This window comes from Psychroserpens luteus (genome assembly GCF_015319355.1).
GTDB classification, from domain to species: Bacteria; Bacteroidota; Bacteroidia; order Flavobacteriales; family Flavobacteriaceae; genus Psychroserpens; species Psychroserpens luteus.
Map to the genome: position 1 here is coordinate 173,014 of NZ_JADILU010000003.1, position 57,671 is coordinate 230,684.

The following is a 57,671-nucleotide window of genomic DNA, read 5'->3' on the forward strand; positions in this document are numbered from 1 at the left end:
ATTCCAAATGCGTACGAAATAGCTGTAAAAGTTCGTATGAATGATACTGAATTTTTAAAACAGTATTTAAATCCAAAATCTTCATTGAGTATTGAGGATTTGGTAGAAACGGAACAAAACCAATTAAATGGGCTTTTAGTACAAAAACTGCTCAGTCTTGGCATAAACCCAAATGGCGTAGGGTATGATAAAGAAAGTGAAAGCGGATATCATTGGAGCAATTTTTATAATTTTAATAGCGGCTCAATTGCCGATAGAAATACAATAAGGAATAGAATTCATGATAATAATTTTGAAATAAGGCCTGATTTCGTAACTAACGTCAGAGATAACCTATTTGCCACTATTTTTCAGAATAGTTTTGGTATATATACAGATGTCAATTCAGAAAGTGCTGGTATTGGATACCTGTCATTAAAACAAGATAAAACAAATGAATATTATATTGCGTTACTAAATCTTCTACCAAATGCTATTTCATTTTTAGATAATCTTATCGATGCATTTGTTCGCATTATGGGAGATAATTATCGCTATAGCAATACAGACTTTTTTACATCAAGAGCATATGATAATTATATAGGTTTACCTGCAAAATTTAGAGCTCCTATCGAAGCTTTGGCTGATAAATATAATATTGAGGTTACATTATTAGGTAATAATATTATAAATTATTTAAATGAAGTATTTGGTAATCAAAGATTTGAAATAGCACCTAATGCGCTAAATTTTAAAGTAATAAAAAATGACGCTTATTATTACAAGTGTTATAATTGCCATAAGATTCATCTTCACAGAGGTTTTGGGCTTTGTACCAATGTGCAATGCTTAAGTGTATTACCATCTAACGCATCAGGGAGAGTTAAAGAACTAAGAGAACAAAATTTTATTAGTTTTGATTTATTACAAGAACCAAGAGAACCTATTCGTTTAAGAACGGCAGAACTAACAGGTCAAACAGATAATCAAGCAGAAAGGCAACTTCAATTTAAAGGAGTTATTGTTCAAAATAATGAGACTGAATATAAAAAGGATAAGCTCTCTAACGAAATAGATATGATTAATGTGACTACAACTATGGAAGTTGGAGTTGATATTGGAAGTTTACAGGCTATTTTTCAGGGTAATATGCCACCAACACGATACAACTATCAACAACGTGTTGGTAGAGGAGGAAGACGTGGTCAAGCATATTCTGCTGCAATGACTTTTTGTAGAGGAAAGAGTCATGATAGTTATTACTATTACGACGGAATTGAAGAGATTACAGGAGGTGATGCTCCTCCACCTATGCTTTCTTTAAAGCCGAATGAGTCTGATGGTGAATTTCAACTTAAAATTCCGATTCTTAGAAGGATGCTTGTTAAAAATATATTGAAAGAAGCTTTTCTTTCTATAGAAACACAAGATATAAACGAAGATACACATGGACAATTTGGTGTTGCTTCAGAATGGGAATCTTATAGACCTAATTTAGATAATTGGATAAAAGAGAATTTAATATTTATAGAGGATTACTTATCCTATTATACTTCTCAATATAATAATGATAATAAGCTTGAAAAAGACATCTATACGATAAGACAATGGATCATTGAAGATTTACTTAATGAGATTGATAGGGCTGTAGCTAATAGTACCTATACTACAGGGTTGGCACAAAGTATGGCAGAAGCTGGTTTGTTACCTATGTATGGTATGCCAAGTGGCACAAGAAACTTTTATCATGGGAGTAATCGAAATGATATACGATCTATAGATAGAAGTTTAGAACAGTCCATAACAGAATTTGCACCTGGATCCATAAAAACTAAAGATAAAGGTGAGTACGAATCTGTAGGTTTAACCATACCATTAAAAATAAACCCAAGGAGAAACAATGAAGTTAATTCTTTTGCTAGGTTCAATGGTGAAAATCAAAATCAATTTGATGCCTTAGAATATAGTTATGATTTAGAAATTGAAACAGAAGAAAGCAATAATATAGTTAGAATAACAAATTATGACATAAATCAAATTCAACAAGAAAATCATATCAGACTTGTAGTACCTAAAGCATTTAGAACAAGTAGAATTATAAATAACACTGGAAATGCAGCGGATAATACGGATGTATTGTCAAGTTTTTCAACCTCTAGAATCTTTGCAATTGAAAATGATGATGCTACTCAAAGAAAGAACATCTATAATAGCACAATATCTTATTATGATTTTAACGCTGAAGTTTGGCACATAAATAATAATAATGGAGAGTATTTTGAAGGTGTTAGTACTGAGGATTTTAGAACAAGTGGAACAAGTAGTCATTGGGAAAATATTAGGATAACAGGTAGCTCAGAGGGAGATTTATTTACTCCTAATTTTATACTTAATAGATATATTCGGAGAAATGAAAATGATCAAACTGAACGGATTGCTTTAGGAGCAAAAAAGACTACAGAAATGTTGAAAATTGAGATTCTCAATTATTCTAATAATATTGATCTAGATGTAAGATCAGGAAATAGTTCAGCTATTAGAGCTGCTTTTTATTCTGCTGCATTTATACTACAGAGAGTAACAACCGATATACTAGATGTGGATCCGCAAGAGATTGAAATAAGTGAGTTGAAGTATGATGACCAAATGATACCTTTCCTTTTTTTGAGCGATGCAGCCCCAAATGGATCTGGTTTCGTGAATTACTTGTATGAAAATTTTGAATCTATAATTGATAAAATATTAAATGGAGATCAACAATTTATTCAATCAATAATTGAGCACAAAAATGAGTGTAATAGTTCTTGTCAAAAATGTTTAAATACTTATGGTAATTCAGGATATCACCATATTCTCGATTGGAGGGTAGGAATAGGATTATTGAGATTAATGAAGAACGCATCATACTCTTTTGGTTTTAATGAAAGCGATGAAAATTATTTTGAACTTGAAGATCTAAGAGAAATAATAAATAATGCATCCAATACATATTCGAAAATTGATGAAAAGACAAGTTTAGTAGAAGGTAATCGCTTCAATTATTTAAGATTTGAGGGTGACCAATTATTAGGTACAAATGATTATTTTAAAGCAATACTTCACCCATTGTGGAAAAAGGACTTAGTAATTCGAAATTTTGATTCCTTTTTCGGAGACGAGTTGCATATAAACACTAATGATTTTCTGGATATATTTACTACCCTGAGAACTTTGAAAACTGAGTAATTTTTAGTTTTTCTTAAAGCAATTGATGTTTAAAATAAATAAGTTCAAAAGCACAAAACTATTGATTAATCTAATCATTTAAATGATGAACTATTTAAAATAGACCATCAATGTAAAATGGAATTTAAGTCTGTTTTAGATTATAAAAATTACCTACGCAATGATATAGGGTCAGTAATCTTAGATCTTATAAAAAAGTAATACCAATTCAAAAGAATACAATTTAAATGCACATATTAAAAATAATCCATGGCTATCCGCCCCATTATAACGCAGGTTCTGAAGTCTACAGTCAATCCATATGTAACGAGTTGTCGAGAGACCATAAAGTATCCGTTTTTACAAGAGAGGAAAACCCATACGCTAAAGATTTTGAAATCCGTCATAAAAAAGCAAATGACAATTTAAATTTATACTTTGTTAATAATCCCAATGGGAAAGATGGTTATAAACATAAAACTATCGATGAGAATTTTAAAAAACTAGTTCAAAGTTTAAAACCAGATGTTGCACATATTGGTCATTTAAACCATTTGTCAACGGGAATAATCGATGTTTTAAACACCTTAGAGATCCCTATCGTTTTTACATTACACGATTTTTGGTTAATGTGTCCAAGAGGACAATTTTTAACACGCAGTATAGGTAAAGCGGATAACAACCAGTTGTGTTCTGGTCAAGAAGATAAAAAGTGTGCTACTAGTTGTTATCAAGTTTATTTTAGTGGAAAAGAAGATGAACAGCAACAGGATATTAATAGTTGGAGCAATTGGGTAAACCGAAGAATGCAAGAAACCAAAGCGATAATTGATAAAGTCAATTTGTTTATTGCGCCTTCAAAGTATCTTCAAGAACGTTTTGTGAATGAGTTTGATATCCCTGAATCTAAAATTACTTATTTAGATTATGGTTTTCCAACACATTATTTAACCCAAACAGAAAAGGCAGCAACTAAATCTGTTTTTACATTTGGATACATTGGCACGCATATTCCAGCTAAAGGAATCAATCAATTAATAGAGGCATTTCAGCAAGTTGAAACACCAGCTGTTTTAAAGATTTTTGGTAGAAAAAGTGGTCAAAGTACAGCAGCATTAAAAGCATTAGCAGCAACGTGTAGTAATAGAGTAGAATTTATGGGAGAATACATCAACCATAATTTAGCAGATGTTGTTTTTGCACATGTGGATAGTATTGTGGTGCCATCTATTTGGGGAGAAAATTCACCATTAGTTATCCATGAAGCACAAGCGTGTAAAATCCCCGTAATTACTGCTGACTTTGGTGGTATGAAAGAGTATGTGCAACATCAAAAAAATGGTCTGTTATTTAAGCATAGAGATGTAGATGCTTTGGCTGAACAATTAAATTATGCAGTGTCTAATCCTGATAAAATGAAAACTTATGGTGAAAAAGGGTATTTGTATTCAGAGAATGGAGATGTACCTGACATAAAAGTGCATTGTAATGAATTACTAAGTATATATCAGAATCATACAGTTCCAGATAATTTTTGGAGGGTTACCATAGATACTAATCCTGAAGATTGTAACCTAAAGTGCATAATGTGTGAAGAACACAGTCCATATAGTAACTTTATAGATACACTGTACAAGGAAACAGGAGTAAAGCGAAGACGTATGGATTTTGCAATAGTAACACAGATTTTTGAACAAGCATCTGCATTGGGAGTTAAGGAAATTATACCGTCTACAATGGGAGAACCGTTGTTATATAAGCAGTTCGATGAGATTTTTGATTTAGCAAAACAATATGATATTAAAATTAATTTAACAACAAACGGAACATTCCCTAAAAAGAGCGTTTTAGATTGGGCTAAATTAATTGTTCCGAATACTTCTGATGTTAAAATAAGTTGGAATGGTGCCACAGCAGAAACTTCTAAAGAAGTGATGCATGGCTTAGATTTCGAAAAGGCAATGGCTAATGTAAAAGAGTTCATAGCTTATAGGGATGAATACTTATTAACGAATGGCTATTTCTGTCGTGTCACATTACAATTAACATTCATGCAGAATAACATGCATGAGTTGGTTGACATTATAAAATTAGCAGCTTCTTTGGGTGTGGATCGCGTAAAAGGGCATCAGTTATGGGATCACTTCGATGAAATTAGGGAGTTGTCCATGAAAGCAACACCAGAAAGTGTATCGCAATGGAATACTTATGTTTTAGAGGCCCATAAAGCAGCCGAAGAATTTAGAAAACCAAACGGAGAAAAAGTATTGTTGGAAAATATTATCTCTATTGAAGATAATGAAATTTCAGAAGTACCTAGGGATTATGAATGTCCTTTTTTAGAACAAGAATTATGGATATCTGCAACAGGTCAAATATCACCTTGCTGTGCTCCAGATAATTTAAGGCAGTCTTTAGGGGATTTTGGAAATATAAAAACATCAACTATTCAGGAGGTCTTGAAAAGTGAGCATTATTTAGATTTAGTAAGTAATTATAAAACCAAAGACGTTTGTAAAACTTGTGTAATGCGTAAACCTTTATGAGGGATTTTTCGAACCTAATAATTAGGTGGACTTTTGGAGAAACAGAAGAAAGGTCTACTTCATTACAATCTTTTGACATGTTGGATTGTAGTCTGAGTTTTGCTTCCCTTATTTTTCCTAATGCAAAAATGTACATTGTTTATAATTCTTTAAAAAGCGATCTAACTTTGAATAAATTAAGGAAAATTGCTTTAGGTAAAGCAGATTTAATAGAATCGAATAATAAATGGGAGAATAAACAGAAAAATTCATTTTGGAAATACGTTCCTAATCGTATAGATTCGTCCAAATATGAGCTTATTTTAGATTCGGATGTTGTTTTATGGGAAGTTCCTGCTATTATTAATAAGTGGTTAAATTCTGATGGGGTATTAATAAATACAGATTGGAATGGAAGGAATTATGGTTCTTTTGAGAAAGATATTCCTGAAAAATTCACTTTCAATGCAGGGATTTTAGGTTTTCCTCCTCAATATAGTTTTGCTTTACCTGATTTAAGTTTGCTAGAAGAAGTTTTTCTATCGGAACAAGGGTTTGTTTCAAAGGAGTTTATTACTTCTAATAGAGAAATGTTTGTTATTCAAAAGCTAGATGTTTTTCAATCTAATTCAGAAGAATTTATTGATAATAAGGTAAATGATATTTTAAAGAAGCATAAAGGAGCTCATTTTTGTGGGTGTAATTATTGTCATTTTTCACATTGGGACAAGTATTATAAAGATGATGTTTGGAAGTACTATTACAGTTTAATTAAATAGAGAGCGTATGAGAAATTTTAGAGACGCTTCCAAGTTTAACTTTAATTTTAAGAAAGGTTTAGTTTACAGAGGGTCTATATTTGATTTTCTTAGAGAAGACTATAAACTATTGAAAGAGTTTAATGTAAAAACAATTATTGATTTAAGAGCAGATAGGGAGGTAGAAGCGATTTTTTACTCGGAAAAAGTGTTAAGTCGGATAAATTATATAAAAGCACATTTTGATCCGTGGAACCAGCCAGAATGGTTTCAGGAAAAACATAGTAAAGGATCTAACCATGAGATTGCATATCGTTTTTTTGCTATGGGATGTAAAAATGCTCTTAAGAAAGTATTTGAAACTATTTTAGAACATGAATCAGGAACTATAGCTATTCATTGTCATGCCGGAAAAGACAGGACTGGAATTATATTTTCAATGCTGCATCTATTGTTGGAATCGCCTATAGAAAACTTATATACAGACTATTTAGCTAGTGAGATGGACGTTTCTAAAGAAAAACTAAATATTGCACTAGATATTATTGAAAAAGAAGGAGGTATTCAATCTTATTTGTTGTCTTGTGGATTAAGAGAAGACCAAATAATAAAATTAAAACACAAGTTACTAAATGAATAATAGAAATTTTTTGAAATCTTTTTTTACCGAATACTGGAAGTACATTACTGTTAGTGCAGCTTGTAAGCTAAATGTATTTGATATTTTGGTTTCTGGAGAAAAAACATCTTTAGAAATATCAGAGGATTTATCTATTAAATTAGAAAATATAGAGCTGTTGTTAAACGGGTTGCTGGCTATTGATTTTTTAGATAGGATAGAGGGTAGGTATTTGTTGAACAATCTATCTGAGCTGTTAACTGATAGTCACTCTGAAACATTAAAGTATGCCTGTCTTAATTGGTCTGGTGAGCATTTGGAGGCTTGGAGTAAATTGGATGAATCAATCAAAACTGGAAATAGTTTTTTTGAAAATAAATATAAAAATAACTACTTCGATTTTTTAGATAGAAATGAAGAAAAGTTAGACCATTATCATAAGGCTATGAATGCTTATGCAATGGATGATTATAAAGATATTACAGATGTAATTGATTTTAATATTCATAAAAGCGTAATGGATGTAGGAGGTGGGTATGGAGCAGCAATTTCTAATATTAAAGAAAGGTGTTCTGAATTAGATTGTTATCTATTTGATTTAGATTTAGTTATCGGTAAATCTAATTCGGGAAATAGTGTTAAACTTCTTAAAGGTGATTTTTTTGTCGAAATTCCAAAATTATCAGAAGCTATAATATTATCTAGAGTTCTACATGATTGGAATGAAGAAAAAGCAATTCAAATTTTAAACAATACATATCAAGCATTACCAGAAAATGGAACATTATATATAATTGAAAATTGCTCAGACAAAATAGATGTAGACCTTTCATTGTTATCTTTAAACATGTTAGTCATGTGTGAAAGTTTGGAGCGTTCATCTTATGAATATATAGCATTAGCGAATCAGGTAAAATTTAAGTTTATGGAAGCTAAACAACTAAATGAATTACAAACAATATTAATATTTAAGAAGTAATGAATTGGAGAGATATTATTGTTTCAAAAGAGAGTAATTCCTTTAAATATAAAGATGAGCAACTTTTTGATAAAGTGTTTGATGAGGTATTAAAATACCATAGTCCTGGAATAGCTCCTGTTAGAGATAAATCAGGTTGGTATCATATTGATGTAAAAGGAAATGAAGTGTATAAAGAGCGTTATAATAGAGCGTTTGGTTATTATTTTAATAGAGCAAGTGTCATTCATGAAAATAATTGGTTTCATGTAAACGAGTTAGGAAAACGTTTATATGATGCGAATTATGCTTGGACAGGAAATTACCAAGAAAAAGTATGCTCGGTTAGAGATTTTAATAATCAGTATTTCCATATTGATTTAGAAGGTAAATCTATTTATGAATCTAAATATCGATTTGTGGGTGATTTTAAAGATGGTTTTGCATGTGTTCGTTTATTTTCGGGAGAGTATAAACACATTAATTTAAAGGGGGGATTTTTAAACGATAAAGCATTTTTGGACCTAGGGGTTTTTCATAAAAATTATGCAATTGCGAAAGATAGAAGAGGTTGGCATCATATCGATAAACATGGAAATGAATTATATGAAGAAAGATATGTTATGGTTGAGCCTTTTTATAATGGCTTTGCTGTTGTGGATACTTTATTAGGCGAAAAACAAATTATTGATGAACAAGGTAAATTATCATTAGAAATATAACCCAATGGCCATCCAACAACTCCTAGGAACCTACAACATAACAGGAACCAACCAAAACGAAGAATCTTCAGCCTACAAAGGAATACTAACCTTAAGCCTAGACGAAAACCATCGAATCCAAGCAGAATGGCTCATCAACAACAATCAAAAACAATCTGGAAACGGATTTTTTAAAGACAACATTTTAGTAATTAATTTCAATTACAAAGGAGAGAACGAAACTGTTTTCAAAGGTGTTGTAGTCTATAAATGTTTGACCAAAGATATTTTAGAAGGCTTTTGGTCAGAGAAACATGGTAATCCACTGTATCTCGGAGAAGAGACATGTTTTAGAATAGGCACACATAAAGAGGTCGTTAATTAAAAATTAACTATTATAAAATCTTACATATTATTTATAGGTAAATAAACGATAGCACTATCAACCAAATCAAAATAAGGATATTCACCTCGAAAATTTGGATTCATATTTTTGATTAAATGATACCTATTATTCAATTTCTCTAATAGTTGAGATAAATCACCCTTTGTTGCTGGTTTATTAGAGTCTTTGGTTAATGCACTTTTAAGAGTATTTGCTAATAGTGTTCCAGCAGCAGCATTTCCAACACCAGTCATGCTCATGCTTTCTTTTTTAGGAGTAGGGATATTATTTGGAACAGACAGTTCTGCCAATTTTGATTTTGGAGATTGAACCTTTGTTTTCCGAGCATGATACGCTTTAGAACGACAAGTATCACTACAATACTTCTGTACGCGACGTCTTTTTGGCTCAAATTCTTTAAAACAATAAGTACAATTATAAAATTCTTTATCTGTCATTTAGCGTGAAATAAACGTTTGTTTTACGCTAAATTAGTTGTTTACCCATGAAATTGCTAATATTTGATGAAGTTATAATGATTAATACCTATAATTCAACACCAAAAACAGATTGCATCAAGAACTCATCAATTTCCTCATCAGTAACAATTATTTTTTTCTTTGGAGGAGGAGTTGAGGTCTTAGTTTTTCCAAACTGCTCGCTATTCAGTTTAAATGATATGCTCTCTGGACTATTTTTAGATAATGTAGATTCTAGATTTTTTAAAACCTGATTGCTATCTAACTTAACTTCTTCTTTCTTAAATTGAAAATGTTCCTCTAATTGAGAATAATGTACATCAAAATAATTTGCTTGAATTTTAAACGCGCTAATGAAAACATCATCAATATTTGGAAAAACATCCTTGATATTTTTATACATCCAAGAAGTAGCATAGTTATGAAATTCTATTTGCTTTTTATAGTCTTCTAAAATTATATGAAATGAAGCATTACTAAACGATGATTTTGCATCTAATAAAAGCACTAAATTATTCTTCAAAATCCTTTGCTTACCTAAAATATCAATTAAGATGATATCTTCAAGACCAGATGTCATTGATTTTCCTAAATTATTATAATACACAATAGTATTATAACCGTTTTCAGGTACAATACTTCTAAAATCTGAGTCCTCAACCATTGGTTGTATTGTTTGAGGTAAATAAAATATATAGCTCTTAGTGATGCTCCTAACTATGATTTGAGAGATGTCAGTCATTATCAAAGTGATTAGAGTAATCGTTAGGTAAAACAGCATCAATATTTCTTAAATACTTTTCAAGCGCAGTCATTGTATTGTGTCCTGTAATTCCCATCAATTCACTTTTAGCAGCATGAGGTGTTGATCCTTTTACTAGCGACTGATATAAAATCGTTATGAAAGTATGTCTAAAACTGTAGAGTGTTTGATTTATATCTAAATTAAAATGTTCTTTTACAACCGTTTTAAAGCGTTTAGAAAAATAATTACTTTTATTAACGTCGTCAGTATCCCAATTTCCTCCAATTTTAATAGGAGTAAATAAGTGATAATCTGGATCTAATTTTGATAAATCTGGCAGTTCATCAAGTATTTTCTTCGGAATGAGCTTTATTTTCAACGGACTATTCTTAGCCTTAAATTGAAGCGTTCTGTCAGCTACATTAATATCTCTAATTTTAAGTCTACAAACTTCTATTGGTCGTAATAAATTATAACTAATAAATTTTATATAAAGTAGGAGTAGAGGATCTTCCTTTTCTAAATACCCAAAGATTTTTTCGTGCTCTTCAGTTGTGTAAGATTTATTCCGCTTCGGAATACTTCGTAACACAGGTATATTCCTAATAGGGTTTGATTCAATAATTTCATTGTCTTCTAACGTTTGTAAAAGACTACTCAAATTTAATCTATAATTATTTCTATTTCGAGAGCTTGTTCTTAACAATAGCGCATTTAAAAACTTCAAAGCTGCTTTCTTGTCAAATTGGTCGATCGTTTTTAATTTAGGATAATTTTCTTTAGCCCACTTCACAACAGCATTAGTTGTATACATATAATCCTTATGAGAATTAGAGCTAATTTGTTTCTCTTTAATTCTCAAACTAAAATCAAATGCCTCACGTAAAGTCATTTTTGGTTCCTCAATTTCTATTTTTTCTGGAATATCTTTTTTCACAACGACTTCTTCTCGCTGATTAATCGATTTAGAATATTGTATTTGAGGAGAAAATGCTTTAGTTATTTTTTCTTCGGAAGTATTAATAGCATCCTTAACGATAAATTGAGACTTATAAAGTTCTGTATTATCTATAAACGGATTGTAACCTTGCTGAAGAAGTTTCAAAAGTCTCCTACGATAGCGAGATAAAAGTGCCATTCGGTCTTCTTTTGTACTAAAAGTATTTACACTTCCATAGATGTTCTTTTGTCGCTTGAGCTTGCCAGTACTGGGATCTCTATAGGAGAAGTACACATACCAACGCTTAGATAAATCGTTCTTAGCGATATAGATTTTTGGAGGTGAAAATTCTTTTTTGTGTGCCAAATTGTGTTCGAAATCGTGTTCTAAATCGTGTTCATAGGTAATAAAGTCATTAAATGTTGTCATAAAAAAACGGTTTAGAGTGAACTAAACCGTTTATTTGCAACTAATTAAGATTGTAGCGAGAACGAGATTTGAACTCGTGACCTCTGGGTTATGAATCCAACGCTCTAACCAACTGAGCTACCTCGCCATAATGAGGGTGCAAATATAAAAACATTATTATTGTGTACAAGCATAAAATGCGCAAATTATTTTTTTTCGTATTTTGTTTTAAACTCAACAATTATTGTATATATTGACAACATAATAATATACCTATGGAAGACCAAGTTAAAATTGAGATGGAGTTCGTAATACATGCTTCACCACAACTTTTATATCAATATATATCAACACCTTCAGGATTGTCTGAATGGTTCTCAGATAATGTAAATTCACGAGGTGAATTTTTCACATTTATTTGGGATGGCAGTGAAGAAACAGCAAAATTGCTAAGTAAAAAAAGTGGAGAACGTATTAAATTTAGATGGTTAACAGATGATGAAGAAGGTTCTTCTAACTACTTTGAAATTAGAATTCAAGTTGATGAAATAACAAAAGATGTTTCTATTATAGTTACTGATTTTGCAGATGAGGATGAAGTGGAAGAATCAAAGATGCTTTGGGCTAATCAAATTTCAAGTTTGAAACAAGTTTTAGGTTCTGCTTAGAAAGAGTATCTCATATTAGTTTTATATTTGTCTCGACCCTTTAATTAAAAGGATAATCGAGACTTTTTTTTTATGATAAATTTTAACGGTACCCTAATTGAAAATACAACTTTTATATCTTCGGAAAATAGAGGTTATAAATATGGTGATGCACTTTTTGAAACATTAAAAGTAGTTCATGGTAAAATTTTATTTTGGGAAGATCATTACTTTAGATTAATGTCATCTATGCGAATCATGCGTATGGAAATCCCTATGAACTTCACCATGGAATTTCTTGAACAAGAAATCATAAAAACGATTAACGTTAATGGTTTAGCAAAATCATCGGTTAGAGTAAGACTCAATGTAGATCGAGGAGAAGGAGGTAAGTATCTTCCGAAGGAAAAAATAATAAACTACTTTATAGTTGTAGAAAAAGCAGATAACGATTTCTATACCATCCCAAAAAATGAGGAATATACAGTAGATCTATACAAGGATTACTTCGTGGCTCCTGGACTACTATCTACATTAAAAACCAATAATAAGGCAATCAATGTTCTAGGTAGTATTTATGCCGAAGAAAATCAATTTGCCAATTGTCTCTTATTAAACACAAATAAAAGCGTAGTAGAAGCTTTAAACGGAAATGTCTTTCTCATCTCTGGTGAACACATAAAAACGCCTCCTATTGATGATGGTTGTTTAAAAGGCATCATGAGAAAACAAATTATTGAAGTGATTGTAAATTCTGGTGATTATACTATAGAAGAGACCTCTATATCACCTTTTGAACTACAAAAAGCAGATGAATTATTTATAACCAATGTGATTGTTGGGATTCAGCCTGTCTTAAAATATCGCAAAAAGGCATTTAATACTAAAATTACCGAAGATATATTGAAACGTTTAAATACGAAGTTAAGATTGTCTTAAACCAATTTAAAAGTAGAAATAGTATTAGTTGTAGCTAGGATTTTCTGGAGCATTAGACCAAAGAGAGTAATCACCACCAAGTTCTAGCATTTTTTCTCTCCAAAACGTACCACAGCATTTCTCAATAAGTTCATTTTTGTAAATATTCTCAGAAACTATCCAAGCGTTAGACTCTAACTCGTTGTCTAATTGTTTTGGTTCCCAACCAGAATATCCAAGAAAAAATCGAATATCTGAGTCTTTTAGTTTTTTCTCTTTAAGAAGTTGTAAAACGATTTCAAAATCTCCTCCCCAAAATACACCATGAGAAATTTCTATACTATCTGGTATAAGGTGAGGTACTTTATGAATAAAGTATAAGTTGTCTTGCTCTACTGGACCACCATTATGAACTTTAAAATTAGCTTCGGTTTCTGGGATGAGATCGTTAAGAGTGTACTCTAACGGTTTATTTAAAATAAAACCAATAGAACCTTCCTCATTATAGTCGGCTAATAAAATTACAGACCGATTAAACGATAAGTCACCAATAATAGATGGTTCGGCAATTAAAAGATGTCCTTTTTTGGGCTTTGTTGTAGTCATCATGTGTGATATCTATACTAAAACTAAAACATATTTTGTTAATAACCAACAAAAAGTGCTAATTAGTAATGTTATGAAACAAAAAAAGCTCACTTTACAGTGAGCTCTTTATAATCTATTTTAAAGAATACTAGTTTACAGCACCACTTAAATCAGAACCAGCTTTAAACTTTACTACGTTTTTAGCTTTGATTTGAATTGTTTTTCCTGTTTGAGGATTTCTTCCTTCTCTTGCAGATCTTTTAGAAACTGACCAAGAACCAAATCCAACTAAAGATACTCTGTTACCTTTTTGTAAAGATCCTTCGATATCTACTAATAAAGAATCTAATGCTTTCTTAGCTGCTGCTTTAGTAATTCCTGCATTTTCAGCCATTCCATTGATTAAATCTGTTTTGTTCATAAAATTATATTTTAAATTGTTAAAAAATAGTTGGGTTAAACTTTATTGTTAAATCCGTACACAAAATTATACGTAAAATCCAGCTACGCAAGTAATAGCAAGGGAAATGCGGATATTTGTTGATAACTTTGGATATTTGTTAATAAAGGAATGTATTTCATCGGGTTTTTTGATAATATCAATGAATATAAGGGGTTTAGAGCATTTTAGCATTTTTGCTAAATTCATAACCATTAAGTAATGACTTCACATCCATTTTTCGTTTTCCAGGAAGTTGGATTTCTTTAATATGGATGTAACCGCCTTTAACAGCAACTTTTAACTCATGTTTTGAGGTTTCTAAGGTTCCAAAATCTAAATCATGTTTTAAAATCTCTTTTTCAATTGCAAATATTTTAATGCTGAGTTGCTCATCATCGTTATTTAAGTAACACCAAGCAGCAGGAAATGGATTTAAACCTCTTATCTTATTGTATATGGTATCTATTTCTAAACTCCAATCAATTTTACAATTGTCTTTATTAAGTTTATATGCAGTCTTTAAATCTTCTGTTTTTGGTTGTATGATTGTTGCAACATCGCCTTCTTGAATTAAATCTACAGTTGTAATAACAAGTTCACTTCCAAGATCCATTAATTTATCATGTAACGTGCCAACAGTTTCATCATCGTTAATTGCAATAGCCTCTTGTAAAATGATGGCTCCAGTATCAATTTTCTCGTCAATAAAAAATGTAGTTACTCCAGATACCTTTTCACCATTTACAACAGCCCAATGTATTGGTGCAGCTCCTCTGTAATTAGGAAGGAGTGAAGCGTGTAAATTAAAAGTACCATACTTTGGCATTTTCCAAACGACTTCTGGTAACATTCTAAAAGCCACAACAATTTGAAGATTTGCTTCTAATGCTTCTAACTCTTTTATGAAATCTGGATTTTTAAGATTTGTAGGTTGTAAAACGGTCAAGCCTTCTGCAACAGCATATTTTTTAACTGCAGATTCGTTTAATTTTCGTCCGCGACCTGCTGGTTTATCTGGCGCAGTAATCACACCAACGACTTCATAATCGCTCTCTACTAATGTTTTTAAAGTGGCAACTGCAAAATCTGGCGTGCCCATAAATATAATTTTTAAAGGATCTCTCATGTCGTTTTTATTTTATAGCTGTTAGCAGCATTCAACTCAATAACATTGTGCTCAAGTAACGACTGTAAAGTTGTAAAAACCTCAGTTTTTTCAAAGGGTAAGTTTTCTACCAATTGTCTGGAACTCATCGGGTTTTTTTCTAAAGCTAAAATGACTTGTGTTGTTATTGTTTTTATATCTTTTTTTTCTTCGGAAATTTTCCCGCTCACACAAACCGAGCAAATACCGCAGTTTTTGTCTGTTACTTCTCCAAAGTATTTTAGTAATTGTCTGTTTTTACAAATATCATCAGTATCTATATAATGCAATACAGCATCAATTTGCTGATTTTTTAGCTTTTGTTGGCGTTCTACAACATTTGCAATTCTATTAACTGTTTTATCATCTTCTCTTGGTTGAAGAAATAAAACTTCAGAATCTGTATTAGAATACAAGAAATCTACAATACCATCTTTATGAAGTTGATGTAGTATCGCAATGATTTGTTTTTCGGGTGCTGAGGATTTATCAGAAACCAAAGTTAAGTTAATTGCTAGTTGATGTTCAAAAATGCCACCATAAGTTCTTAAAATCGTTTTAACGACTATATTATATTGTGAATGCGTTTTCAAATAAGAAAACATACTTGCATTGCTTACAATAAACTGAAGTTTGGTTTTGTAATTAAACTGTTGTGATAATTTAATGACACTATTTCTATCTAATAATTGAAGTGCATTAAATGTCTTTGAACTTTTAAAATGATAAGCCTTACAAAAATCACTAAAGCTAAATTGATGTGTTGTCTGTTCACCTTCTCCATAAGAAATCTGAAAATAGTTACACAGCTTTCGATACACCAGTTTTATCTCTTCTATTGATGGAAGACTTTTAATAAACTGGTTTTTTAAAACTTGCTCGTCAGATTTGTTAGTCAATAAAATAGCATAAGCCTTTTCATTATTTCGTCCTGCGCGACCAGCTTCTTGGTAGTAGCTTTCCAGACTTTCGGGTAAATTAACATGTATAACCGTTTTTACATCTGGTTTATCAATTCCCATTCCAAAGGCTGTGGTTGCTACCATAATTTCCTTTTGGTTATTCATCCATTGGTAGAGACGATCATGTTTGTCTTTTGTAGGAATCCCTCCATGAAAAAAAGTAGAGCTAAAGCCTTTTTTTTGCAATATATTATGAATCTCGACGCTCATTTTTCGGCTTCGTACATAAATGATTGATGATCCTCTGTGACGTATGAGTTGTTGCTCTAAGTCATAGATTTTATCTTCACTATGTAATACTTGGTAAGAAATATTTGGTCTGGTGAAGGATGCTTTAAATATTTTAGGAGCAATGAAATCTAGCTCTTTTATGGTTTCTTCAATAACCTCTGGTTTTGCTGTTGCAGTAAGTGCAATTACATTAACATGGGGTTGTAACTGTCTTAAAATGGTAATGTTTTTGTAAGCTGGTCTAAAATCATTTCCCCATTGACTAATGCAGTGTGCTTCATCAACAGCAATGAGATTGACGTTCATTTGCTCAATACGTTGCTTCACGATATCTTGTTGTAATCGTTCTGGCGAGAGGTATAAAAACTTATAATTTCCGTAGATACAATTATCAAGAAGTGTATCCAGCTCACTATACCTTATTCCACTAGTAATTGCCATGGCTTTAATCCCTTTTTCTTTGAGACTATTAACCTGATCTTTCATCAAAGCAACTAAAGGCGAAACGACAATACAAATCCCCTCTTTTACAAGCGCAGGAATTTGAAAACAAATAGATTTCCCTCCACCTGTAGGCAATAACGCAAAGGTATCATTATTCTCTAAAACCGAATTGATGATCTCTTCTTGATACGGTCTAAAAGAGGTATGATGCCAGTACTGCTCTAATATGTTTATGGGATGAGCCATCTAAAGTTTTAATTGTTCTAAAATAAAATCTGCTCTTTTAATTATACTTTCAAAAGGGACGTCAATCAACTCATAGCCAAAACGTTGGTAAGTGTCTAGTAATGCATGATGAATCTCAACCGCTTGATCAAAATTTTCATAACGCTCACTGTCACTCACAAAAATCTCTTGCCAAGGTGCTAAAACAAAAACTTTATCATAAACATGAGTTTCACAGGTCTCTGTGAAATGTTTAGGGTAATCGCTATTAAAGAAATCCATATAGGCTAAAACATCTGGTAAGCCTCTGTCTAAAAAAACGATAGGTTCATCAATAGTTTTAGTATCTGCAAATTGTTTTGTTCTTGCTGTTAAGAGTAACTCGCTAAAGAGTAATGGCTTTGTTAAAAACAGTTGTTCTACACCATTTTTTCTAGCTTCAAGAGTGACTTGTCTAGAAACTTCTTCAAAGCACATGAAGTTTCTAGAAATTAATTCGGTTATAATGGATGACTTTCCTGTTCCAGGTCCACCAGTAATAACAATTTTTTGTGTGTTCAATTTGGCAAGGTTTAGGTTGTAAAATTAACGATTACCATTGTAAGTGGGAAATAATAGTATTTAAGTTTGGAATTATGTAGTGTTTATTGAGGACGGGTCAAGATTGTTACCAACGGTTTTGTGTATGGTTAGTTAAGCAATTAATTTTATACGGTATTACCCAACGTTTTTATTCTGTTCAAATTCAGTATGTATTAATTGCTCAAGCTTTCCAAAATCATATTTTAGAGTGTTAGATGTAATCGAAAGTGGTGTTCCGTATATTTTCATATTCGAACGCATAAGTTTAGCTTTCATTCCGCTTTTAGCTTTTCCGATATATTTTTCGGGATTGCTTACGTTAATCAATAGAAATTTTGTTGACATAAATTGCTTTGTTTCGATATCAGTTATATCCTTCCATTCAATTAATCCTACACTCGAAGCATTTGAGTTGTCCGTTATTCCGCTTGAGTCAATTATAAGTCCGACTTTTTTGTCAAACAGTTTTTTAAATCCGAAAATTCCTGTCGCACCAAAAAATAAAATTCCTAAAACTCCAATTCCTTTTATGACCATTGGATTCCTCAATAACCTAAATGAATGTTGTTGAAAACTGTCCGCACTTAAAAACAGCCAAATTCCTAATATCACAAATAATATTGAGCCTCCAATTCCTAAAAATAATTTGTTTTTGCTTAATAGTATTTCAATTTTTTCTTTCATTTGATTCAGTTTGTTGGTTTTGGTAAAATGTTGGTTAACAGTTTTGTGTATGATTAGTTACATGTTTGAACATCTAATTTAGTAAATAAAAACTGAATAGAAAATCCATAAAGATTTTTGTAAGCAGTCTAGAAACAAGCAATTAGTTATACGGTTTGTTGGCAATAGTTATTTTTCAAGTTCTATCGCTAATTCAATTGCTCTGTCTTTTTTATTTTTTAAACCGTCAGACAATTGGTCTAAAAAAGCGTCTTTGTTTTTTGAATATTCGATTTGATAATTTGACGAAATTCCAACATTTTCATAATTTTTGCCCTTTAAATCTTGATAAACTTCGTTAGATAATTCATATTCCCAACCATTTGGAAGTTCTTTGTCTAAAGTTGAAGAAAAAATTCCTTCTGTTGTCGAGCCAATTCTTTTAAAATTGGTGTTTGCCAAAGATGCCAAAACAAGAATTTCGGACGCACTTGCTGTTAAATGGCTTGTGAGTAAATATACGTTTCCGTTGAAATGATTTTTTGATGGAATAATTTTAAACTTTTGGGGATTTGCAAAACCCTTCTCTATTCGTGCTTTTTTTGTGTAGGCCATTTTTTCTTTATCTGAAAAGTGATTTAAAATAGCCATTGCAACTGCATCTTTTCCTCCACCATTAAATCGTATATCGAGAATATAACTTTTTGCACCATTTAGTTCATTAAGTATTGAGTTTAAAATTCCATTTATTCCGTCAACTTCATCTTGTCTTTGTAACTCGTCTTTTCTGTTTTCTGCTTTTTCCCAATATTGTCCAAAGAAATTTCTCAAATCTAAATCTTTCTGTAATTCGTAATCGGCTAACATTAGCATAGAGTTGATTTGTATATAACCTATGTTTTTATTTATAAGTCCGTAACGAACCATTCCTGCATTATAATTGCGTAAACTGTCAACATAAAATTCTGCAATTTCTTTATTGAGTTTAAATTCGTCCAATTTTGAATATTTCTCTTCCTGTTCTTCTACTTGATTTTTATACTCGTTTTTAATTTTTTCGGGAACTTCCATTTTTACGTGTCCATCATTTAGAAGTGCTATCATTTCTCTAAAAATGGTGTAAAGTTCTAAATCTGTTGTGTTCTCATTTATTTTGGGTTCGTATTGTTTATAAACTTCGTTCCAATTAATGTTTTTAATGTCAAAAGAGGCGTGATGTTCATTGAAGGTGTCCCAAAATACTTGGAAATTGTGTTTTGGGTCGTTGTTTAATTCTTTTGAAGTTTTACAGAGATTGGGTAATTTCTCTAATCTTGTAAACAGCCAGTCATCGTTTCCGTGCCGAATGGTTAATGTGTCTTTTGAATGTTTTTTGACTTTTCCAAAATCTAAAATGTGTTCTTCAAATGATAAATGGCAATCTTGCTTTGAAATATTATAGACGCTTATAATTGTATCGTTTAGTTCGATAATATTTCCATACCCAATTTGTTTCCAAAATCCGTCGGGTTTTGGTTTTTCGTTCGTTACTTTTTCATTGCATGAACAGAAAACAGAAAATAGTGTTAGGATTGATAAAATTTTAATGTTTTTCACTATGTTTCTTGGTTTGGTTATAATGTCTTGTCCTGAAATATGGCTACAGGTTAAAATTGATTTTTACACTGTTAATTTATATACCATATTTGGTGTTTTATAGTCTAAAGATAAATGTAATCTTATTTCGTTGTATAAATTAATTGCATTTTTTGCAGCTCTTTTGGCGTGTGTCATATCTGTAAAGGTTTGGTCGAGATAAAATTCATCTTTTAAAATGCCATTCACACGTTCAGCCATTGCGTTTTCGTAACAATGATTTTCTTCAGTCATACTAATATCTATCTTTTTTCTTTTTAGTATTTGAGTGTATACATTACTGCAATATTGAATGCCTCTATCTGAATGATGTATGAGTCCTTCAATACTTTTAGCTTGGTAAATAGCCTTATTAAGCGCTCTGACGCATCCTTTAAGTTCCAAGCTATCACTAATATCATATCCTACAATTTTACGAGAATACATATCTGTTATTAAAGCCAAGTAACAAAAGCCTTTTACGGTTCTAATATAAGTTATATCACTAACCCAAACTTGGTTAGGCCTTGTAACTTCTACGTCTTTTATAATGTTATTATACTTATAAAAACGATGATACGAGTTAGTCGTTCTAGCACTGGTTTTCTTTCTAAGTGTTAGCATTTGGTGTTTTCTAAGAACACTAAATAAAGTATCTCTACCAACCTTAATATTGGCTTTATTAAAATCTATATCTAATGATTTTATAAGTTTTCTTACACCTTCTCTAGGAAGGGATTTGCGTCTTTTTCTGACTATGTTTATCATGAGTTGTTCTAGTTTTAAACGCTTATCAACTCTAGATTTGTATTTATAATACGCATCACGTTTAAGTCCGAAACAATTAGTTATAGTCGTTAAAGAAGCAAATCCCTTAGATTTCTCAATGGCTTTAATTAAGGCTTTATACTTAACTTTTTTTTTAGTTCAGCAATAGATTTGTAACCGAGATCTTCCGCAGCTACTTCTAGATAAGATTCTTCTACCATAGCATCGAGATCCTTTTTAAGCAGTAGTTTTTTAAGCTGTTCAATTTCTTTTTGAAGTGCTTTAATTCTAGATATTTCGTCTTTAGTTTCCACTTTTACTCTGGTGTTCATTAAGTCTTTGCGATTGTACTTTTTAATCCACACATTTACTGTTGTAGGTGCAATAGAGTAGAGTTTGCAAAGTTCACTCTTTGTGTGTTTGCCTGTCGTAAGTTCGGCTAAAATTTTTAATTTAAAAGGTTCACTGTAACGTCTAATTACTTTGTCATTTCTATACATAATGTTTAAAATTATGTAGCCTTTATTCAGGACGGGTCATAATTATTACTAACGGTTTTATGTATGGAAAGTTGCAAGTTTACGTTCGAGTATTTTACAATGGAAAAAAATCAAACGTAACAAAATTGCATTAACTCTTGATTAAGCACTGAGCTAAACATTATTTTTATAGGTTTTAGCAACGGGCTTTTTCCGTTTCTACTTTATGTCCAATATCGATTAAAAACTTGCGCATTAATTCGTAAGTTTTAAAATCAGCGTTTATGTGATCAAATAATTCAGTTTCCATGTATTCACAACTTAAACATATATTCAAAGGTTTAATTAGATTATCGTTTTTGTCATAAAATAGTATTGCATCTCGATAAATTGGCGCACACATCCAATTCGGAATATCATTTATTTCTGTTTTCAGAATTTCAATTAAACGTTCTGATTTAGAATCCGTTTTTTCAATTCGGTTAATCTTTTCTGCTGAAAAATGTAATTGTCCTTTCTTGTTGATAATTACTTGAGTAAAATTCAATAATTCATCTAATTCAGACAATCGTCTTTTTTGCGCTTCATTTCGGTCAGTTTTGGACTTAATATTAGTGAATTCAGATTCTAAAGATTCGATTTCTTCCTCAAATTTTTGCCCTCGCAGAAGAGAATAAGTTTCAAAGTATTCAAAATCTATATTATCAATAAATTCCGATGATTTTTTATATGTGTACTTCGGTTTCATTCGCTTGTGGCCAACAGTTTTGTATATAATTAGTTGCATGTTTAAGCACCTAATTTAGCAAATAAAAACCGAATAGAAAATCCGCGACGATTTTCTTAAGTAGACTAAAACCAGCTATTAATTTCATACGATGTTAACTTTTAGTACTTTTTCGTTAACTATACAATTTAGTATGAATTCGAATAATTGTCAGCTAACTTTCTCATTTCAAAATCAGATTTTTGATTTTATCCTACTCAAAGTTTCTTGTGATATATTAATATAAGAAGCAACTATTTTGTTAGGTAGACGTTTGACAATATTTGGATTTATTTTAAATAATTGTTTATATCTTTCTGATGCATCTAGAGTTGTAAATGATATTAATCTTTTTGAACTATTCACGTACGCCTTTTCTAGATAGATACTATAAAAATCTTTCCATTTGGGGATAATTGTCATAAGATGTCTAAAGTCATCGTGAGTGATGTATAGAAGTTCACTATTTTCAATGACCTGAATGGTTTCTTGTGCTGGTTCATTCGTTATAAAACTAACAAGTTCAGTAGCAAATTGATTCTCAAATGCAATATAACGCGTAATGTCTTTTCCTTCCTCATCTACGTAAAATAGTCTTAAACAACCTTTTTTCACGAAATAACTAACCTGACTGTTTTTTCCATTTGAAAGTAAAATTTCATTTTTACTTTTTTTTATTGGTTTAAAATAAGATAACACGATCTTTAAATCATCATCCTCAATATTAATATTCTTTTTTATGAAATTAGTGAGTTCAATATAATTTACCATTTATTTATAGTCTCTTACAAATTTACGATAATGAATAATATCCTGTATTGATAGGACGATCAAATTGTGCTCATTTGCAAATTTTGTAATAGTGTCAATTTTTGCCATTGTCCCATCATCGTTCATTAATTCGCAAAGTACTGCCTCTGGTTTTAAGTCTGCTAATTTCATTAAATCTACACTTCCTTCCGTATGACCTTTTCTTTCAAGAACACCATTGTTTTTAGCTCTTAAAGGAAAGATATGACCAGGTCTTGCTAAATCGTAGCTTGTTGCAGTATCACTACAAGCAACTTGAATAGTTTTCAATCTGTCTTTAGCCGAAACTCCTGTAGTTACACCTTCTTTTGCTTCTATAGAAATCGTAAAAGGTGTTTGGAAACTACTTGTGTTTTCCTTTACCATATAAGGCAATTCAAGTAAGTCTGCTTTTTCATTAGTCAAACAAAGACAAACAATACCACTACATTTTCTAATCATAAGTGCCATATTAGTATTGGTCATATTTTGAGCAGAGAATATTAAATCACCTTCATTTTCTCTGTCTTCATCATCCATTAAAATAATTCCATTTCCATTTTGAAGGTGTTTCAATGCTTTTTTTACCCGTTCTTGACTGTCGTTGCCAAATATTTTTAATGTATCTAATTCTGTAAGTACCATTTTAAATTATTATTAATATTTCTAGTGCAAAACTAATGTTGTCTCAAGTCAAATCATTTGATGTAAGTCAATAAATTTATTTAAAAAAAAACAATCAGCTTTACTTCAATAGAAACTTTCAATCACTAACAAACTAGCTTTCAAAACTTTCAATCAAGCAGTAAAATAATCTAGTTTTAACATTTCCGAAGTCATAAAAAGAATATAAAAAGCCTTATTTTTATGGCTCTAAAAAAACAAAATAATATGAAGAAAATAGTTCTTACAATTTTTGCCTTTCTTTTTGCAATGTCGTCAGCAATGGCAAATGAAGGTATGTGGTTTTTGATGCACATTGAACGCTTGAATCATCGCGATATGCAAGCCATGGGTTTACAATTAACCTCCGAAGAAATTTACAGCATAAACAATCAAAGTTTAAAAGATGCTATTGTGCAATTTAATGGTGGTTGTACTGCTAGTATTGTTTCAGATAGCGGATTGGTATTAACAAACCATCACTGTGGTTACAGTGCGATTGCAGAGTTATCTACAGCAGAACAAAATCACTTAAAAAACGGATATTGGGCTGGTTCTATGGCAGAAGAATTGAAGCCAGAAAGCTTATACGTTCGCTTTTTTGTGAGAATGGATGACGTGTCTAAGCGTATTTTATCTCTCGTAAATGATAACATGAACGAGAAAGAACGTGAAGCAATTATCAATAAAGAAATTGCTAAAATTGAGCAAGAAAATAATGAAGGTGGAAAATACACCGTTTCTGTACGTCCGTTTTATCAAGGTAATGAGTATTACTACTTTGTTTATGAAGATTATACCGATGTTCGTTTGGTAGGAACACCTCCAGAGAATGTTGGTAAATATGGTGGAGACACAGATAACTGGGAATGGCCTAGACATACAGGTGATTTTTCATTGTTTAGAGTCTATGCAAATGAGAATGGTCAACCAGCAGAATACTCAACTAACAACGTGCCTTTAAAAGCAAAATATCATTTACCTGTTAATATTGATGGTGTAAAAGAAAATGACTTTGCTATGATTTTAGGTTATCCAGGTCGTACAAACCGTTGGATGCCAGCTCAAGGTGTTGAGCAAAATGTAAAATATGCATATCCTGCTTGGGTTGAAGGCTCAAAATTAAGTATGGATGTCATGAAAAAGTACATGGATGAAAGTGATGAAGTACGTTTAATGTACGCATCTGCTTATGCAGGTATTGCAAACTACTGGAAAAACAGAGCAGGAATGATTACTGCATTAACTGAGCATAAAACAGTAGCGAAGAAGACCAAAACTGAAGATAAATTTCAAAAATGGGCTAAGAAAAAAGCGAATAAAGATGCCTACGGAAATGTGATTGAAAACATCAATAGCTATTATGCTTTAACTAATGAAAAAGTTAAACAAAGTAACTATTTATTAGGGATGTTACGTTCTAGTAAATTTTCTATTTTACCTTATAGATTAGGATCTGCTTTAAAACAATATACAGGAGCTAATGAGGCAGAGCGTAAAAATATGTTACCAAGATTACAAGCAGCAATTGCAGATTCTTATAAAGATTTTTACTTACCATTAGAAGAAGAAGTTTTTGCAAAGCAATTGGGTTTATTAGCATCAAAATCTAATTATCCATTGCCAGAGTTGGTAGCAGAAGTTGGTCAGGCTAACAACAACGATTTTACAGCATATGTTAAAGCTATTTTTGAGTTGAGTATGTTCACATCTCAAGAAGGTGTAGAAGCATATTTACAATATCCTGATGAAGCTATTTTAAACAGTGATCCTTTATTAAAATTATCTACACAGTTATTAGATAAGTATAGAGAAAGTCCTGAGAGTTTAGTACAACCAGAAAATGATTTTCAAGCATCATTTAGATTATTAGTTAAAGGATTACGTGAGTCAGGATTGAGTAAAATTAAATATCCAGATGCGAATTCTACATTACGTTTATCTTACGGGAAAGTGAGAGCTTTACCAGCAGATAAAAGAAACGACGCTAATGAGAATAATTACACGACCTTTCAAGGAATGATCAAAAAGTACAAGCCAAATGATCCTGAGTTTGATTTAGATCAAAGCATGTTAGATATCTACGAGAAGAAAGATTATGGTCGTTACGCAAATGAGCGCGGACAATTGCCTGTAAATTTCTTGACAGATAATGATATTACTGGAGGGAATTCTGGATCTCCTGTAATTAACGGAAAAGGAGAATTAATTGGTTTAGCTTTTGATGGAAATATTGAAGCTATGGCAGGAGATGTTATCTTTGATGCAGATTTACAACGTACCATTAACGTTGATATTAGATATGTACTTTGGTTAATTGATAAATACTCTAACGCAAAACATATTGTAGACGAGTTGACTATTATTGATAACTAAATTTCCAACTATAATTTCTTCGGAAATATTAAAAATCACAAAAAGCGATCTGAATTTCAGGTCGCTTTTTTATGCTTTAGTTTTAGTTTGAAATTTTGTTTCTGATGTTTTAGAATTATTGCTATTCTAATCTTTATGCATGACATATCTATTAAATGGTCTAATTTTTGGTACTCATTTTATATGAAATGGATCAGGTGAATTGTATCACATTTCCGTAGTAAAAAGCTACAAAAAGTAGAATGTAAAATAAAAAGTAAAATGTATCTTTACTTCCGAAGAAAAAAAAGCTATGAGTACACCAAAAAAAACAGAAGAATTTTACAATAAATTAAGAGTGCAATTGCAAGAAACTGCAACTTGGCCATCAGAATATCTATATAAGTTTATAGTGCCATCTGAAGCAACTAAAATCAAGAAAATAGAAGATTTGTTTGATAATTTAGGAGCAGTCATAAGTACTAAAGAATCTGGAAAAGGTAAATACACCAGTATCTCTATTAATTTACAAATGAAAGATCCAGATGCAGTTATTACTAAGTATAAAGAAGTTGCAGATCAAGTAGAAGGTGTTATTTCTTTGTAAAAAAGAACCTGAGATAAGTATTTTTTTGTATTTTGCACACATGCAGAAGTACTTCATGCATGACACACAAATACTACACAAACTTATATTTTGATAGACGATATAGAATACAACACAGAGCGTGAACATTTGATTATTCCTGAGTATGGAAGACATCTTCAAAAAATGGTTAATTACGCTAAAGCATTGCCAACAAAAGAAGAACGTAATAAAGTAGCAAAATCCATCATAAATGTGATGGGAAATATGCAACCACACTTACGTGATGTGCCAGATTTTCAGCATAAACTTTGGGATCAACTGTTTATAATTGCAGATTTTGAATTAGATGTAGATTCTCCATATCCAACAACTACAAAAGAAGAATTAAACGAAAGACCAGAACCATTAAAATATCCTCAAAATTTTCCTAAATATCGTTTCTACGGAAACAATATCAAGACGATGATTGATGTGGCTAATACATGGGAAGAAGGAGATCTTAAAGAGGCTTTGAAGTATACGATTGCTAATCACATGAAAAAGTGTTTCCTTAATTGGAATAAAGACACTGTAGAAGATTACGTGATTTACAATCATTTATTTGAATTATCTGATGGTAAGATTGATTTAAAAGAAAGTGAAGAGGATCTTACAGATTCTACAACGTTGATGCGTAATAAAAAGAAATACTCTAATACCAATACTAATACGAGTAGTAAGAAAGCGCATCACAAGAAAAACACTAATTCCAACCGAAACAGAAAACGCTATTAATCACATTTCATGTCAACATTTATAATTGAAGGAGGTCACCAATTAAAAGGGAAAATTCAACCTCAAGGCGCTAAAAACGAAGCTTTACAAATATTATGTGCAGTTCTATTGACTGCCGAAGAAATTAGAATAGATAATATACCTGATATTATTGACGTCAATAAATTAATCGCTCTACTCAAAAAGTTAGGCGTTAAAATTGAAAACGTTGGTAAAGGATCTTATACATTCAAAGCAGATGATGTTAATTTAAAATATCTAGAGTCTGCAGAGTTCAAAGAAGACGGAAAAGGATTAAGAGGATCTATCATGATTGTTGGTCCTTTGTTAGCTCGCTTTGGTAAAGGATACATCCCTAAACCAGGAGGAGACAAGATAGGTCGTCGTCGTTTAGATACACACTTTGAAGGATTCATCAATTTAGGCGCTAAGTTTAGATATAATAAAGAAGATTTATTTTACGGTGTAGAAGCAGATAAACTCAAAGGAACATACATGCTTCTTGATGAGGCTTCTGTAACAGGTACTGCAAACATTGTTATGGCTGCAGTTTTAGCAGAAGGTACAACCACAATTTACAACGCAGCTTGCGAACCTTATTTACAACAACTTTGCAAAATGCTTAATCGCATGGGGGCAAAGATAAGTGGAGTAGGTTCTAACATGTTAATCATAGAAGGTGTTGATACATTAGGTGGTACAGATCATAGAATGCTTCCAGATATGATTGAAATTGGAAGTTGGATTGGTCTTGCTGCAATGACAAAAAGTGAATTGACGATTACTAATGTGAGTTGGGATGATTTAGGTCAAATACCAAACGTATTTAGAAAAATAGGAATTACGGTAGAACGTCGAGGTGATGATATTCATATTCCAGCACATACAGATGGCTATGAAGTATCAAATTATATTGACGGTTCTATTTTAACAGTGTCTGATGCGCCATGGCCTGGATTTACACCAGATTTGATAAGTATCATTCTTACTGTTTTAACTCAAGCAAGAGGAAGTGCAGTTGTACACCAAAAAATGTTTGAAAGTCGTTTATTCTTCGTAGATAAATTGATTGATATGGGAGCAAAGATTATTCTTTGTGATCCACACAGAGCAACCGTTATTGGTCATGATTTTAAATCTACTTTAAAAGGAACGACAATGACCTCTCCAGATATTAGAGCAGGTGTTTCATTATTGATTGCAGCGTTATCTGCTAAAGGAACATCAACCATTCATAATATCGAACAAATAGATAGAGGTTACGAAAATATAGACGAGCGTTTACGTGCTATTGGTGCGAAAATCACTCGTGTAGAAGGGAATTAATTTTCTTCGGAAATTTGAAATTATAAGAAAAACCTCGATAAATCGAGGTTTTTTTATGCTATGAAATGCCTTTTCCTTCAGAATTTAAAATGTATCTATTTCACTGATAAATAATTAATTCGATTTGATTATTATTGATTTTGAAGTCTTGTTTATCATCATGTTTTAAGACCTATTTTTTATTAAAAGTTCGATAAATCTGTTTTCATTTTTTCAATTCTACTTACATAATCTTTAGAGTCTTCGTCTCCTTTGTTAATTAATAGTTGTCTATCCAATGCTTTTAAAGTCACTGCCTTTAATTTAGGATCAATTTTTCCAGTAATTTTAATTTGTCCAAAACCAGTTGCTATTATTGAATTGTCCATTGATAATATCAAGTATTCATCTTTTTCTTGAATTTCATTAATAACTTTTAAATCCAGTAGTTGTGCACAACTTTTACTTTTAAATTCAAATCCCATCTCGTCAATTTGGTTGAACATCCATTTAAGAATATTTCTGATGAGTTTATTTTCTCTATACCAGTCTTCAAGGTTATATAATAAATCTGCGCCATCATCATTTCCAAAAGGTGAAAATTCATCCATACAATCATAATAAAAATCAGAATTCATAGATTTAATAAAATTAAGATGTGATGTTTCTCTTGATAGACCATCAACTTCTGAGTCAAAAAAGTATTTCATTAGTTTCTTTGTTAGATAGCTTTATTCCTTTTTTTTAGAAATAATTGTAAAACTTATAGGAAGGAATAAAATTAGAAATTTCATAAAACGTAATTATCCCATATTGTAAAAAAACTGCTCACTCGAAATTTTACCATCTTTTACTCCAAATACTGCTAGTTCTTCCATTTGTTGTCTGCCACGATCTTTAAAAGTAACATCAAAGGTCATTTTGCTTGTAAAGTGATTGTCTGCTATTGTAGGTTCTCCTATATCTCCTCCATGAAATTCTACAACATTATCTAACCATTCTTTATTTTTATTCCAAACGTTTTGTTTTCCAGAAACTATTTCTCCGGGCATTCCAGGCATTTCTTTACTCACTACGTTTTCGGCATATAATTCGTTGATACAGTCTAAGTTTTTACCTTCTCTGCATAATTGAGCCCATTTTTGAGCAACTTCTTTAGTATTCATTCTATTTGATTTTTAGGATTATCCTTTAAAATTAACTAAAATGAAAGACAAAAGTTTAAAAAGCACAATAATCTTAACTAACTGCCTCTTTGTAAATCTTTAAGCAACGTTCTCGAGCTTCTTTATGATCAACCATGGGTTGTGCGTAAGTGAGTTCTTGAAATTCTGGAACCCATTTTTGGATATATTTCAAATCTTTGTCAAATTTCTGAATTTGAGTTGTTGGGTTAAAAATCCTAAAATAAGGTGATGCATCAACACCAGAACCTGCAACCCATTGCCAGTTACCAACATTACTTGACATGTCGTAATCATGAAGTTTTTCTGCAAAGTATGCTTCTCCCCAACGCCAATCTATTAATAAGTGCTTGCATAAAAAACTACCAACAAGCATGCGTACACGATTGTGCATAAAACCTGTTTCGTTTAATTGTCGCATTCCAGCATCAACTAGTGGATATCCTGTTTGACCTTCACACCATAATTTGAATTCGTCTTCATTATTACGCCATTCTATTCTGTCGTATTTTGATTTGAATGAATCTTTAGCAGTATGTGGAAAATGCCACAAAATCTGCATAAAAAACTCTCTCCAAATAAGTTCTTGCCAAAAGATTTCATTTTTCTCTGCAATGGCTTTTTTGACCATTTTACGAACACTTACAGTTCCAAAACGTAAATGAGGACCTAATCTTGATGTAGAGTCCTTAGCAGGGAAATTTCTCGTTTTTTCGTAATCTTGAATTAGAGTAGGAGTAACCGTATAGTCTACAATGTCTTGATTTGATCTCTTGAAGCCAATATCTGAGAGACTTAAATTTGGTAAGCGTGAGTGCTTTACTAAATTATCCAGATAGTCGTTGGTGTAATAGATTTTAAAGTCCTGATTTTTAAACTGTGATTTCCAAACCTTCATATAAGGTGTGTAAACTCTGTATGGTGTTCCATCACTTTTTACCACTTCATCCTTTTCAAAAATAACTTGATCTTTAAAGGTTTTGAATTCAATATCATGATCTGCTAAAAAGGTTTTGATTTCGTCATCACGCTCTTTTGCATAAGGTTCATAATCGTGATTGGTATAGACTTCCTTAATATCATATTCTTTAATCAATTGCTTATAGATCTCAATTGGTTTTTCATGATACATTGCGATACTGCTATCTTGTTCATCTTGAAGCGTTGAACGCATTTTTTGAAGTGTATCGTAGATAAAAGTAACTCTTGAATCACTTTCTGGTAATTTTTCTAATATTTCAGAATCAAAAATAAAAATAGGCAACACAGTTCGATCGCTTTTTAGAGCTTCGTAAAATCCAACATTATCATCTAAACGTAAATCACGTCTAAACCAGAAAATATTTAGTGATTGCTTCATAATTATGAGTTAGTATTTACCGAATAATTCTTCCAGTTTTGTTGTACGATAATTAAAAATTTCTTCCAATTTTGGTTTCACTATAATTGGGTGAACGAGTTGTCCTAATATTCCGAAGGGAACTTTATAATCGATGATGTCTTCCATTTCTACACCTCCATCAATTTTTTTGATAAAATGTTTATGATGCCAGAGTGCATAAGGTCCAAAACGTTGTTCATCTACAAAATAATGTTTGTTGTCAACATGAGTAATCTCTGTGACCCATTTGGTTTTTATACCCAAAACAGGAGTTACAATGTATTGTATGATTTGTCCAGCAAACATAGGTCGATCTGCTCCAGATAGAATATTGAAACCCATATAATCTGGTGTGATGATTTTTAAGTTTGTAGGATCTGATAAAAAGTTCCAAGCTGTATCTATTGAAATTGGCAGATTTTGTTTTTTATGAAGTCTGTAAATTTTCATGTACTGATATTAATTATATAATGAAATGTAGAGATTTAGAGATGTAGCGATGCATAACCAAATAAAATAGGGAAGAATTAGTAGTGATTTCCATTTTAAGTCTTTAAGATAGGTCATGAGAAATGCACAAATAATCATGGTCAATAGTATGATGTTTACTAATGCAATATCTATTAGTTTATTATTAAAAAACAAAAAATTCCAACTTACATTTAATATAAATTGGGCAACAAATAATATTGCCACTTTATTAGTCATTCTTTTAGTATATAAGAAAACCATATACGCAGAAAAGCAAACCATTATAGTTATCCAAGCAGCTCCAAAAACCCAACCATCTGGTGTCCAAGGTGCTTTATTAAGTTGTAAATACCACTCGCTTTTTGGACCAGCAGCCATGAATAAGCTTCCAATGCCTAATGCACCAAAGTTGATGATTAAGAAAATTATGAATGGTTTTAACAACTTCATGATGACTTACTTTGAAGTTTTTCAATTTCATCTTGAATCTTCTGAGCTTCGGCATATTTTTTATCGCTTTCTCCTCTGTTAGTCGCAGATAAAGAATGCCACTCTTTCATGAGTTTCTCATATTTTTTCTGAAGCTTATCTACCTCACTTGTCTTTTTGAATAAACCGAACATAGTTTTTATTTTAAATGTTTAGTGATTTTTGAACTCGTTGGAGATGTTATGGAATAGTAATAATCAACAAGTTCTCCTTTTGGTCCAACTAGATATTTTTGGAAATTCCATTTTACTTTAGAATTTTTAATACCATTCTTGTTTTTTTGAGTAAGCCATTGGTATAATTTATGTTGTTTAGAACCTTTGACATCTATTTTTTCTGTAATAGGAAATGTAACACCATAATTAATTTCACAAAACGATTCAATATCCTTAGAAGTTCCTGGTTCTTGATTTCCAAATTGATTACAAGGCACACCAATTACAGCAAGGGTATCTTTATAGGCATCATTAAGCTTTTGTAATTCTTTATATTGAGGTGTAAATCCGCATTTTGAAGCGACATTCACAAATAAGATATGTTTTCCTTTTAATTCTGAAAGCGATAACGGTTTACCATTGAGACCATTGATTTCTATATCGTAAATAGACGAATAGTCAGATGTTTCCGAAGAACTTGATTTTGAGAATAGTGTTGCCATAAAAATCTTAATAGGGTTCATGTTATATCTTAAAACTTACAATTCCGCAGTCCATTTCAAATACTTGTCCAGAAATTGAACCTGCTTTTTCAGATAATAAAAACTCAGCCATACCAGCTACATCTTTAGGTTCTAAGAACTTTTTCATGGGATGACGCTCTGTAATGTTTTCAATCATTTTGTCATTCCGAAGTAATTTAGAAGCTAATTCTGTATTTGTGACTGTTGGTGCAATTGCATTTATTCTTAGCGTAGTTGCTAATTCTGCGCCTAAAGATTTTACTAAACCTTCAACTCCAGATTTTGCAGCTGCGATGCTTGCGTGAAAAGGCATTCCTAATTTTGCAGCTACTGTACTAAATAATAAAATTGATGGGTCTTTACCGTTTTTTAAAATGTTAAGATATTTTTGAATCGATTTGACTGCGCCAATAACATTGATTTCATAATCTTCTCTAAAATCTTCTAAGCTTAATCGCTTAATAGGTTTTAAATTGATGCTTCCTGGGCAATAGACTAAACCGTCTGCATTTTCAATATCTGGCAGATCATCAGTTAAAATATCACAATCGTAGTGCGTCAGATTAGCGTGAACGTGTTCTGGTTTTGTTCTACTTAAATTGATAACCTTATTACTTTCTAGTAAGGTTTTTACAATAGCATTTCCAATACCTTTACTGCCACCTATGACGATATACGTTTTCATTTCTGATTGATTTAGTTACAAATAGAGCGTAATAGTATAGCTATATTAGCTTGCTATTACGCTCTAATCTTAAAAATTATTTTATTGTTATGCAGTTAAAGGCGCACCTTTTAGGCGTTTTTCAACTTTGCGCTTTATTGCAGTGATACGTTTCATCGTATCCATGATTTTTTCATCTTTCTTTTCCTTATATACTTTATTTAATTCTAGTATTAAGGATTTAGCTTCGCGAGAAATTTTTACGCGATCGCTAGTTGATAGCGATTTCATTTTTCGCTTCTCAAATTCTGAGGCTTTTTTTATTAAGTCCATATCTTCGTTATTAATATAGTTGTGTAATTTCTAAAATTCAATTTGTTGACTATCAAAAAATCATCGTTTAGAAATTGAGTTATGTGTAATTTGTTTTTGTCTAGAACATTTAAAACGTCCTTCTTGAAATACCCTTAGTTTTTCGTGTTTTGTCTTTCTACCTTGTACACGTTTGCGCCACATTTTAAAACTTTTAAGTTTCATTTCTCTACGCATTAATTCAATGACATCTTGTTCTTTTAAACCAAACTGAAATTTTATAGCTTCAAATGTGGTTCTATCTTCCCATGCCATTTCTATAATTCTATTAGTCGTAAATATATCTAATTCCATACAGATTAAAATTGAAAACTATAACGTTCATCAAATTTCACCTTTGCATCCATTAAACGAGACATAAATGTCTTATTTTTTTTAAACATTTTACAATTTTTAAAATTAACAAATTTTCCTTGAGCATGAATACTAATTCCATTGGTTTTATAAATGACTAGATGGTAAAAAGGTATTATCCAAGTATAGTTTTTTAGACCTTTATTGATATAAATTAAAATTCCACTAGGTCTCATTTCTATATTAGCGTAATTAATATCTGAAATTTTGTTTAAATGTTGCTGTAAATTCGGACTCAAATTCTCTATAATCATGCGTTTAGACCCAACACCACCCATTCTTAATGATTCCATAAATGAGTATGGTTTACCTATCAAATCTGATATGATAATTTTGTGTTCTTTATTTTTATATGTTGTATCTAGTATCAATATTAGTATTCTTAGTCAATCAAAGTTACAAAATGTTTAACATTAAAAGTATATGTTTAAACAAAATATTAACATAGTTACAGTAGTTTATCGTAAATAATCAACTAATTAGGCTGAAAATTAATTTTTATCTGTAGAAATTTTAATTTTTGTACGTATGCTTGTTCAGGATTCTTTTGCTTTCTTCTCGTACTTTTTTGTTTTTTCGAAGATTCCAAAGCGTGTTGCTGGCTTTCTTTCGTGTAGCATCCATATCTACTATGGGATAAGGATAATCCTTACCTAAATGAAAATTATTAAACTGCTGTTCCATTTCAGTCATTAAATAGGGTTCATGGGCAAATCTAATATCTAAATCCTTCAACTCAGGAACCCATTTTTTTATAAAAACAACATCAGGATCATGTTCTAAACTGTTTTTAATGGGATTATAAATTCTAAGCAAATTAGTTCCTGTTTCTCCAGCTTGCATTTGCAATTGCGGAAAATGAATACCAGGTTCAAAATCCAAAAACATTTTTGATAAATGCTGTGAAGCTGACTGCCAAGGTTGCCAAAGATTGTGTGTTAGAAAAGATACTATTAAAGCACGCATTCTAAAATTCAAATAACCAGTTTCATGTAAACAACGCATGCAGGCATCAACCAGTGGGTAACCTGTTTGTCCAGTTTCCCATGCAATTTGATATTGCTTAGAGATGTCTTTTTTTAAATTTAAAAAACCTTTATTCACACTTTCATTTTCCATGGTGTGTTCCATTTCAAATTTTTGAATAAAATGTGCCTGCCATCTTAGTCGAGACATAAAAGCATCTAGAGGTTTTTTATTTGTGGCTGTTTTTTTTAATAAATATGTTCTACGATACACTTCTCTTATTGATAAATTTCCCCAAGCGATGTAAGGAGAAATTCTACTACACCCTTTTCTTGCTAATTCAGGTTTAGAAATATGAAACATATAATTCACATGTCTTTTTGTTAGAAAGGATTCTAAATATTTTAAACCTATCGTTCGTCCGCCTTTTTGAAAAATAGCATCTTCAGGCGTTTTTAGTGAAGTTTTTGGAAGTAAGCGCTCTAATTCTTTAATTTCTTTGATGTTGAGTAATTGGTTTTCCGAAGGAGAAAATATCAAAGGTTCGATTTCAAAGTATGCATTGCATTTTTCTGTCCACTGCGCTCTATCTTTTAATCCACGTTGTACACCATTGTGAATATTCTCATGCCAAGTAATTAAATTGTTTTTACAAAAACGTTTGAAAGATTTATCTCTGTTATATGTGACGAGAATCCCAGTTTCTTGATGTGAATATATATCGCGAATAGTATACTGTGACATCAATTGATTAATGATTGAAATCATGTCTGCTTTAACAGCTAAAATTTTAGAATTCAAAGGTTTTAAGTACTCGTTTAAGTCTCTAATAGATTCTCTAATGAAATTCCAATGACGCTCGCTGTAATGATTGTCTTCTATTAACATCGTCTCAAATGCATAAAGTAAAAGCGTACGCTCACCTGTTGCTAATGCATTAAAAATTGCTTCATTATCCTCTAAACGAAGATCGCGTTTTAACCAAACAATATGCAGTAAAGGTTTATTAGTATTCATCTTGATGCTCTATAATATATTGTGCTTTCTTTTTAATATTTTGAAGATCTTGTCTATCCATTTTATCTAGTAAACTATACATCATTCCCATTCTGAAATTCTTACCAAGTTGCTCGCGTTTATCATCTAAAAAGTTCCAATACAAACTATTAAACGGACAAGCATCATCTTCAACTTTTTTGGATTTATTGTAATGACAATCACCACAATAATTACTCATTTTATTTATATATGACCCTGAGGATACGTAAGGTTTTGTAGCAATTTTTCCACTATCTGCAAATTGACTCATTCCTCTCGTATTTGTGATTTGAACCCACTCTATGGCATCTACATAAATGCCCAAATACCAATCATCCACTTCATCAGGGTGAGTTTGAGTTAATAAGGCATAATTACCAGTAATCATAAGACGTTGTATGTGATGCGCATAACCGTTATCTAGAGAATTGTTTATGGCATGTCTTAGACAATTCATTTTTGTGTCACCAGTCCAGAAAAAATCTGGGAGTTTATTATGATTGTCCAACTCGTTTTTAGATTTATATTCTGGCATTAAAGCCCAATACATGCCTCTCATGTATTCTCGCCAGCCAATGACTTGTCTTACAAAACCTTCAACTTGTGAGATATTGATGTCCTCACCATGTTTTCTATAATAATTCATTACTGAGGTAACAATATCTTTTGGGGAAATAAGTTTTAAATTCATGGCAAAAGACAATCTCGAATGAAACAAATACGCTTCATCTGTATGCATCGCATCTTGATAATCTCCAAAATGAATAAGAAGTTCTTCACAAAAATATTTTAGCTGTTCAATTGCTTGAATACGAGAAATAGGGTAGGAGAATGTTTTAGTTTCAAATCTTCCAATGGTTTTAATGCCTGCAGTATCAATGTCTTTTTTTACTTCGGAAATATCATTTTTAAACCATTTATATGTCGGAATAGGAATATCACCTTTCCATTTATTTCTATTGCTTTTATCATAGTTCCATTTGCCACCTTCAGGTTGGCCAGCAACCATTAAGATATCATGTTTTTTTCGCATATCTCTGTAGAAGTTTTCCATGAGATATTGTTTTTTGCCTTTAAAGAAGGTTGCTAAGTCCTCTCGCTTTGTGTAAAAATGTTCTGCGGAAATAGTCTCACATGCTATTTCAATCTGCTCACAGAAATCTCTTAGTTGTTGATCTAATCTGTATTCATCTGGAAAAATATATTCAAAACGTTTTATTTTATAGTCTTTGATTAGAAGTTGGAGATTATCTGTTAAGATTTGTGTATTATTTTTGTCATTTAATTTATAGTAAACGACGTCATGACCTTTAGATTTTAAGTCTTCAGCAAATTGTCGCATAGCAGCAAAAAAACCTATCACTTTTTGAATATGGTGTTTCACATAATCTGTTTCTTGTCGCATTTCAAAAAGACAATACACAACATCATCATTAGTTTCTTTAAACCATGAATGTTTTATGTTGAGTTGATCTCCTAAAATAAGTCTGAGTGTTTTCATTTAAAAAAGTGTTTCTTGTAACCACATTTGTTGAAATTTCCCCTTACTATCATAACGCTCTGCCTGCAAGTCTACGTTAAACTTCCTGTTTCTTGGGTCGTTTCCAACACCTGCAACGTACATCCAATTTCCGTAGTTAGAATGCACATCATAATCAATTAGCATAGATTCAAAATAAGCAGCTCCAATGCGCCAATCTAGAAATAATTCTTTGGCAAAAAATGATGCGACATTCTGTCGACCACGATTGCTCATCCATCCTGTTTTTTTGAGTTCAATCATGTTAGCATTTACAAAATTTGATCTCGTTTCTCCATTAATCCATTTTTGAACTTCGCGTTGGTTAGATTTCCAATCATAATCTTTATGTTGAATACCTTCAATTTTAAAAATGTCGTTTTGGTGTTTAAGCGATATGTATTTGAAATAATCTCTCCAAATCAATTCAAAAATGAGCCAATAAGTAGATTCGTTTTTTAAATGATTTTCCTCAAATTTTATAACATTCCAATAGATAGTTCTTGCTGAAATACTTCCATTTGCTAACCAAGCCGAAAACTTTGAACTAAAATCTGTTCCAATCAATCCATTTCTAGTTTTCTTATAAACGCCTATTTTTTTGGTTTCAAAAAAGTAATCGTTTAGTCGTGCTAATGCAGAATCCTCTCCGCCTTTAAAGGAAAATGCAGATTTTGGGTGGACTTCAAATAAAGCAAAACCTAAATCTTCAAGATTCGGTATTTGAGTGTCATTCTTTAAACTTTCAATTTTTTCTACGGAATGAATATCCTCGGAAATTCTAACACTTACATGTTTTTCAACTTTTTTTCTAAAGACAGTAAATACATTCGGAATCTCATCAAATCTCATTTTAATGTCCTCTGGATGAAATAAAAATTGATCGTAATACTCTTTAAATTTTATACCGTTGTGAAGAGAAGATTTGAGATGTTCTAAAACTTGAGTTTCTTCACTTGTCCATTCTTTCTGCAGATAGATGGATTTGAAATCATAGTTTTCTACTAATAACGGAATTATGATTTCGGGAGCTTTATTAAAAACAAATAGCTCAATATTTATTTTTTTGAGATTTACTTTTAAATTTTCAATGGTTTCAATTAAAAATTGAGCTCTGTATTTTTCTGTTTTTTTAAATCCGAAGTTGGATACATCATAATGTCTTGGATCAAAGCAATAGCATGCAATAATAGATTTATGATTTTTAATAGCTGTTGCTAAAACAGAATTATCTTGAACTCTTAAATCATTTCTAAACCATACTAATCCTATGTCGTTTTGTGTCTCCTGCATCTTTCACTACAATATTTTACGTTCTCCCAATTCTTCTCCCATTTTTTTCTCCAGCTAAATGGTAATTTACATACTAGACAAGTTTTGGTTGGAAGTTGTTGTTTTTTGTGTTTAGACATCAACAAGCTTGTTTATCATGCCTCTAAAGATAAACTCATGAAATGGTAAAACACTGTACCAATAGAGTCGTCCCCAAAGTCCGCGAGGTCTAAACGTAGCTGTTTGTTTAAGTAAACCGTCTTCTATTTTAAATTCTAGCCAAGCCTCACCAGGAAGGCGCATTTCAGCATAAAGTAATAGTTTTTGTTGCTCTTTATCAGCAAATATGACTCGCCAAAAATCTAGAGCATCTCCAACGTCTAAATCGGTTGGACTTGTTCTACCACGACGTAGTCCAATACCACCAAAAAGTTTATCGATGTAACCTCTAATTCTCCATAGGAATGTTCCATAATACCAACCCGTTTTTCCTCCTATACTCCAAATTTTATCAATGGTCTTCTTTGCGTTTTCAACTGGTCGTTCTTTATAATCTTTGAAGCAACCATACTTCGGGACGTTAATATATTTATGAAGTTGATTTTTTAATCGTCCGCTACTAACCATAGAGTCTTTCCAGCTCGAAACAATACTATTTTGCTCAATTTTCTCAAACGCCAGAGAGACTGCTTCTTTGTAAGACAAAGGTTCAACATTAAGCAGTTCGTTAATAGGACTAGGTTTTCCAATAATTTGAATTCCCATACTATCAACTAACGATGATGCCAATTTATAAGACGTTGATGTCACAAAATATAACCAATATGATGATAGCTTTGGTGTCATTACAGGAACTGTAAGTATGTATCGTTTTAGTTCTCTTACTTCTGCAAACTGTAAAAGCATTTGTTTGTAGGTTAGAATTTCTGGACCAAAAACATCAAAAGATTTATTGTATAAATCTTCACGACCGACACTACGATGTAAAAATGCGAGAACATCCCTAACAGCTAGAGGTTGCGTTTTTGTATTTAACCATTTTGGAGCAATCATAAATGGTAATTTCTCCACTAGATCTCTTATGATTTCAAAAGAGGAGCTCCCAGAACCTACAATTATTCCTGCTTTGAAAATTGTTGTAGCATATTTATCAGATTTTAATCTGTCTTCTACATTTTTTCGTGACTGTAAATGTTTGGAAAGGTTCTCTTCATTTGTAATTCCGCTGAGATAGATGACTTGTTTGACATTGGTTTTTTCAAGTTGATTTTTGAAATTAACAGCACAGCGTTCTTCAAGTGACTCAAAATCTTTTGAAGAATTAGACATGGAGTGAATTAAATAAAACGCAACATCAATATCATTTGGAATGTTATGAAGTGTTTCTGGTTTTAAAAAGTCTGCTTCAACCACATCAATAGTATCATCTTCTGCATAACTTTTATCAGCTCGTAATTTATCTCGTACAGCACAAACAACATGGTGGTCACTGTTTGCTAATAACGGAATTAACCGTTTACCAATATATCCTGTTGCACCTGTTACGAGAATCTTCATGTGTGATATTATTTAGGTCGTTGATATTCTAATCTAGTGTTTGTTTTTGGGACAGCATAACCATCTAAACCATTAATTGCTGCGACATTAGCTTTTGATAGATTTATAAACCCATCGTTTTCAAGTAGCTCATTATCTACATATAAACCTACGATTTTTCCAATGACTAATATCGTATCGTTTGCTTTAATGTGATATTCTTCTACAAATTCCATTGCTAATTGGAGTGGTGCATCTTTTACAAAAGGCGCATGAAATTCTTTTTTATATTCTGAAATGAGCTGTGTTTTATCAAATTCTGAAATGTGAGAATCATATTTGGCAGATGTGTGATGTGCATCTTCTAAAATGGATTTATGTATGTGATTAATGGTATAAAATCCAGTACTTTTTATATTATCATAAGTGTTTCGAGTAACCGTAGTTGGCCTGCAGAAAAAACCTAGCATTGCAGGATTTGATCCTATATGAGTTACAGAACTGAATACTGCAACATTTTCAATGCCATTTGCAGATTTGGTGCCTAATAAATTAGCAGACTTATATCCAGAACAACTGTTTATCAGATTAATTCTGTATAAATGGTCAAATGTATCAAACTCTTCATTATCAATGTAAGTCATTATAATGTTTTGAAATTATTGATTTTGATACCCTTAGCTTTCAAATCAAACATTAAATTATACAGTCCGAAAAATGTACGGTTGATGTAAATAAAGTGCTTTGATCCTCGATTTGCATTCATTTTACGCAATTCTGTGTTTTTTGAATAACGTTCTCCGAGTTCTGCTATTTTTCCGAAGAAATCTCCATTAGAAAAATCAAAGATTTCTGCATGTAAAGGTTGCGTGAATAGACTTAGCATTTCATGAAACATCTCTGTAAAGAATGCAACTTCCTTGGCATTGTCATCTTCTCTTAATATTTCGAGTTGGTACAATTTCTCTACAAATTTTTCACGGTTATTGATGTTTTCTTTTTCAGCTAATTCAAAATATGGTACATAAAATTCATTAGGTATAGTTTTCATACAACCAAAATCTAAAGCAATCAATTTGGCTTCGTCAGATACTAAAAAGTTTCCAGGATGCGGATCTGCATGCACTTTTCTCAAGTTGTGAATCTGGAACATATAGAAATCCCAAAGCGCTTGTCCCAGTTGATTTGAAAATTCTTGGCTTGTATTATAAGATGTGAATTCAGAAAGATGTTCACCTTCCATATAATCCATGGTAATGATGCGTTCTGAGGATAATTCTTCGTAATACTGAGGAATTAATAAATTAGGAATATGAGCACATTTACGTGCAATTTCTTTGCTTTGTTCAACTTCTAAAATGTAATTTGTTTCTTCAATGAGTTTGCCTTCAACTTCTTTGAAATATTTATCAGAATCTTTTCCTTTAATATTAAACATACTCATTGCAATAGGTTTAACCATAGCTAAGTCTGATGAGATACTCTCTGCAACTCCTGGATATTGGATTTTCACAGCAAGCTTCTTCCCGTTTTTTTCTGCAATATGGACTTGTCCAATACTTGCAGCATTTACAGAAGTTGCATTGAAAGTATCAAAAATTTCGTTTGGCGATTTTCCGAAGTATTTTTTAAATGTTTTTAAAACCAAAGGAGGAGATAGAGGAGGAACAGAGAATTGTGCCAGTGAGAATTTCTCTACATAAGCTTGTGGCATTATGCTCTTCTCCATACTCAACATCTGTGCAACTTTAAGTGCACTTCCTTTGAGTTGCTTTAGTCCGTCGTAAATATCTTCTGCATTATTTTGGTTTAAACGTTCTTTGGCTTCAATTTCAGTTTTAGTTAATTTGTCTCCATAATATTTGAGATAATTAACGCCAACTTTGGCACCTGTAGATACCAATTTGGTTGCGCGTTGAATTTTGGAAGTAGGTATTTTATCTATAGTTTTCATTATGAAGCGTTTAATTCATTTGTATTTTTTCTTTGAAAATAAATTTCCCAAAGTCTATTAGTCGTCTAAGTGGAGCAACATCTAAAACGTCAAAGCTTGTATTCACAGATTTCTCAATAAAAATATCTGTTTTTTCAAATCTTGGAGATGTATCATCCATCCAGAACTTCATGGTTAATAATAGTTGTAGCCAAGCAGTTTCTTTAAGTCCTCTTTGTTGAATTCTATCAATTTGCTCTTGTTTGATATGAATAAGATCAATCTCTAAATATTCTATATAACTTGTAAAAACATGTTTTAAATCTTTAAGTTGACTCAAAGTTTTAAGATTGTTTTTGTTGTGCTCTAAGGCATATTTCACATAACTACGATTTGCAGTTAAATTTTCGAAAAAAGTAAAATAAAAACTTAGTAATTTATTACGAGGATCAAAGGATTGGTAATCTCCACTTTTATTAAGTACCGTAATTGTATTATTAAAAAACTCAGTAAACACATGTTTTTCAACAGATTCTAGTGATCCAAAATGCTCATAAAATTTTTGCTCTTCAAAATTATTTGCTTTAGCAAGATCATAAACTGTTTTTGGTTGCTCGTTATGCTCTAAGACATAATCCATGTAAAATGAAATTATATTGCTATTTGTAATGTTTTTCTTTTTTGCCATGACTTGTAAATTGTATAACAAAAATACAAAATGTTTAGCCTTTTTTATTAATAGTTAAACAAAATTAACAAGACATTATATATTCAGATAAATTTATAATAGTATTAATGAATTAGTGAACAACCTATATGTAATAAGTTTATGAATGCTTCTAAGTTGTATTGATAGAAAATTCTATAAATAGATTTATTTTTCTTTTGGGCAATGTGATTAGGTGAAGTTCTTTATTTTAAGTTTTCCTTAACAAACATAGCACGTGCTAGTTTGTAAATTTACATGAATTAAAAACTAATCATTTAAAAAAACAACTATGAAAAAATTATTACTAGTATTTGCAGTGTTTGCTATGTCTTTCGCAGCTTACGCGCAAATTGAAACACCTGCACCAAGTCCGTTTTCTAAATTAGAACAGAAAGTTGGATTGACAGATATTACTATTGAGTACTCAAGACCAAGTGTAAAAGGAAGAGCAATTTTTGGAGATTTAGAGCCTTATGGTGGGATGTGGAGAACAGGAGCAAACAAAAACTCAATCATTACTTTTAGTGACGATGTAACTATTGCAGGTCAAGATCTAAAAGCTGGATCTTACGCAATCTTTACAAAATTAAACTCTGCTACACAGTGGGATGTTATGTTTTACACAGATACAGAAAATTGGGGAGTTCCCGCTGAATGGGATGACAGTAAAGTTGCTGCAACTGCTAAAGTAGATGTCATGCAGATTCCTATGAGTATTGAAACAATGACTATGGATATTAATAATATCACTTCTTCAGGAGGAACTATTGATATCATCTGGGAAAAGTCTTATGTAGGGATTCCTTTTACTGTACCAACAGATAAGACAGTTACAACTGCAATTGATAAAATAATGGCTGGACCAAGTGCAAATGATTATTATGCTGCTGCAGAATATTACTTAACGTCTGGTAAAGATATTAAGAAAGCTAAAGAATGGATTGACAAAGCAATGTCAATGATTGAAAAGCCAGGTTTTTGGCAAGTTAGAAAGCAATCATTAATCTATGCTGCTGCTGGAGATAAAAAAGGAGCAATTGAATTAGCAAAAAAGTCTATGGCTGCAGCTAAAGAAGCTGGAAACCAAAATTATGTGAAGCAAAACATGGATTCTCTTAAAGAATGGGGAGCACTATAATTTTCTTCGGAAATATTAAAACTTAATAATTAGACCTTTTGATTTCTCAAAAGGTCTTTTTTTATTCGTATTTGAGACCTATTTGTGATCTAACAGTATCAAGTAACTTTATAAGTTTTTTACTGAAATCAAACGTCATCACATCACTTTCTTTTTTACCATCTCTTAAGAGTTGATTAAAATGAAGAGCCTCGTAATAATATCCATTTGTCGTGACATCAAAATCTATGGTTTCTTCTTTTCCTTCAGAAATTAGTGTCACATTAGAAGGTCCATGAAATCTAGAATTTATTTTAATGGTACCACGTTCACAATAGAAAATCGCTTCAGTAGGTGTTTTTTCTAGAAGCGTACTTTTTAAATGAGCTTCAACACCATTGTCATAACTAAATAACATCAAGCATGACGAATCAACATCGTTGTCAAAAAATGTCGCTTTAGATTCAATATGGATAGGTTCTCCTAAAGTAGACAATGCAGCAAAAATAGGGTAGATGCCAATATCGAGCAAACTCCCACCTCCTAAAGATTTATCAAATACACGTGACGTCATATCTATTTCTGGTTTAAAACCAAAATCTGCCTCAATCTTCACAATCTTCCCGAAGGTTTCATCCTTAATATGTTGTAAAACAAATTGATAATGCGGAAGAAAATACGTCCACATCGCTTCCATCAACAAGGTATTGTTTGCTTTTGCTGTGGCAATCATTTCTTCAACTTCACCCAAATTCATGGCGAAAGGTTTCTCACACAACACTGCTTTTTTGTGATTTAAACATAAAATAGTGTGTTCATTATGAAATGCGTGAGGTGTTGCGATATAGACTGCGTCAATATTTGGATCTTCAACTAAAGCTTGGTAATTACCATAAGCGTGAGCTATATTATAATTTTTAGCAAACTCACTAGCTTTGTTTAGATTTCGAGACGCTACAGCATAGAGTTTTGCGTTTTCAACTTTAAGTAAATCGTGAGCAAACTTATTGGCAATGTTGCCAAGACCTATAATTCCCCAATTTATTGTTTTAGGTTGCTGCATAGTCATTTTTTGATGTTAATGATTGTATGATACAAGCGATGAAAATAACGATAGCACATCCAACAAAATTCAACCATAAAAATGGTAAGTTGATGTAATCATATTCATTGAGTAGAAATAACCCAATAACCAATACCTGAGTAATTAGACCAGCTACAAATACAGCATTTCCTTTAACGAATTTGAAAAAGAAGCCTAAAAGGAAAATACCGAGCACATTTCCGTAGAAAATAGAACCAATGATATTGACAAGTTGGATTAAATTCTCTGCAAGATTGGCAACACAGGCGACACCAATGGCTATAATTCCCCAAGCTAAAGTAAAATATCTAGAGGCTTTTACCATTTCAGAATCTGATTTTTCCGAAGTATTTCTTTTGTACAAATCCATAGCAGTTGTACTTGCTAAAGCATTTAATTCACTGGCAGTGCTTGACATAGCTGCACTTAAAATAACAGCGAGTAATAAGCCTATTAATCCTCGAGGTAAGTTGTGTAAAATGAAATTTAAAAAGACATAATCTTTATCATTACTTTCTACTTTTATGTTTCGAGAATCGCCAGCTTTATCTATTAATTCTCTTGCCTGAGTTCTTAGTTGATCACTGTTATCATTTAGTACAGCAATCATTTTTGCAGCATTAGGATTATTGCTTTCCACATAATCATTTATGATGCTTTGCTTTTCATTGAAATTGATACTTTGTTTTTCTTGAATAGTCTTGTATTCGTCTGCATATTCCGAATTTAAAACGATTTCAGTTGCATTAGGATTAAAATTGATAGGTGCTTCATTAAATTGATAAAACACAAATACCATAACACCAACAAGTAAAATAAAGAATTGCATTGGCACTTTTAAAAGTCCATTAAACATCATCCCAATCTGCATTTCTTTCAAAGATTTTCCAGATAAATAACGTTGCACTTGACTTTGATCTGTTCCAAAATAAGAAAGCATTAAAAATGTACCACCAATAAGTCCACTCCAAACCGTATAACGATTATCCAAACTAAAAGAGAAATCTAAAACTTCCATTTTTCCACTAGCTCCTGCAATATCAAGCGCTTTTGAGAATGTAATGCCTTCTGGTAGCTTATCTATGATTAAACAGAATGCGATAATCATTCCTGTGAAAATCACAATCATTTGATGCTTTTGAGTGACGTTTACAGCTTTTGTTCCACCAGAAACGGTGTAAATAATAACGAGCACTCCAATGATGACGTTAAGTAGTAATAGGTTCCAACCTAACACAGCAGACAAAATAATTGCAGGAGCAAAAATGGTAATTCCTGCAGCTAAACCTCTTTGAATAAGAAATAAAATAGCTGTTAATGTTCTGGTTTTTAAATCAAATCTATTTTCTAGAAACTCATAAGCTGTATAAACTTTTAAACGATGATACAAAGGAATAAATACCATGCAAATCACAACCATGGCTATTGGTAGCCCAAAGTAAAATTGCACAAATCCCATCCCATCGTTAAACGCTTGTCCAGGCGTTGATAAAAACGTAATTGCACTGGCTTGTGTTGCCATGACAGATAATCCAATCGTATACCATTTTGAGGTGTTTCCACCTTTTAAAAAATCTTGTACATTTTTACTACCTCGCGATTGATACGTTCCGTAGATAACAATAAGCAATAGTGTACTAATAAGTACAATCCAATCTAATGTTTGCATCTTAAAAGGCTTTTGTGATGAAGTAAAATACGATGATGTAGATGATGTTGGCTGCGAGTACTATGGTGTACATCTTATTCCATTTGTATTTTTCCATTAGTTTTTAATTTGCTCTGATTGGTTCATATCATTTTTTCCTAGAGATAACATGTTTGCAAACAAGCGATACGCTCCAGAAACACCTACAGGAAACTCTCTAAAAAAGCTCAATCCTGTATAAACATAATAACCTTTACCATGTCTAGCAACTAGTAAGCTCCCTGCTTTTGGAGTTTCTCCTTCATCATTCATAGATAATATTGAGGTAAACTCACTAGACCATTCATTAGGGAAATATAAACCACGTTCTTGTGTCCAGCCTTCAAAATCTTTGGATGTTATTTTATTCGGAAAGTTTAAAACTTCATGATTCGTCGCCAATAATCTTACTTCTGCAAATTCATCGGTCACACGATCTCTCGATAATTTTAAATCGTAAGGTGCAATTTGATCTACTTTTAATCGACGATTCGTATTGTATTGAACAATCATATTTCCGCCTTGAGCGACATAATCAAACAATAATTGCTGTTTAAACTTAAGTTCTTCAATAGTATTGTAAGCTCTAATTCCAACCACGATTGCATCAAAACGTTCAAGGTTTTCTGCGGAAATATCTTCGGGTTTTAAAATCGCAACATTATATCCAATTTGTCTTAAACTCTCTGGCACAACGTCACCAGCACCTTCAATGTAACCAATATTTTGACCTTGTTTTTTGATGTCTAAACGTACAATTTTACTCTCACTAGGCAATAAAACCGTTTGAAACGGAATGTGGTCATAATCAATCTCAATCAACTCCTTAGTATACACTTTATCTCCAATGTGAACCATAGGTGTTAGTAAACCTTCACTTTGCTCTTTTGGAGGAATAACAGTGAAAATTAAACGTTGCTCTTGACCTTTATTCTCTATAATTACTTTTTGTTTCTCAGGAAATACACTCCAATTTTTTGGATGTGCAATTTGAACATAACCTTCAATATTATCTCGACCTGCTTTGACGATAACCTCAATATCTCGCTGTTGATCTGTATCTAAAATAATGACCTTTTCTGAAATTTTCGCAGACACCTCAGGAATGATTTCAAAAGGTTTGTAGACTTCACCTTTTACAGGATCATTGGTTTTATAAACAATAGCTTTTGTAAAAGGGATATTGACATTCTCAATATTTAAATTAAATGTGATGTTGAGGTCTCTAGGTGTTTCGGGTTTACCAATTAAACTTTTGTCTTCAACCTTGTACATGCCTAAAGTTCCCTTTTTTGTTAACCAATAAGGTGTAGAAACTTGCTGATTTGTCTTAATAGCCAATGTTTCTTTGAAATCAAAACTGGTATTATTAACTAGAGTGATGTTTTTGTCTATTTTGATTCCGTTAGGATTTACAATACTAGAAAGTACTATTTTAGAATTACTACGATTGATAACTTCTAAGTTTAAATCTACATTTGAACCTGCAGTTGCATGATTAGTGTTTGCTGTAGCTTCAAGATATAATCCAGCACATGCAGCAATGATATCTTTAATTTCGTTAGTTTTTATAATTTTCCAGTGTTCATTCTTTAAATTCTGAATGGCTATATATGCTCTCATTAATTCTGGAATAGAAGCCGACGGGTTTTTAAAATCATAGTTGTTTTGTACAGCGTCAAGAATTTCTCCAATAGCTTTTCCGCCTTCGACACGATTCCATGAGGTATCAATACCATCAAAAATATTGGTTTTCTCTGTTGGTAAATCACCTTTTATGATTTCGATATATTCTAATTGAGAACCACGACTTCCTGTGCTTCCAAAACCTTGAGATTTATGTTGACTGCGACTTAAAGCTGCTATTTCTGGATTACTTAATCCGCTACTTGGAAAATATACACCTGTATCTATATCTAATAAGTTTGATTTGTCTGCTGCATCAAATTTTTCCTGACTTCCGTAGAACCACCAAGAGGTATTAAAAAATAAACGTTGTGGTTGCCAAATATCAACACTTGATAATTGATTAGGGTATGCGTTTTTATCTCCAACCAAATCAAAAGCTTCAACACTTAGCATTGCAGAACTGGTGTGATGACCATGTGTGCTTCCTGGACTTCTATGGTCAAAACGATTGATAATCACATCGGGTTGAAATTGTCTAATCGCTAAAACAACATCACTCAATACTTCGTCTTTATTCCATATAGCTAAGGTTTCATCAGGATGCTTAGAATATCCAAAATCATTGGCTCTGGTGAATTTTTGTTCACCACCATCTGTACGTCTTGCTGCAAGAAGTTCTTGCGTTCTAATAACACCTAAAAGCTCTCTAATTTCTGGTCCAACGAGGTTTTGTCCGCCATCACCACGAGTTAATGAAAGGTAAGCAGTTCTTGCTTTTATTTCATTAGACATGTATGAAATTAGACGTGTATTTTCATCATCTGGATGCGCAGCAACATATAAAACAGAACCTAAGAAATTGAGTTTTTTTATGGATTCATGAATCTCTGATGCTGTTGGTTTTTTAGGCTGTTGCGCTGTAATTAAAGTTGTTGAAAAAAGTAATAAAAGGAGCAGGTGTAATCGTGTTTTCATTATGTGATAGTTAGTTAAAACCAAATATAATGAAGTATGGTAGGGAAGAGGTTGTTTTTAAAGTTTCTTTAACGTTAGGGAAATAATGACAATATTTGGTGGGAGAGTTTGTTGTTTTTAAATTTTATGATGACAATTTGGACATAACTCAAAATTAGCCACATCAACAGTGTTAATGCTTTCAACAGCATCTTGCATCACGCATTTTTCTGTTTTGCAATGGTCGAGTCCCATATTGTGACCAATTTCATGAACAGAAATTTTTTGCAACCGACTTTTAAAAAGTGATGCTTCTACATTTTTTATTCTGAAAGTAGACACTACACAACTTTTGCCAGGTTTATAACCTAAACCAAAAATGCCCCAATCTGAATATTTTGATTCTGGAGTTTTGATGTCTCCATTAGTATTTCTTTTTGTTGTTGAAATATCTTTTGAGGTGATTCCAATGATATAATCAATAGAGTCTGGACACTGTTTTTTTAAGTCAATAAGTAAAGAATCGGCTCTGTATCTTGGGCTTTTAATATTGATGAAAGCTTCTTGAGGTAACTCTTTTCTGTCTAAGACATAAACTTGGGTTTGATAACTAGTTTTTAAAATCTCAGTCATTGCATCTAAGACTTTGGAGTCAATATCTCCATAAGGTTGAATACCGATTATCTTCGTTTTAGTGGAACAGGAGAACAAAGCAAGGATAGAAATAGTAGCTAGAAGTTTCTTCATCAAAATGATTTGGTTTATTCCTCAGTCCAAACTGCTAATTCATTACCAGAAGGATCAATAAATTGAAATCGTCTTCCGCCAGGAAAAGAGAAAATATCTACAGAGATTTTGCAATCAAAATCTATTATTTGTTTCCTAATCGCTTCTAGATCATTGTGATGAATGACAACTAAAGCACCATTTGTTATGGTTTTATCTGTTTGTTCAAATCCGCCAGCCAAACCACTATTTGAAAACGAAGTGTAGGTTGGTCCATAATCTGTAAACGTCCAGCCAAATACTTTGGTATAGAATGTTTTAACCTTTTTAAGGTCGTTGGCGTACAATTCTATATAATTGATGTGATTATTTGATAATTTCATAATTTTTCAACTTCGTATTTGTTAAAAATACATATTTAATTCAAATTTAGTAATTGTAAATAAATCACTATCTTTTTGTTAATATATATCTTAATTTTAATGGTTTATAAATCTATTAATATGTACTTTCGTTTTCCCTAAAAAAGTAAAAAATGACCCTTACAGAGTTCGATCCTATAATAGAAGTTATAGAAGAAGCTTACGAAATACCGCACTTAGATGCGACTCGTAAAATTTCGGCTGTATTACCACACGACTATTACGAAACAGATAAACATTATCCAGTACTTTATTTACAAGATGGACAAAATTTATTTAATCCTTCTGCTCCATATGGTGATTGGGCTATAGATAAGTCTATGGCTAAATTAGCACAAGAAGGATTTGGTGATCTTATCATAATAGCAGTAGATCATGGTGAAGAAGAACGTATTAGTGAATATTTACCTTATTATCATCCGCGTTTTGGAGAAGGAAAAGGTAATTTCTACATTCAATTTATGATTGAGAAATTAATACCTTACATCAATGAGAAATTTAGAACGCTAACAGATTTTGAAAACACAGGAATTGGAGGTAGCTCAATGGGAGGATTAATTAGTCTCCATGCTGGATTATCAAATCCGGGTGTTTTTGGCAAATTGATGATTTTCTCTCCTAGTCTTTGGATTTCTAATAAAATATTTAAAAGCACTAAAACGTTTAAGCCTCTTGAAGAATCTAAGATTTATTTATATTCTGGTGGAAAAGAAAGTGTAGAGCATTTGCCTAATGCTCAAAAATTAGGCGGAATTATTAAAGAAAAAATGATTAAAGGGTATCATATCGATTTTCATTTTTCTATAAATGAACATGGTAATCACGCAGAAGTACATTGGCGTGAAGAATTTCCAAAAGCTGTAAAATGGCTTTTTTTTAAATCCTAAATTATGACGTATAAACATATTAAATCATTAGACCTTTCAAAAGATTTTATTCTACCATGTAGAAAAGATAATCTTGAAGCTATAAAAGAATTTTCACCAATTGATAAACCTGATTTTGATGGTAGTTTTTTAACGTATCAGTTGATCTACGGAAAAGAAGGTAATCGTATTTATCTCTTAGGATTAGGAGAAGAAAAAGATGCGCCTAAACTAGAAGAAACATTTAGAAAATTATGTTTTGAAACCCAAAAATACTGGGATAAAGCAATGCAGGTTTATGGAGTTGATCTTTCCGAAGAAAACATAAAAAAAGCTGTTATTGGTTTCGAAATGGCTCAATATGAAATTGGTGAATTCAAATCTGATAAAGAAAAAGAAAGTAAAAAAACAGTTTCGTTTTCGTCATCTAAAACGATTGAAAATATTTTAGAAGAAGGACAATATACTGGTGAAACGATTAATAAAATTAAAGCCTTAGTTGATGCTCCACCTAATATAAAAACACCTGAGTTTTTAGGAAAATGGGCAAAGAAATCTTCAAAGGATGCTAATTATAAATGTACTGTTTTAAAACATAAAGAATTAGAGAAACAAGGTTTTGATGCTGTTTTATCTGTTGGTAAAGGAAGTGTGAATAAACCAGTTGTGATCATTACAGAGTACAAGCCTAAAGATACCAAAAAAGTAGATATTACGCTTGTTGGTAAAGGAATTACTTTTGATTCTGGAGGGCTTTCTATTAAACCATCTACAAACTTACACTACATGAAAAGTGATATGGGTGGCGCTGCAGTTGTGCTAGGAGTTGTAGAATTAGTTGCTAAATTAAAGTTGAATATTAATATTGTTGGGATAGTATGTTCTGCCGAAAACGCTGTAGATGCAGAGAGTTATAGACCAGGAGATGTGATTAATTCTTACTCTGGAAAAACGATTGAAATTATTGATACAGATGCTGAAGGACGCTTGGTTTTAGCAGATGGATTAAGTTATGCAGTTAAGAAAATCAAACCAGAATATCTTATTGATTTGGCAACATTGACAGGAAGTGTCGTGAGAACTTTAGGATATCATGCTGCTGGGATGTTTACTAATAATGAAGAAATGGCGAAAACCACGTCAGACCTTGGTTATAAAGTGCACGAACGTGTTTGGCAATTACCAATGTTTGAAGATTATGAAAGCGATTTGCACAGTGATATTGCAGATATTAGAAATTTTAGTGGAAATCCGTTAGCTGGAGCAACAAATGCAGCTAAGTTTCTAGAAGCATTTACCGAAGATCATAAAAACTGGATGCATCTTGATATTGCTGGAGTTTCCTTCGGAAGCTCGCCTTATGCAAAAATGAAGAGTGCTTCTGGTTATGGAATTCAATTAATTACAGAATTTATTAAATTGAAAGCATCAAAATAATTTTAAGTTTTTGTAAATTGAAAGTACTAACCAATCAAGTCTTGATTCTAAAATAATATCATGTCTAAAAAATCACTAAACTTTCTTTGTATCTCAACGTATTTTAAAGGCGAAGATTTTCTTAAAAGCTGTAAAGCAGATGGTAATAATGTCTTTTTATTAACCAAGAAAAAATTAGATCAAGAGGCTTGGCCTTGGGAAAGTATAGATGATGTTTTTTATATTGAAGAATGGAATCAACATGATGTAAGTAAAGGGATAGCCTATAAATTTAGAGAGATAAAGTTTGATCGTTTTGTCGCTTTAGATGATTTTGATGTAGAGAAAGTAGCATTACTTCGTGAGCATTTTAGAATGCCAGGAATGGGAAGAACTACAGCACATTATTTTAGAGATAAACTCGCTATGCGTGTAAAAGCTAAAGAAGAAGGTGTGAATGTTCCTGAGTTTACAGATTTATTTAACAATGACACCATTAATGAATATGCAGATCGTGTGAGTGCACCATGGTTAATTAAACCAAGAATGGAAGCCTCTGCAACTGGGATTAAAAAGATTCATAGCAAAGATGAATTGTGGCAAGTTATCAATGATTTGGGTGATGAACGTGATAATTATTTAGTCGAAAAATTTGCACCTGGAGATGTGTTTCATGTGGACGGATTAAATGTAGATGGCAAAGTTGTGTTTTCTAGAGTGAGTAAATATTTAGACACGCCTTTTGAAGTGGCTCATGGTGGCGGAATTTTCAGATCTGCAAGTTCTGAAATTGGATCTAAAGTTGAAAAAGCATTACAAAAAATGAATGCTAAAGTGATGAAAGCCTTCGGAATGCAATTTGGAGCATCACACACTGAGTTTATTCAGTCTAAAGCGACTGGAGAATTATTCTTCTTAGAAACATCATCTAGAGTAGGAGGTGCTAATTTAGCTGAAATGGTAGAATACGCATCTGGAATTAATCTTTGGGGAGAATGGGCAAAAATTGAATCAGCAAACCTGAGAAAAACAAAATATAAATTGCCTAAAATTAATAATCAATATGCAGGAATCGTTGTGTCTTTAAGCAGATTTGAATATCCAGATACGTCTAGCTTTGCAGATAAAGAAATTGTTTGGCGAATGCACAAAGCTTGGCACATTGGATTGATTGTGGTGTCAGATTCTAGTGAGCGTGTTTTAGAATTATTAGATCAATATACAGAGCGTATAGGTAAGGAGTTTCATGCGAGTTTGCCTGCTCCTGATAAGTCGATGTGATTATTTAAAAATTGTTATATTGCTAGTTGTGAGTAATTTAAAAGAAACTGTAATCCATGAGATTTTTTAGCAGAAAAAAGAAACCTGAACCCAAAAAAACTAACGCAAGACCCATAGATACATTTTTCCACCTTTTCATTCTTGATACTATTCATAGACTTCCGACTGAAAAAAAAGAAATACTTAAAAAAGTGGATCTTGATAAAGTGTATTTAACTGATTTTAATGATTGGAAAAAAACAATTAAGAAAGTATTGAATTTATCTGAAACTATTGAAATCGCTATTAAGGATTTATGGCTACGGAATTCAGAAATAGCTAAAAGAGATAATATAGAATTGAATCCAGAAGAGTTTGCTCTTTTAGTTACTGAAAAATTTTTAGCAGAAAATAGTAAAATTGATGTTTGGGAAAATGAATCGGATTTGATTAATGCTAAAAAAAGAATATCGGAATCATATCTTTCGGAATAAAAACAAAATATGTTTAGTCTCCCCAAGCTATAGCTAGTCTGTGACGAGTGCTTATAAAAAACTTCTAATACTTCCCTAACTAATTACAAAAGCAATACAAGCTGTTATTATAACAAGCTGAATAATAAAAAGAAATAGACTTACAAATGATAATAGGATAGATGCGATTTTAGCAGTATTGTCTTTGAAAATTCTATAGCTTAACCAAGCGATAGTTAAATATACAAATGGGTCAAATATTAGTGGGAATCTAAAAATTAAAAAACTAATAACGCCAACTATAGTGGCTTGACCAATTACAAAAGAACTAATAGCCACATATTCTAAAAAATTATATTTTTGATAGACTAATTTTAACGAGAAGCCTAAAGGGATTATTGATAAAATCCAAAAGTACTTTATATAAGTTCTAAGAAAAAGACCAACAGCATTACCAATTTTTTGACCGGAAGCAAAAAAAGCACTAGTAGTTGTTTCGGTTACTTCTTCGGGAGGAGCTTTAAATACATTTATCACAATTAAATATATTGTGATAGAAATTATTAAATAGGAGATAGGATTTAAAATACCTTTTCTTTTTCCAGAAATAAAATTGGTTGTAATTTTTTTAGGATTTAGAAATAAGGCTTTTAGGTTAAATAAAAAGCCTTTATCCATATTGGTGATGGTTGAAAATGCATCTTCAATTATAGAACTAAAAGTAATTTTTTTTATACCGTTTTTTTCTCCGCAATTTGGACAGTAATTTTCATCATGGAACTTATTACAAGAAATACAGGTCATTCAATCATTTTTTTTCCGAAGTAAATATAAAATATTTTATAGGATTACTCTTCAAAAAAACCAGTACTTCCACCAACCCAAGTTTTATCCTTATTGTACTTAACTCCAACCATTTCGCCTTTACTTAAACGCATAAGGTTACTAACGATTTCGGTTTTGTTAGTTTTGGAGTTGTGCAATAGCATCATTCTAATTTCGCATTTTGCTGGTACATCCATGGTTTCAATAACTGGTGCATAGGCTACTTTTTCTTGCAATAGATAATTTGCTTTATTGGTGATAGCATCAATCATGTCTTTTGTGACATGAATTTGAACGCCAGCTCCTGCAAAAGAGTAAAGCGGTTTTAATACGTAGTTTTCTAAATCTTCTGGAATACTATCTAGTTGATCTAAATAATAAGATTTTGGTACATATTCTCCTTTTAATAATGGCATTGTGTACTTACTTATTCTGTAAAACCAATTGGGATGACCAACCCATTCTGCATCAATCTCATCTTGAAAACTAAATTCCATATTAAGATCTGTGCGTTGATGTAATTCATCAAAAATAATACGGTTGTATATTTTTAAGACGTCAACTTCGGTTCCAGTATCATCTAAATAGAAGAGTGTTTTTCCTCTTTTCTTTAATTTGGTAATGCATAATACTTTTATGCCAAGTTTAGCTGCAGTAGCATAAAAATCTATAGCTGTGGCTTGTTGCTCAGGTTCTATTTCTAATAAAATAACTTGTTTAGGATCTGTCTCGCCAACAATTTCTTGTCTCAATAATGATAAATAACCGTCATCAGTCATTCCATTTAAATGCTGTGAAAAACCTTCTGGAATAACTTCGCCAAAATGCTCACGATATTTTCGACCTAATAATTCTTGAAAGAAATATAACGAAGGAAATCCTTGTAACTCAATTAATTTTGGCACAAGATTACCATTATCATCTTTACAAATCCCAAAGTCTAATTGAATAAACTTAGAATGTTCATCTTCATTTGGTACAATCGTATTTGCATCAAAAAAAGCACCTTTTGTTAATTCTTTAAAGTTTGGTTTGTTGATAACCGTCATGATATCATCACATGCTTCAACTAATTTTAATTTTAATGCCTTCGGAATAAAAACTGGTGTTTCGGCAATTTTAAATTTCACTTTATAATTAAAAGTCTCATTAATATCTTTTAAAAAAGCTTGGTATTTCTCTTCAGAAAAATTAGCATTATAGTTGTGTCTAATATCGTGTATCATTCTAAATTATGACATTAAGGGTTGCTTTACTTTATCAATTGCATTTTGTATAAATTTTGGTAAAATCGTATGATATGTTAACTCTATTTTTTCTGGATCATCGATACGATCCATCATTTGATTATACTTTTCTTCTCCAAAACTATCAATGACTTTCTTCTTGTTTTCTTTCAATGAAAAATAGGCTTCCATACTTACAGGTTCTGCTTCTGGATGAAATTGAGTGCCTACAAATTCCGAAGAAAACCGTACAGCCATTATTGCACGTTCTAATTCTACATGTGTTCTAATTTTTTCAAGGCTCAAGATTTTAGCACCATGGTTTTTAAATACCGTTAATCTTGGTTGGATCAATTGCCAATCTCTAGAATCTACTGCATAAAAAGGATCACTTAGGCCTTCAAAAATCGGGTCATTATGACCTTTCTTAGTTTGGTGCATTTTTAAAATCCCAAAAGATGTGCTTCGCCTTGGTTTTATGTCTCCTAGTTGAAAATAATGACACATGACTTGAAAGGAGTAGCAAATAAAAAAGACAGATTTCTTTTTCTCTTCGGAAATTTTATTGAAATCCCAAAGCTTTTGCATGAGTTCTAAATACGGTTGTCTCCAAGAACCTTCGTCTAATGGGCTTCCTGGTCCACCACTAGAAATATAAATATCGAACGATGTATCTGGTAATTCATTTTTCGCTCTTACATTAAAGATTTGGTAATCTATGACTTCATTAAAAGTACTTACAATTTCAGTAATACAACGCAACCCTTGAT

At 31.7% G+C, this 57,671-nt stretch carries 60 protein-coding genes and 1 tRNA gene (2 of these 61 only partly in view); 18 read left to right on the forward strand and 43 right to left on the reverse strand.

Translation table 11 applies throughout. From position 1 onward, the window contains the following. From IM744_RS07710 to IM744_RS07740, 7 genes are all read left to right on the forward strand, one after another. Positions 1–3,204, forward strand: the 3' portion of a protein-coding gene (locus tag IM744_RS07710) for a DEAD/DEAH box helicase (RefSeq protein WP_194507550.1). 2,664 nt of this gene lie to the left of the window's left edge; only the last 3,204 of its 5,868 coding nucleotides appear in the window; the start codon falls outside the window, past its left edge; the stop codon is at positions 3,202–3,204. Between the two features lie 227 nt (positions 3,205–3,431). Further along, a complete protein-coding gene (locus tag IM744_RS07715) occupies positions 3,432–5,729 on the forward strand; it encodes a glycosyltransferase (protein WP_194507551.1) in 2,298 nt (765 codons plus the stop codon). A 167-nt stretch (positions 5,730–5,896) separates the two neighbouring features. Then, the gene (locus IM744_RS07720; protein ID WP_194507552.1) at positions 5,897–6,487 is read left to right on the forward strand and encodes a hypothetical protein; all 591 of its coding nucleotides are present in this window, start codon (positions 5,897–5,899) and stop codon (positions 6,485–6,487) included. A 7-nt stretch (positions 6,488–6,494) separates the two neighbouring features. Then, the gene (locus IM744_RS07725; RefSeq protein WP_194507553.1) at positions 6,495–7,106 is read left to right on the forward strand and encodes a tyrosine-protein phosphatase; all 612 of its coding nucleotides are present in this window, start codon (positions 6,495–6,497) and stop codon (positions 7,104–7,106) included. Continuing rightward, on the forward strand, positions 7,099–8,064 hold the full coding sequence (locus tag IM744_RS07730) for a methyltransferase (RefSeq protein ID WP_194507554.1): 966 nt from the start codon (positions 7,099–7,101) through the stop codon (positions 8,062–8,064). Before IM744_RS07725 ends, IM744_RS07730 begins: the two co-directional genes overlap by 8 nt. Continuing rightward, entirely contained in the window at positions 8,064–8,765 is a 702-nt protein-coding gene (locus tag IM744_RS07735) for a WG repeat-containing protein (protein ID WP_194507555.1), read from the forward strand. Before IM744_RS07730 ends, IM744_RS07735 begins: the two co-directional genes overlap by 1 nt. Positions 8,766–8,769: 4 nt before the next feature. Next, positions 8,770–9,129, forward strand: a complete 360-nt coding sequence (locus tag IM744_RS07740; protein WP_194507556.1) for a hypothetical protein — start codon at positions 8,770–8,772, stop codon at positions 9,127–9,129. A gap of 20 nt (positions 9,130–9,149) precedes the next feature. Here IM744_RS07740 and IM744_RS07745 read toward each other — a convergent pair whose 3' ends face one another. The 4 genes from IM744_RS07745 to IM744_RS07760 form a co-directional block, all read right to left on the reverse strand. Beyond that, positions 9,150–9,587, reverse strand: a complete 438-nt coding sequence (locus tag IM744_RS07745; RefSeq protein WP_194507557.1) for a hypothetical protein — start codon at positions 9,585–9,587, stop codon at positions 9,150–9,152. 88 nt (positions 9,588–9,675) lie between these two features. Continuing rightward, positions 9,676–10,350 (reverse strand): hypothetical protein, encoded by a 675-nt coding sequence (locus IM744_RS07750; protein WP_194507558.1) that lies wholly within the window; start codon positions 10,348–10,350, stop codon positions 9,676–9,678. Then, a complete protein-coding gene (locus IM744_RS07755; protein ID WP_194507559.1) occupies positions 10,343–11,722 on the reverse strand; it encodes a tyrosine-type recombinase/integrase in 1,380 nt (459 codons plus the stop codon). Before IM744_RS07755 ends, IM744_RS07750 begins: the two co-directional genes overlap by 8 nt. Before the next feature lie 53 nt (positions 11,723–11,775). Next, positions 11,776–11,849: transfer RNA gene (locus IM744_RS07760), tRNA-Met, on the reverse strand. Between the two features lie 127 nt (positions 11,850–11,976). Here IM744_RS07760 and IM744_RS07765 point away from each other — a divergent pair. Together IM744_RS07765 and IM744_RS07770 are read left to right on the forward strand one after the other, a co-directional pair. Then, positions 11,977–12,369 carry an START-like domain-containing protein gene (locus IM744_RS07765; protein WP_194507560.1) on the forward strand — a complete coding sequence of 131 codons (393 nt, stop codon included), beginning with the start codon at positions 11,977–11,979 and terminating at the stop codon, positions 12,367–12,369. 72 nt (positions 12,370–12,441) lie between these two features. After that, the gene (locus tag IM744_RS07770; RefSeq protein ID WP_194507561.1) at positions 12,442–13,287 is read left to right on the forward strand and encodes an aminotransferase class IV; all 846 of its coding nucleotides are present in this window, start codon (positions 12,442–12,444) and stop codon (positions 13,285–13,287) included. Between the two features lie 24 nt (positions 13,288–13,311). Here IM744_RS07770 and IM744_RS07775 read toward each other — a convergent pair whose 3' ends face one another. The 12 genes from IM744_RS07775 to ribB form a co-directional block, all read right to left on the reverse strand. Further along, positions 13,312–13,872, reverse strand: a complete 561-nt coding sequence (locus tag IM744_RS07775) for a YqgE/AlgH family protein (protein ID WP_194507957.1) — start codon at positions 13,870–13,872, stop codon at positions 13,312–13,314. A gap of 130 nt (positions 13,873–14,002) precedes the next feature. After that, positions 14,003–14,275, reverse strand: coding sequence for an HU family DNA-binding protein (locus IM744_RS07780; RefSeq protein ID WP_028872747.1), 273 nt, complete (start codon positions 14,273–14,275; stop codon positions 14,003–14,005). Between the two features lie 196 nt (positions 14,276–14,471). Then, entirely contained in the window at positions 14,472–15,422 is a 951-nt protein-coding gene (fmt, locus tag IM744_RS07785) for a methionyl-tRNA formyltransferase (RefSeq protein ID WP_194507562.1), read from the reverse strand. After that, a complete protein-coding gene (locus tag IM744_RS07790; RefSeq protein ID WP_194507563.1) occupies positions 15,419–17,323 on the reverse strand; it encodes a RecQ family ATP-dependent DNA helicase in 1,905 nt (634 codons plus the stop codon). Before IM744_RS07790 ends, fmt begins: the two co-directional genes overlap by 4 nt. After that, entirely contained in the window at positions 17,324–17,863 is a 540-nt protein-coding gene (locus tag IM744_RS07795; protein WP_194507564.1) for an AAA family ATPase, read from the reverse strand. A 156-nt stretch (positions 17,864–18,019) separates the two neighbouring features. Further along, the gene (locus IM744_RS07800; protein WP_194507565.1) at positions 18,020–18,568 is read right to left on the reverse strand and encodes an STM3941 family protein; all 549 of its coding nucleotides are present in this window, start codon (positions 18,566–18,568) and stop codon (positions 18,020–18,022) included. Between the two features lie 168 nt (positions 18,569–18,736). Continuing rightward, positions 18,737–20,143, reverse strand: a complete 1,407-nt coding sequence (locus IM744_RS07805; RefSeq protein ID WP_194507566.1) for a S41 family peptidase — start codon at positions 20,141–20,143, stop codon at positions 18,737–18,739. Between the two features lie 63 nt (positions 20,144–20,206). Further along, positions 20,207–21,058, reverse strand: a complete 852-nt coding sequence (locus IM744_RS07810; protein WP_194507958.1) for an IS3 family transposase — start codon at positions 21,056–21,058, stop codon at positions 20,207–20,209. Beyond that, complete coding sequence (locus IM744_RS07815; RefSeq protein ID WP_194507567.1) at positions 21,058–21,429, reverse strand: transposase; 372 nt, start codon at positions 21,427–21,429, stop codon at positions 21,058–21,060. Before IM744_RS07815 ends, IM744_RS07810 begins: the two co-directional genes overlap by 1 nt. Before the next feature lie 175 nt (positions 21,430–21,604). Continuing rightward, on the reverse strand, positions 21,605–22,195 hold the full coding sequence (locus tag IM744_RS07820) for a hypothetical protein (protein ID WP_194507568.1): 591 nt from the start codon (positions 22,193–22,195) through the stop codon (positions 21,605–21,607). A gap of 174 nt (positions 22,196–22,369) precedes the next feature. Then, positions 22,370–22,945, reverse strand: a complete 576-nt coding sequence (locus IM744_RS07825) for a Crp/Fnr family transcriptional regulator (RefSeq protein WP_194507569.1) — start codon at positions 22,943–22,945, stop codon at positions 22,370–22,372. Beyond that, positions 22,946–23,608, reverse strand: coding sequence for a 3,4-dihydroxy-2-butanone-4-phosphate synthase (gene ribB, locus IM744_RS07830; protein ID WP_194507570.1), 663 nt, complete (start codon positions 23,606–23,608; stop codon positions 22,946–22,948). It lies immediately after the preceding gene. 246 nt (positions 23,609–23,854) lie between these two features. Between ribB and IM744_RS07835 the strand changes: the two genes are divergently transcribed. From IM744_RS07835 to murA, 4 genes are all read left to right on the forward strand, one after another. Next, the gene (locus tag IM744_RS07835) at positions 23,855–26,002 is read left to right on the forward strand and encodes a S46 family peptidase (RefSeq protein ID WP_194507571.1); all 2,148 of its coding nucleotides are present in this window, start codon (positions 23,855–23,857) and stop codon (positions 26,000–26,002) included. A 292-nt stretch (positions 26,003–26,294) separates the two neighbouring features. Next, positions 26,295–26,588, forward strand: a complete 294-nt coding sequence (locus IM744_RS07840; RefSeq protein WP_194507572.1) for a DUF493 family protein — start codon at positions 26,295–26,297, stop codon at positions 26,586–26,588. 90 nt (positions 26,589–26,678) lie between these two features. Then, positions 26,679–27,344, forward strand: a complete 666-nt coding sequence (locus IM744_RS07845) for a DUF4290 domain-containing protein (RefSeq protein ID WP_194507573.1) — start codon at positions 26,679–26,681, stop codon at positions 27,342–27,344. A 9-nt stretch (positions 27,345–27,353) separates the two neighbouring features. Then, positions 27,354–28,670, forward strand: a complete 1,317-nt coding sequence (gene murA / locus IM744_RS07850; protein ID WP_194507574.1) for a UDP-N-acetylglucosamine 1-carboxyvinyltransferase — start codon at positions 27,354–27,356, stop codon at positions 28,668–28,670. 182 nt (positions 28,671–28,852) lie between these two features. On the opposite strand, the gene IM744_RS07855 is transcribed toward murA, so the two are convergent. The 19 genes from IM744_RS07855 to IM744_RS07945 all read right to left on the reverse strand — a co-directional run bounded on the left by IM744_RS07855 (position 28,853) and on the right by IM744_RS07945 (position 43,195). Next, entirely contained in the window at positions 28,853–29,359 is a 507-nt protein-coding gene (locus IM744_RS07855; protein ID WP_194507575.1) for a hypothetical protein, read from the reverse strand. 93 nt (positions 29,360–29,452) lie between these two features. Then, positions 29,453–29,815 carry a nuclear transport factor 2 family protein gene (locus IM744_RS07860; RefSeq protein ID WP_194507576.1) on the reverse strand — a complete coding sequence of 121 codons (363 nt, stop codon included), beginning with the start codon at positions 29,813–29,815 and terminating at the stop codon, positions 29,453–29,455. Positions 29,816–29,888: 73 nt separating this feature from the next. After that, positions 29,889–31,193, reverse strand: a complete 1,305-nt coding sequence (locus IM744_RS07865; protein ID WP_194507577.1) for a cryptochrome/photolyase family protein — start codon at positions 31,191–31,193, stop codon at positions 29,889–29,891. Between the two features lie 9 nt (positions 31,194–31,202). Next, entirely contained in the window at positions 31,203–31,664 is a 462-nt protein-coding gene (locus tag IM744_RS07870) for an SRPBCC family protein (protein WP_194507578.1), read from the reverse strand. A 9-nt stretch (positions 31,665–31,673) separates the two neighbouring features. Then, the gene (locus IM744_RS07875; protein ID WP_194507579.1) at positions 31,674–32,135 is read right to left on the reverse strand and encodes a TspO/MBR family protein; all 462 of its coding nucleotides are present in this window, start codon (positions 32,133–32,135) and stop codon (positions 31,674–31,676) included. Next, positions 32,132–32,308, reverse strand: coding sequence for a Lacal_2735 family protein (locus IM744_RS07880; protein ID WP_194507580.1), 177 nt, complete (start codon positions 32,306–32,308; stop codon positions 32,132–32,134). Before IM744_RS07880 ends, IM744_RS07875 begins: the two co-directional genes overlap by 4 nt. 5 nt (positions 32,309–32,313) lie before the next feature. Beyond that, entirely contained in the window at positions 32,314–32,853 is a 540-nt protein-coding gene (locus tag IM744_RS07885) for a glutathione peroxidase (RefSeq protein ID WP_194507581.1), read from the reverse strand. 1 nt (position 32,854) lies between these two features. Beyond that, entirely contained in the window at positions 32,855–33,538 is a 684-nt protein-coding gene (locus IM744_RS07890) for an SDR family NAD(P)-dependent oxidoreductase (RefSeq protein WP_194507582.1), read from the reverse strand. 87 nt (positions 33,539–33,625) lie between these two features. Further along, positions 33,626–33,850, reverse strand: a complete 225-nt coding sequence (locus tag IM744_RS07895; RefSeq protein WP_194507583.1) for a hypothetical protein — start codon at positions 33,848–33,850, stop codon at positions 33,626–33,628. A gap of 60 nt (positions 33,851–33,910) precedes the next feature. After that, positions 33,911–34,183, reverse strand: a complete 273-nt coding sequence (locus tag IM744_RS07900) for a TIGR03643 family protein (protein ID WP_194507584.1) — start codon at positions 34,181–34,183, stop codon at positions 33,911–33,913. A 5-nt stretch (positions 34,184–34,188) separates the two neighbouring features. Continuing rightward, positions 34,189–34,536 carry a hypothetical protein gene (locus tag IM744_RS07905; protein ID WP_317175388.1) on the reverse strand — a complete coding sequence of 116 codons (348 nt, stop codon included), beginning with the start codon at positions 34,534–34,536 and terminating at the stop codon, positions 34,189–34,191. Positions 34,537–34,756: 220 nt separating this feature from the next. Beyond that, positions 34,757–36,226 (reverse strand): cryptochrome/deoxyribodipyrimidine photo-lyase family protein, encoded by a 1,470-nt coding sequence (locus tag IM744_RS07910; protein ID WP_194507586.1) that lies wholly within the window; start codon positions 36,224–36,226, stop codon positions 34,757–34,759. After that, entirely contained in the window at positions 36,216–37,748 is a 1,533-nt protein-coding gene (locus tag IM744_RS07915) for a cryptochrome/photolyase family protein (protein ID WP_194507587.1), read from the reverse strand. The genes IM744_RS07910 and IM744_RS07915 overlap by 11 nt, the downstream gene beginning before the upstream one ends. After that, complete coding sequence (locus tag IM744_RS07920; protein ID WP_194507588.1) at positions 37,749–39,059, reverse strand: DASH family cryptochrome; 1,311 nt, start codon at positions 39,057–39,059, stop codon at positions 37,749–37,751. Further along, complete coding sequence (locus IM744_RS07925) at positions 39,035–39,178, reverse strand: DUF2256 domain-containing protein (RefSeq protein ID WP_194507589.1); 144 nt, start codon at positions 39,176–39,178, stop codon at positions 39,035–39,037. The genes IM744_RS07920 and IM744_RS07925 overlap by 25 nt, the downstream gene beginning before the upstream one ends. Next, positions 39,171–40,595 (reverse strand): SDR family oxidoreductase, encoded by a 1,425-nt coding sequence (locus IM744_RS07930; RefSeq protein WP_194507590.1) that lies wholly within the window; start codon positions 40,593–40,595, stop codon positions 39,171–39,173. The genes IM744_RS07925 and IM744_RS07930 overlap by 8 nt, the downstream gene beginning before the upstream one ends. Positions 40,596–40,603: 8 nt before the next feature. Next, on the reverse strand, positions 40,604–41,218 hold the full coding sequence (locus IM744_RS07935) for a flavin reductase family protein (protein WP_194507591.1): 615 nt from the start codon (positions 41,216–41,218) through the stop codon (positions 40,604–40,606). After that, complete coding sequence (locus IM744_RS07940) at positions 41,218–42,528, reverse strand: ABC1 kinase family protein (protein ID WP_194507592.1); 1,311 nt, start codon at positions 42,526–42,528, stop codon at positions 41,218–41,220. Before IM744_RS07940 ends, IM744_RS07935 begins: the two co-directional genes overlap by 1 nt. Before the next feature lie 10 nt (positions 42,529–42,538). Further along, positions 42,539–43,195, reverse strand: a complete 657-nt coding sequence (locus IM744_RS07945; RefSeq protein WP_194507593.1) for a TetR family transcriptional regulator C-terminal domain-containing protein — start codon at positions 43,193–43,195, stop codon at positions 42,539–42,541. 310 nt (positions 43,196–43,505) lie between these two features. Between IM744_RS07945 and IM744_RS07950 the strand changes: the two genes are divergently transcribed. Beyond that, positions 43,506–44,354 carry a DUF2911 domain-containing protein gene (locus IM744_RS07950; RefSeq protein WP_194507594.1) on the forward strand — a complete coding sequence of 283 codons (849 nt, stop codon included), beginning with the start codon at positions 43,506–43,508 and terminating at the stop codon, positions 44,352–44,354. 61 nt (positions 44,355–44,415) lie between these two features. Here the strand turns inward: IM744_RS07950 and IM744_RS07955 are convergent, their stop codons facing one another. From IM744_RS07955 to IM744_RS07975, 5 genes are all read right to left on the reverse strand, one after another. Continuing rightward, positions 44,416–45,396 carry a Gfo/Idh/MocA family protein gene (locus IM744_RS07955; RefSeq protein ID WP_206694475.1) on the reverse strand — a complete coding sequence of 327 codons (981 nt, stop codon included), beginning with the start codon at positions 45,394–45,396 and terminating at the stop codon, positions 44,416–44,418. Beyond that, positions 45,383–47,086 carry a sodium:solute symporter gene (locus IM744_RS07960; RefSeq protein ID WP_194507596.1) on the reverse strand — a complete coding sequence of 568 codons (1,704 nt, stop codon included), beginning with the start codon at positions 47,084–47,086 and terminating at the stop codon, positions 45,383–45,385. Before IM744_RS07960 ends, IM744_RS07955 begins: the two co-directional genes overlap by 14 nt. 96 nt (positions 47,087–47,182) lie before the next feature. After that, on the reverse strand, positions 47,183–49,708 hold the full coding sequence (locus IM744_RS07965) for a PIG-L family deacetylase (protein WP_194507597.1): 2,526 nt from the start codon (positions 49,706–49,708) through the stop codon (positions 47,183–47,185). A gap of 117 nt (positions 49,709–49,825) precedes the next feature. Next, positions 49,826–50,434: a matrixin family metalloprotease gene (locus IM744_RS07970; RefSeq protein ID WP_194507598.1), complete on the reverse strand. Its 609-nt coding sequence runs from the start codon at positions 50,432–50,434 to the stop codon at positions 49,826–49,828. 14 nt (positions 50,435–50,448) lie between these two features. Further along, positions 50,449–50,796, reverse strand: a complete 348-nt coding sequence (locus IM744_RS07975) for a VOC family protein (protein WP_194507599.1) — start codon at positions 50,794–50,796, stop codon at positions 50,449–50,451. A gap of 152 nt (positions 50,797–50,948) precedes the next feature. On the opposite strand from IM744_RS07975, the gene IM744_RS07980 reads away from it, so the two are divergent. Genes IM744_RS07980 through IM744_RS07995 form a run of 4 tightly spaced genes read left to right on the forward strand, consistent with a single transcriptional unit; the run spans position 50,949 to position 54,871 of the window. Beyond that, positions 50,949–51,722, forward strand: coding sequence for an alpha/beta hydrolase (locus tag IM744_RS07980; RefSeq protein WP_194507600.1), 774 nt, complete (start codon positions 50,949–50,951; stop codon positions 51,720–51,722). A 3-nt stretch (positions 51,723–51,725) separates the two neighbouring features. Next, positions 51,726–53,138 carry a leucyl aminopeptidase family protein gene (locus IM744_RS07985; protein ID WP_194507601.1) on the forward strand — a complete coding sequence of 471 codons (1,413 nt, stop codon included), beginning with the start codon at positions 51,726–51,728 and terminating at the stop codon, positions 53,136–53,138. A 60-nt stretch (positions 53,139–53,198) separates the two neighbouring features. Then, positions 53,199–54,398, forward strand: coding sequence for an ATP-grasp domain-containing protein (locus IM744_RS07990; RefSeq protein ID WP_194507602.1), 1,200 nt, complete (start codon positions 53,199–53,201; stop codon positions 54,396–54,398). Positions 54,399–54,454: 56 nt separating this feature from the next. Further along, positions 54,455–54,871 (forward strand): hypothetical protein, encoded by a 417-nt coding sequence (locus IM744_RS07995; protein ID WP_194507603.1) that lies wholly within the window; start codon positions 54,455–54,457, stop codon positions 54,869–54,871. A 75-nt stretch (positions 54,872–54,946) separates the two neighbouring features. Here the strand turns inward: IM744_RS07995 and IM744_RS08000 are convergent, their stop codons facing one another. The 3 genes in view from IM744_RS08000 to IM744_RS08010 are tightly spaced (at most 44 nt apart) and all read right to left on the reverse strand, a layout consistent with a single transcriptional unit that may run on beyond the window. Continuing rightward, a complete protein-coding gene (locus IM744_RS08000; protein WP_194507604.1) occupies positions 54,947–55,654 on the reverse strand; it encodes a DUF3667 domain-containing protein in 708 nt (235 codons plus the stop codon). A gap of 44 nt (positions 55,655–55,698) precedes the next feature. Then, positions 55,699–56,901: a hypothetical protein gene (locus IM744_RS08005; protein WP_194507605.1), complete on the reverse strand. Its 1,203-nt coding sequence runs from the start codon at positions 56,899–56,901 to the stop codon at positions 55,699–55,701. Positions 56,902–56,907: 6 nt separating this feature from the next. Next, positions 56,908–57,671 carry the 3' portion of a type 1 glutamine amidotransferase gene (locus IM744_RS08010; protein ID WP_194507606.1) on the reverse strand. The gene runs 55 nt beyond the window's last position, so the window shows 764 of its 819 coding nt (coding positions 56–819); its start codon lies beyond the right edge, outside the window; it ends in the stop codon at positions 56,908–56,910.

Excerpts from the sequence above, each read along its gene's own strand:
- IM744_RS07715 (WP_194507551.1), top strand. The coding sequence starts at position 3,432 with ATGCACATATTAAAAATAATCCATGGCTATCCGCCCCATTATAACGCA.
- IM744_RS07725 (WP_194507553.1), top strand. The coding sequence starts at position 6,495 with ATGAGAAATTTTAGAGACGCTTCCAAGTTTAACTTTAATTTTAAGAAA.
- IM744_RS07730 (WP_194507554.1), top strand. The coding sequence starts at position 7,099 with ATGAATAATAGAAATTTTTTGAAATCTTTTTTTACCGAATACTGGAAG.
- IM744_RS07735 (WP_194507555.1), top strand. The coding sequence starts at position 8,064 with ATGAATTGGAGAGATATTATTGTTTCAAAAGAGAGTAATTCCTTTAAA.
- IM744_RS07740 (WP_194507556.1), top strand. The coding sequence starts at position 8,770 with ATGGCCATCCAACAACTCCTAGGAACCTACAACATAACAGGAACCAAC.
- IM744_RS07745 (WP_194507557.1), bottom strand. The coding sequence starts at position 9,587 with ATGACAGATAAAGAATTTTATAATTGTACTTATTGTTTTAAAGAATTT.
- IM744_RS07750 (WP_194507558.1), bottom strand. The coding sequence starts at position 10,350 with ATGACTGACATCTCTCAAATCATAGTTAGGAGCATCACTAAGAGCTAT.
- IM744_RS07755 (WP_194507559.1), bottom strand. The coding sequence starts at position 11,722 with ATGACAACATTTAATGACTTTATTACCTATGAACACGATTTAGAACAC.
- IM744_RS07765 (WP_194507560.1), top strand. The coding sequence starts at position 11,977 with ATGGAAGACCAAGTTAAAATTGAGATGGAGTTCGTAATACATGCTTCA.
- IM744_RS07770 (WP_194507561.1), top strand. The coding sequence starts at position 12,442 with ATGATAAATTTTAACGGTACCCTAATTGAAAATACAACTTTTATATCT.
- IM744_RS07775 (WP_194507957.1), bottom strand. The coding sequence starts at position 13,872 with ATGACTACAACAAAGCCCAAAAAAGGACATCTTTTAATTGCCGAACCA.
- IM744_RS07780 (WP_028872747.1), bottom strand. The coding sequence starts at position 14,275 with ATGAACAAAACAGATTTAATCAATGGAATGGCTGAAAATGCAGGAATT.
- fmt (WP_194507562.1), bottom strand. The coding sequence starts at position 15,422 with ATGAGAGATCCTTTAAAAATTATATTTATGGGCACGCCAGATTTTGCA.
- IM744_RS07790 (WP_194507563.1), bottom strand. The coding sequence starts at position 17,323 with ATGGCTCATCCCATAAACATATTAGAGCAGTACTGGCATCATACCTCT.
- IM744_RS07800 (WP_194507565.1), bottom strand. The coding sequence starts at position 18,568 with ATGAAAGAAAAAATTGAAATACTATTAAGCAAAAACAAATTATTTTTA.
- IM744_RS07815 (WP_194507567.1), bottom strand. The coding sequence starts at position 21,429 with ATGTATAGAAATGACAAAGTAATTAGACGTTACAGTGAACCTTTTAAA.
- IM744_RS07820 (WP_194507568.1), bottom strand. The coding sequence starts at position 22,195 with ATGCAACTAATTATATACAAAACTGTTGGCCACAAGCGAATGAAACCG.
- IM744_RS07825 (WP_194507569.1), bottom strand. The coding sequence starts at position 22,945 with ATGGTAAATTATATTGAACTCACTAATTTCATAAAAAAGAATATTAAT.
- ribB (WP_194507570.1), bottom strand. The coding sequence starts at position 23,608 with ATGGTACTTACAGAATTAGATACATTAAAAATATTTGGCAACGACAGT.
- IM744_RS07835 (WP_194507571.1), top strand. The coding sequence starts at position 23,855 with ATGAAGAAAATAGTTCTTACAATTTTTGCCTTTCTTTTTGCAATGTCG.
- IM744_RS07840 (WP_194507572.1), top strand. The coding sequence starts at position 26,295 with ATGAGTACACCAAAAAAAACAGAAGAATTTTACAATAAATTAAGAGTG.
- murA (WP_194507574.1), top strand. The coding sequence starts at position 27,354 with ATGTCAACATTTATAATTGAAGGAGGTCACCAATTAAAAGGGAAAATT.
- IM744_RS07855 (WP_194507575.1), bottom strand. The coding sequence starts at position 29,359 with ATGAAATACTTTTTTGACTCAGAAGTTGATGGTCTATCAAGAGAAACA.
- IM744_RS07860 (WP_194507576.1), bottom strand. The coding sequence starts at position 29,815 with ATGAATACTAAAGAAGTTGCTCAAAAATGGGCTCAATTATGCAGAGAA.
- IM744_RS07865 (WP_194507577.1), bottom strand. The coding sequence starts at position 31,193 with ATGAAGCAATCACTAAATATTTTCTGGTTTAGACGTGATTTACGTTTA.
- IM744_RS07870 (WP_194507578.1), bottom strand. The coding sequence starts at position 31,664 with ATGAAAATTTACAGACTTCATAAAAAACAAAATCTGCCAATTTCAATA.
- IM744_RS07875 (WP_194507579.1), bottom strand. The coding sequence starts at position 32,135 with ATGAAGTTGTTAAAACCATTCATAATTTTCTTAATCATCAACTTTGGT.
- IM744_RS07880 (WP_194507580.1), bottom strand. The coding sequence starts at position 32,308 with ATGTTCGGTTTATTCAAAAAGACAAGTGAGGTAGATAAGCTTCAGAAA.
- IM744_RS07885 (WP_194507581.1), bottom strand. The coding sequence starts at position 32,853 with ATGAACCCTATTAAGATTTTTATGGCAACACTATTCTCAAAATCAAGT.
- IM744_RS07890 (WP_194507582.1), bottom strand. The coding sequence starts at position 33,538 with ATGAAAACGTATATCGTCATAGGTGGCAGTAAAGGTATTGGAAATGCT.
- IM744_RS07895 (WP_194507583.1), bottom strand. The coding sequence starts at position 33,850 with ATGGACTTAATAAAAAAAGCCTCAGAATTTGAGAAGCGAAAAATGAAA.
- IM744_RS07900 (WP_194507584.1), bottom strand. The coding sequence starts at position 34,183 with ATGGAATTAGATATATTTACGACTAATAGAATTATAGAAATGGCATGG.
- IM744_RS07905 (WP_317175388.1), bottom strand. The coding sequence starts at position 34,536 with ATGGAATCATTAAGAATGGGTGGTGTTGGGTCTAAACGCATGATTATA.
- IM744_RS07910 (WP_194507586.1), bottom strand. The coding sequence starts at position 36,226 with ATGAATACTAATAAACCTTTACTGCATATTGTTTGGTTAAAACGCGAT.
- IM744_RS07915 (WP_194507587.1), bottom strand. The coding sequence starts at position 37,748 with ATGAAAACACTCAGACTTATTTTAGGAGATCAACTCAACATAAAACAT.
- IM744_RS07920 (WP_194507588.1), bottom strand. The coding sequence starts at position 39,059 with ATGCAGGAGACACAAAACGACATAGGATTAGTATGGTTTAGAAATGAT.
- IM744_RS07925 (WP_194507589.1), bottom strand. The coding sequence starts at position 39,178 with ATGTCTAAACACAAAAAACAACAACTTCCAACCAAAACTTGTCTAGTA.
- IM744_RS07930 (WP_194507590.1), bottom strand. The coding sequence starts at position 40,595 with ATGAAGATTCTCGTAACAGGTGCAACAGGATATATTGGTAAACGGTTA.
- IM744_RS07935 (WP_194507591.1), bottom strand. The coding sequence starts at position 41,218 with ATGACTTACATTGATAATGAAGAGTTTGATACATTTGACCATTTATAC.
- IM744_RS07940 (WP_194507592.1), bottom strand. The coding sequence starts at position 42,528 with ATGAAAACTATAGATAAAATACCTACTTCCAAAATTCAACGCGCAACC.
- IM744_RS07945 (WP_194507593.1), bottom strand. The coding sequence starts at position 43,195 with ATGGCAAAAAAGAAAAACATTACAAATAGCAATATAATTTCATTTTAC.
- IM744_RS07950 (WP_194507594.1), top strand. The coding sequence starts at position 43,506 with ATGAAAAAATTATTACTAGTATTTGCAGTGTTTGCTATGTCTTTCGCA.
- IM744_RS07955 (WP_206694475.1), bottom strand. The coding sequence starts at position 45,396 with ATGCAGCAACCTAAAACAATAAATTGGGGAATTATAGGTCTTGGCAAC.
- IM744_RS07960 (WP_194507596.1), bottom strand. The coding sequence starts at position 47,086 with ATGCAAACATTAGATTGGATTGTACTTATTAGTACACTATTGCTTATT.
- IM744_RS07965 (WP_194507597.1), bottom strand. The coding sequence starts at position 49,708 with ATGAAAACACGATTACACCTGCTCCTTTTATTACTTTTTTCAACAACT.
- IM744_RS07970 (WP_194507598.1), bottom strand. The coding sequence starts at position 50,434 with ATGAAGAAACTTCTAGCTACTATTTCTATCCTTGCTTTGTTCTCCTGT.
- IM744_RS07975 (WP_194507599.1), bottom strand. The coding sequence starts at position 50,796 with ATGAAATTATCAAATAATCACATCAATTATATAGAATTGTACGCCAAC.
- IM744_RS07980 (WP_194507600.1), top strand. The coding sequence starts at position 50,949 with ATGACCCTTACAGAGTTCGATCCTATAATAGAAGTTATAGAAGAAGCT.
- IM744_RS07985 (WP_194507601.1), top strand. The coding sequence starts at position 51,726 with ATGACGTATAAACATATTAAATCATTAGACCTTTCAAAAGATTTTATT.
- IM744_RS07990 (WP_194507602.1), top strand. The coding sequence starts at position 53,199 with ATGTCTAAAAAATCACTAAACTTTCTTTGTATCTCAACGTATTTTAAA.
- IM744_RS07995 (WP_194507603.1), top strand. The coding sequence starts at position 54,455 with ATGAGATTTTTTAGCAGAAAAAAGAAACCTGAACCCAAAAAAACTAAC.
- IM744_RS08000 (WP_194507604.1), bottom strand. The coding sequence starts at position 55,654 with ATGACCTGTATTTCTTGTAATAAGTTCCATGATGAAAATTACTGTCCA.
- IM744_RS08005 (WP_194507605.1), bottom strand. The coding sequence starts at position 56,901 with ATGATACACGATATTAGACACAACTATAATGCTAATTTTTCTGAAGAG.